The organism is Pseudoalteromonas sp. SG44-1 (assembly GCF_014164315.1).
In the GTDB taxonomy this organism is placed as follows: Bacteria; Pseudomonadota; Gammaproteobacteria; order Enterobacterales; family Alteromonadaceae; genus Pseudoalteromonas; species Pseudoalteromonas rhizosphaerae.
This window is the reverse complement of record NZ_JACJEW010000024.1, coordinates 1-57,231: the sequence shown is the minus strand read 5'-3', so window position 1 is coordinate 57,231 and position 57,231 is coordinate 1. Positions and strand designations below refer to the sequence as shown.

At 40.9% G+C, this 57,231-nt stretch carries 55 protein-coding genes, 7 tRNA genes and 1 pseudogene (1 of these 63 only partly in view); 48 read left to right on the top strand and 15 right to left on the bottom strand.

All coding sequences use genetic code 11. The annotated features are described in order from the left end of the window. The 6 genes from H5187_RS12640 to H5187_RS12615 all read left to right on the top strand — a co-directional run. A protein-coding gene (locus H5187_RS12640) for a MotA/TolQ/ExbB proton channel family protein (RefSeq protein WP_182794500.1) crosses the window boundary here: on the top strand, positions 1 to 981 show its 3' portion. Its footprint begins 384 nt before the window's first position; 981 of the gene's 1,365 nt are visible here — the last part of the coding sequence; the start codon falls outside the window, past its left edge; it ends in the stop codon at positions 979 to 981. After that, entirely contained in the window at positions 981 to 1,505 is a 525-nt protein-coding gene (locus H5187_RS12635) for a MotA/TolQ/ExbB proton channel family protein (protein ID WP_145241564.1), read from the top strand. Before H5187_RS12640 ends, H5187_RS12635 begins: the two co-directional genes overlap by 1 nt. A gap of 14 nt (positions 1,506 to 1,519) precedes the next feature. Then, positions 1,520 to 1,924, top strand: coding sequence for a biopolymer transporter ExbD (locus tag H5187_RS12630; protein WP_054205753.1), 405 nt, complete (start codon positions 1,520 to 1,522; stop codon positions 1,922 to 1,924). Next, a complete protein-coding gene (locus tag H5187_RS12625) occupies positions 1,924 to 2,541 on the top strand; it encodes an energy transducer TonB (protein ID WP_149982894.1) in 618 nt (205 codons plus the stop codon). Before H5187_RS12630 ends, H5187_RS12625 begins: the two co-directional genes overlap by 1 nt. A gap of 11 nt (positions 2,542 to 2,552) precedes the next feature. Beyond that, on the top strand, positions 2,553 to 3,812 hold the full coding sequence (locus H5187_RS12620; RefSeq protein WP_182717928.1) for a hypothetical protein: 1,260 nt from the start codon (positions 2,553 to 2,555) through the stop codon (positions 3,810 to 3,812). A 66-nt stretch (positions 3,813 to 3,878) separates the two neighbouring features. Further along, positions 3,879 to 4,928 carry a hypothetical protein gene (locus tag H5187_RS12615; protein WP_182797921.1) on the top strand — a complete coding sequence of 350 codons (1,050 nt, stop codon included), beginning with the start codon at positions 3,879 to 3,881 and terminating at the stop codon, positions 4,926 to 4,928. A gap of 16 nt (positions 4,929 to 4,944) precedes the next feature. Here the strand turns inward: H5187_RS12615 and H5187_RS12610 are convergent, their stop codons facing one another. Beyond that, a complete protein-coding gene (locus H5187_RS12610) occupies positions 4,945 to 5,289 on the bottom strand; it encodes a TraR/DksA C4-type zinc finger protein (RefSeq protein ID WP_149982897.1) in 345 nt (114 codons plus the stop codon). Between the two features lie 71 nt (positions 5,290 to 5,360). Continuing rightward, positions 5,361 to 6,317 carry a tRNA-dihydrouridine synthase gene (locus tag H5187_RS12605; RefSeq protein WP_149982898.1) on the bottom strand — a complete coding sequence of 319 codons (957 nt, stop codon included), beginning with the start codon at positions 6,315 to 6,317 and terminating at the stop codon, positions 5,361 to 5,363. 214 nt (positions 6,318 to 6,531) lie between these two features. On the opposite strand from H5187_RS12605, the gene H5187_RS12600 reads away from it, so the two are divergent. The 9 genes from H5187_RS12600 to H5187_RS12565 all read left to right on the top strand — a co-directional run bounded on the left by H5187_RS12600 (position 6,532) and on the right by H5187_RS12565 (position 15,075). Next, positions 6,532 to 7,062, top strand: a complete 531-nt coding sequence (locus tag H5187_RS12600; protein WP_182794499.1) for a hypothetical protein — start codon at positions 6,532 to 6,534, stop codon at positions 7,060 to 7,062. A gap of 117 nt (positions 7,063 to 7,179) precedes the next feature. After that, the gene (locus H5187_RS12595) at positions 7,180 to 8,004 is read left to right on the top strand and encodes a DUF692 domain-containing protein (protein ID WP_182740025.1); all 825 of its coding nucleotides are present in this window, start codon (positions 7,180 to 7,182) and stop codon (positions 8,002 to 8,004) included. A gap of 1 nt (position 8,005) precedes the next feature. After that, positions 8,006 to 8,755 (top strand): DUF2063 domain-containing protein, encoded by a 750-nt coding sequence (locus H5187_RS12590; protein WP_149982900.1) that lies wholly within the window; start codon positions 8,006 to 8,008, stop codon positions 8,753 to 8,755. A gap of 73 nt (positions 8,756 to 8,828) precedes the next feature. Beyond that, positions 8,829 to 8,951, top strand: a complete 123-nt coding sequence (locus H5187_RS24620; protein WP_257325665.1) for a hypothetical protein — start codon at positions 8,829 to 8,831, stop codon at positions 8,949 to 8,951. A 137-nt stretch (positions 8,952 to 9,088) separates the two neighbouring features. Beyond that, positions 9,089 to 9,634 carry an adenine phosphoribosyltransferase gene (gene apt / locus H5187_RS12585; RefSeq protein ID WP_149982901.1) on the top strand — a complete coding sequence of 182 codons (546 nt, stop codon included), beginning with the start codon at positions 9,089 to 9,091 and terminating at the stop codon, positions 9,632 to 9,634. 3 nt (positions 9,635 to 9,637) lie between these two features. Then, the gene (gene dnaX / locus H5187_RS12580) at positions 9,638 to 12,004 is read left to right on the top strand and encodes a DNA polymerase III subunit gamma/tau (protein ID WP_182797920.1); all 2,367 of its coding nucleotides are present in this window, start codon (positions 9,638 to 9,640) and stop codon (positions 12,002 to 12,004) included. A gap of 55 nt (positions 12,005 to 12,059) precedes the next feature. After that, positions 12,060 to 12,386 (top strand): YbaB/EbfC family nucleoid-associated protein, encoded by a 327-nt coding sequence (locus tag H5187_RS12575; protein ID WP_149982903.1) that lies wholly within the window; start codon positions 12,060 to 12,062, stop codon positions 12,384 to 12,386. A gap of 8 nt (positions 12,387 to 12,394) precedes the next feature. After that, positions 12,395 to 13,003 (top strand): recombination mediator RecR, encoded by a 609-nt coding sequence (recR, locus tag H5187_RS12570; RefSeq protein ID WP_182797919.1) that lies wholly within the window; start codon positions 12,395 to 12,397, stop codon positions 13,001 to 13,003. A 170-nt stretch (positions 13,004 to 13,173) separates the two neighbouring features. Continuing rightward, the gene (locus H5187_RS12565) at positions 13,174 to 15,075 is read left to right on the top strand and encodes an MFS transporter (protein WP_182717932.1); all 1,902 of its coding nucleotides are present in this window, start codon (positions 13,174 to 13,176) and stop codon (positions 15,073 to 15,075) included. 92 nt (positions 15,076 to 15,167) lie between these two features. Here the strand turns inward: H5187_RS12565 and H5187_RS12560 are convergent, their stop codons facing one another. Next, positions 15,168 to 15,716, bottom strand: coding sequence for a LysE family translocator (locus H5187_RS12560; protein ID WP_182797918.1), 549 nt, complete (start codon positions 15,714 to 15,716; stop codon positions 15,168 to 15,170). A 294-nt stretch (positions 15,717 to 16,010) separates the two neighbouring features. Here H5187_RS12560 and H5187_RS12555 point away from each other — a divergent pair, with 294 nt between their 5' ends. The 5 genes from H5187_RS12555 (at position 16,011) to ihfA (ending at position 21,607) form a co-directional block, all read left to right on the top strand. Beyond that, positions 16,011 to 17,066: a DUF2066 domain-containing protein gene (locus H5187_RS12555; RefSeq protein WP_149982907.1), complete on the top strand. Its 1,056-nt coding sequence runs from the start codon at positions 16,011 to 16,013 to the stop codon at positions 17,064 to 17,066. Continuing rightward, positions 17,066 to 17,776, top strand: coding sequence for a DnaA inactivator Hda (gene hda, locus H5187_RS12550; RefSeq protein ID WP_179959227.1), 711 nt, complete (start codon positions 17,066 to 17,068; stop codon positions 17,774 to 17,776). The genes H5187_RS12555 and hda overlap by 1 nt, the downstream gene beginning before the upstream one ends. Positions 17,777 to 17,927: 151 nt before the next feature. Next, positions 17,928 to 18,908 carry a phenylalanine--tRNA ligase subunit alpha gene (pheS, locus tag H5187_RS12545; protein ID WP_145241591.1) on the top strand — a complete coding sequence of 327 codons (981 nt, stop codon included), beginning with the start codon at positions 17,928 to 17,930 and terminating at the stop codon, positions 18,906 to 18,908. Positions 18,909 to 18,923: 15 nt separating this feature from the next. After that, a complete protein-coding gene (pheT, locus tag H5187_RS12540) occupies positions 18,924 to 21,311 on the top strand; it encodes a phenylalanine--tRNA ligase subunit beta (RefSeq protein WP_182717934.1) in 2,388 nt (795 codons plus the stop codon). A 2-nt stretch (positions 21,312 to 21,313) separates the two neighbouring features. Continuing rightward, positions 21,314 to 21,607, top strand: coding sequence for an integration host factor subunit alpha (gene ihfA, locus H5187_RS12535; protein WP_016707763.1), 294 nt, complete (start codon positions 21,314 to 21,316; stop codon positions 21,605 to 21,607). A 58-nt stretch (positions 21,608 to 21,665) separates the two neighbouring features. Here the strand turns inward: ihfA and H5187_RS12530 are convergent, their stop codons facing one another. Continuing rightward, positions 21,666 to 22,466, bottom strand: coding sequence for a DUF2989 domain-containing protein (locus H5187_RS12530; protein WP_182740011.1), 801 nt, complete (start codon positions 22,464 to 22,466; stop codon positions 21,666 to 21,668). 176 nt (positions 22,467 to 22,642) lie between these two features. Here H5187_RS12530 and H5187_RS12525 point away from each other — a divergent pair, with 176 nt between their 5' ends. The 10 genes from H5187_RS12525 to H5187_RS12480 all read left to right on the top strand — a co-directional run bounded on the left by H5187_RS12525 (position 22,643) and on the right by H5187_RS12480 (position 34,889). Next, positions 22,643 to 24,085 carry a glyceraldehyde-3-phosphate dehydrogenase gene (locus tag H5187_RS12525; RefSeq protein ID WP_145241596.1) on the top strand — a complete coding sequence of 481 codons (1,443 nt, stop codon included), beginning with the start codon at positions 22,643 to 22,645 and terminating at the stop codon, positions 24,083 to 24,085. Between the two features lie 209 nt (positions 24,086 to 24,294). Then, complete coding sequence (locus H5187_RS12520) at positions 24,295 to 25,425, top strand: carboxypeptidase family protein (protein ID WP_182740010.1); 1,131 nt, start codon at positions 24,295 to 24,297, stop codon at positions 25,423 to 25,425. Positions 25,426 to 25,794: 369 nt separating this feature from the next. Then, positions 25,795 to 27,300 carry a sodium:alanine symporter family protein gene (locus H5187_RS12515; RefSeq protein WP_182717936.1) on the top strand — a complete coding sequence of 502 codons (1,506 nt, stop codon included), beginning with the start codon at positions 25,795 to 25,797 and terminating at the stop codon, positions 27,298 to 27,300. 181 nt (positions 27,301 to 27,481) lie between these two features. Next, complete coding sequence (locus tag H5187_RS12510) at positions 27,482 to 27,808, top strand: hypothetical protein (RefSeq protein ID WP_149982912.1); 327 nt, start codon at positions 27,482 to 27,484, stop codon at positions 27,806 to 27,808. A 1-nt stretch (position 27,809) separates the two neighbouring features. After that, positions 27,810 to 28,091 carry a YeaC family protein gene (locus H5187_RS12505; protein ID WP_016707757.1) on the top strand — a complete coding sequence of 94 codons (282 nt, stop codon included), beginning with the start codon at positions 27,810 to 27,812 and terminating at the stop codon, positions 28,089 to 28,091. Further along, entirely contained in the window at positions 28,081 to 30,765 is a 2,685-nt protein-coding gene (locus tag H5187_RS12500) for a DUF349 domain-containing protein (protein WP_182740009.1), read from the top strand. Before H5187_RS12505 ends, H5187_RS12500 begins: the two co-directional genes overlap by 11 nt. A 95-nt stretch (positions 30,766 to 30,860) precedes the next feature. After that, complete coding sequence (locus tag H5187_RS12495; RefSeq protein ID WP_182717938.1) at positions 30,861 to 31,415, top strand: DUF1439 domain-containing protein; 555 nt, start codon at positions 30,861 to 30,863, stop codon at positions 31,413 to 31,415. 253 nt (positions 31,416 to 31,668) lie between these two features. Next, positions 31,669 to 32,439, top strand: a complete 771-nt coding sequence (locus tag H5187_RS12490; protein WP_182784861.1) for a hypothetical protein — start codon at positions 31,669 to 31,671, stop codon at positions 32,437 to 32,439. Positions 32,440 to 32,746: 307 nt separating this feature from the next. After that, positions 32,747 to 33,049 (top strand): H-NS family nucleoid-associated regulatory protein, encoded by a 303-nt coding sequence (locus tag H5187_RS12485; RefSeq protein ID WP_182784863.1) that lies wholly within the window; start codon positions 32,747 to 32,749, stop codon positions 33,047 to 33,049. Positions 33,050 to 33,131: 82 nt separating this feature from the next. Further along, a complete protein-coding gene (locus tag H5187_RS12480; RefSeq protein WP_182740007.1) occupies positions 33,132 to 34,889 on the top strand; it encodes a DEAD/DEAH box helicase in 1,758 nt (585 codons plus the stop codon). A gap of 21 nt (positions 34,890 to 34,910) precedes the next feature. Here the strand turns inward: H5187_RS12480 and H5187_RS12475 are convergent, their stop codons facing one another. Continuing rightward, positions 34,911 to 35,246, bottom strand: coding sequence for a ribonuclease E inhibitor RraB (locus H5187_RS12475; RefSeq protein ID WP_182797917.1), 336 nt, complete (start codon positions 35,244 to 35,246; stop codon positions 34,911 to 34,913). A 174-nt stretch (positions 35,247 to 35,420) separates the two neighbouring features. On the opposite strand from H5187_RS12475, the gene H5187_RS12470 reads away from it, so the two are divergent. The 3 genes from H5187_RS12470 (at position 35,421) to H5187_RS12460 (ending at position 42,010) form a co-directional block, all read left to right on the top strand. Continuing rightward, positions 35,421 to 37,136, top strand: coding sequence for an autotransporter assembly complex family protein (locus H5187_RS12470; RefSeq protein ID WP_404936145.1), 1,716 nt, complete (start codon positions 35,421 to 35,423; stop codon positions 37,134 to 37,136). Continuing rightward, a complete protein-coding gene (locus tag H5187_RS12465; protein WP_182797916.1) occupies positions 37,136 to 40,822 on the top strand; it encodes a translocation/assembly module TamB domain-containing protein in 3,687 nt (1,228 codons plus the stop codon). The genes H5187_RS12470 and H5187_RS12465 overlap by 1 nt, the downstream gene beginning before the upstream one ends. A gap of 306 nt (positions 40,823 to 41,128) precedes the next feature. Beyond that, positions 41,129 to 42,010: a peptidylprolyl isomerase gene (locus H5187_RS12460; protein ID WP_182797915.1), complete on the top strand. Its 882-nt coding sequence runs from the start codon at positions 41,129 to 41,131 to the stop codon at positions 42,008 to 42,010. Between the two features lie 54 nt (positions 42,011 to 42,064). Here H5187_RS12460 and queF read toward each other — a convergent pair whose 3' ends face one another. After that, the gene (queF, locus tag H5187_RS12455) at positions 42,065 to 42,910 is read right to left on the bottom strand and encodes an NADPH-dependent 7-cyano-7-deazaguanine reductase QueF (RefSeq protein ID WP_182717945.1); all 846 of its coding nucleotides are present in this window, start codon (positions 42,908 to 42,910) and stop codon (positions 42,065 to 42,067) included. A 59-nt stretch (positions 42,911 to 42,969) separates the two neighbouring features. On the opposite strand from queF, the gene syd reads away from it, so the two are divergent. Continuing rightward, positions 42,970 to 43,509 (top strand): SecY-interacting protein, encoded by a 540-nt coding sequence (gene syd, locus H5187_RS12450; protein WP_182797914.1) that lies wholly within the window; start codon positions 42,970 to 42,972, stop codon positions 43,507 to 43,509. 39 nt (positions 43,510 to 43,548) lie between these two features. Here syd and H5187_RS12445 read toward each other — a convergent pair whose 3' ends face one another. The 3 genes from H5187_RS12445 to H5187_RS12435 form a co-directional block, all read right to left on the bottom strand. Then, positions 43,549 to 44,322 (bottom strand): Zn-ribbon-containing protein, encoded by a 774-nt coding sequence (locus H5187_RS12445; protein ID WP_182797913.1) that lies wholly within the window; start codon positions 44,320 to 44,322, stop codon positions 43,549 to 43,551. A gap of 17 nt (positions 44,323 to 44,339) precedes the next feature. After that, the gene (locus tag H5187_RS12440; RefSeq protein WP_182784871.1) at positions 44,340 to 44,603 is read right to left on the bottom strand and encodes a hypothetical protein; all 264 of its coding nucleotides are present in this window, start codon (positions 44,601 to 44,603) and stop codon (positions 44,340 to 44,342) included. 89 nt (positions 44,604 to 44,692) lie between these two features. After that, the gene (locus H5187_RS12435) at positions 44,693 to 44,926 is read right to left on the bottom strand and encodes a DUF2789 domain-containing protein (protein WP_145241632.1); all 234 of its coding nucleotides are present in this window, start codon (positions 44,924 to 44,926) and stop codon (positions 44,693 to 44,695) included. A 153-nt stretch (positions 44,927 to 45,079) separates the two neighbouring features. Here H5187_RS12435 and H5187_RS12430 point away from each other — a divergent pair, with 153 nt between their 5' ends. Then, complete coding sequence (locus H5187_RS12430; protein WP_182717947.1) at positions 45,080 to 45,721, top strand: GNAT family N-acetyltransferase; 642 nt, start codon at positions 45,080 to 45,082, stop codon at positions 45,719 to 45,721. 698 nt (positions 45,722 to 46,419) lie between these two features. On the opposite strand, the gene H5187_RS12425 is transcribed toward H5187_RS12430, so the two are convergent. Both H5187_RS12425 and H5187_RS12420 read right to left on the bottom strand, forming a co-directional pair. Continuing rightward, the gene (locus H5187_RS12425) at positions 46,420 to 46,719 is read right to left on the bottom strand and encodes a DUF3301 domain-containing protein (RefSeq protein ID WP_169019573.1); all 300 of its coding nucleotides are present in this window, start codon (positions 46,717 to 46,719) and stop codon (positions 46,420 to 46,422) included. Then, positions 46,720 to 47,748: a DUF3549 family protein gene (locus tag H5187_RS12420; RefSeq protein WP_182717948.1), complete on the bottom strand. Its 1,029-nt coding sequence runs from the start codon at positions 47,746 to 47,748 to the stop codon at positions 46,720 to 46,722. 103 nt (positions 47,749 to 47,851) lie between these two features. Between H5187_RS12420 and H5187_RS24615 the strand changes: the two are divergent. From H5187_RS24615 to H5187_RS12410, 3 genes and pseudogenes are all read left to right on the top strand, one after another. Further along, positions 47,852 to 48,139, top strand: a pseudogene (locus H5187_RS24615) (YqcC family protein); the annotation flags it as partial. 30 nt (positions 48,140 to 48,169) lie between these two features. Continuing rightward, on the top strand, positions 48,170 to 48,934 hold the full coding sequence (truC, locus tag H5187_RS12415; protein ID WP_310736236.1) for a tRNA pseudouridine(65) synthase TruC: 765 nt from the start codon (positions 48,170 to 48,172) through the stop codon (positions 48,932 to 48,934). Beyond that, positions 48,934 to 49,383, top strand: coding sequence for a flavodoxin (locus tag H5187_RS12410; RefSeq protein ID WP_149982930.1), 450 nt, complete (start codon positions 48,934 to 48,936; stop codon positions 49,381 to 49,383). Before truC ends, H5187_RS12410 begins: the two co-directional genes overlap by 1 nt. A 50-nt stretch (positions 49,384 to 49,433) precedes the next feature. On the opposite strand, the gene H5187_RS12405 is transcribed toward H5187_RS12410, so the two are convergent. Further along, positions 49,434 to 51,017, bottom strand: a complete 1,584-nt coding sequence (locus H5187_RS12405; RefSeq protein WP_149982931.1) for a LysM peptidoglycan-binding domain-containing protein — start codon at positions 51,015 to 51,017, stop codon at positions 49,434 to 49,436. A 135-nt stretch (positions 51,018 to 51,152) separates the two neighbouring features. Beyond that, a complete protein-coding gene (gene gloB, locus H5187_RS12400; protein ID WP_182794492.1) occupies positions 51,153 to 51,938 on the bottom strand; it encodes a hydroxyacylglutathione hydrolase in 786 nt (261 codons plus the stop codon). A gap of 52 nt (positions 51,939 to 51,990) precedes the next feature. Between gloB and H5187_RS12395 the strand changes: the two genes are divergently transcribed. Continuing rightward, a complete protein-coding gene (locus H5187_RS12395; RefSeq protein ID WP_145241649.1) occupies positions 51,991 to 52,749 on the top strand; it encodes a class I SAM-dependent methyltransferase in 759 nt (252 codons plus the stop codon). Here H5187_RS12395 and H5187_RS12390 read toward each other — a convergent pair. Beyond that, positions 52,720 to 53,583 (bottom strand): MBL fold metallo-hydrolase, encoded by an 864-nt coding sequence (locus H5187_RS12390; protein WP_182761640.1) that lies wholly within the window; start codon positions 53,581 to 53,583, stop codon positions 52,720 to 52,722. The genes H5187_RS12395 and H5187_RS12390 overlap by 30 nt on opposite strands. A gap of 85 nt (positions 53,584 to 53,668) precedes the next feature. After that, positions 53,669 to 54,136 carry a ribonuclease HI gene (gene rnhA, locus H5187_RS12385; RefSeq protein WP_145241653.1) on the bottom strand — a complete coding sequence of 156 codons (468 nt, stop codon included), beginning with the start codon at positions 54,134 to 54,136 and terminating at the stop codon, positions 53,669 to 53,671. Between the two features lie 68 nt (positions 54,137 to 54,204). On the opposite strand from rnhA, the gene dnaQ reads away from it, so the two are divergent. The 9 genes from dnaQ to H5187_RS12340 all read left to right on the top strand — a co-directional run bounded on the left by dnaQ (position 54,205) and on the right by H5187_RS12340 (position 57,168). After that, on the top strand, positions 54,205 to 54,918 hold the full coding sequence (gene dnaQ, locus H5187_RS12380; RefSeq protein ID WP_182717952.1) for a DNA polymerase III subunit epsilon: 714 nt from the start codon (positions 54,205 to 54,207) through the stop codon (positions 54,916 to 54,918). A gap of 41 nt (positions 54,919 to 54,959) precedes the next feature. After that, complete coding sequence (locus H5187_RS12375; RefSeq protein WP_404675522.1) at positions 54,960 to 56,303, top strand: TIGR03503 family protein; 1,344 nt, start codon at positions 54,960 to 54,962, stop codon at positions 56,301 to 56,303. Between the two features lie 98 nt (positions 56,304 to 56,401). After that, positions 56,402 to 56,478 (top strand) — tRNA-Asp (locus H5187_RS12370). 27 nt (positions 56,479 to 56,505) lie between these two features. After that, positions 56,506 to 56,582: transfer RNA gene (locus tag H5187_RS12365), tRNA-Asp, on the top strand. A 41-nt stretch (positions 56,583 to 56,623) separates the two neighbouring features. Next, positions 56,624 to 56,700 (top strand) — tRNA-Asp (locus H5187_RS12360). A gap of 31 nt (positions 56,701 to 56,731) precedes the next feature. Continuing rightward, positions 56,732 to 56,808, top strand: a tRNA-Asp gene (locus H5187_RS12355). A gap of 38 nt (positions 56,809 to 56,846) precedes the next feature. Beyond that, positions 56,847 to 56,923, top strand: a tRNA-Asp gene (locus tag H5187_RS12350). Positions 56,924 to 56,960: 37 nt separating this feature from the next. Continuing rightward, a tRNA-Asp gene (locus H5187_RS12345) sits at positions 56,961 to 57,037 on the top strand. A 54-nt stretch (positions 57,038 to 57,091) separates the two neighbouring features. Next, positions 57,092 to 57,168: transfer RNA gene (locus tag H5187_RS12340), tRNA-Asp, on the top strand. The last annotated feature ends 63 nt before the right edge of the window (positions 57,169 to 57,231 follow it).

Below are 57,231 nucleotides of genomic sequence, written 5' to 3'. Positions count from 1 at the left end.
GCATCTCTTGTTTCTGCTGAAAAGCCAGGCCGTGCTGAAATCTTACGTTCATTAGCTGCTGCTAAAGAGTTACCAACAGTTCGTGAACTTGAAGAGCTTTGGATAGCGCTACAAACTGAAATGACTGAGTCAGCTAAAGTTTCTACTTTTGAAACTGAAGTTGCAGGTCTTGACGGTAACGCAACAGTTAAGAAAGTAACCCGTATCGGTAACTTCAACTTAGTAACAGACGATGGCTACTTAATCTATTCGCCTGAAACTAAATCGATTCAGCCTTTAGGTAAACAACCTGATGGTTATATCCTTGCTGGTATTAAAGACTTAGAAAATACGTCTGCTGATAACTATGCTGGTGTATATGTGGATCCGACTCGTGGTGCTATCTTACGTATCAATACACAAAAAGCGACACTTGATGAATACTTCCACCAAGGTGGCGTAGTTGGTTACATCATCACTGCGTTATTAGGTTTAGGTATCTTAATCACACTAGTACGCTTTATTGACCTTACTCTTACTCGTAGTAAGATTAATAGTCAGCTTAAAAACGTGTCTACACCGAATACAAATAACCCATTGGGTCGTATTCTTAAAGTGTACCATGACAACAAAACGCAAGATGTTGAAAACCTTGAGCTTAAACTTGATGAAGCGATTCTTCGTGAAACGCCACGCATTGAAGCTGGTATCAATATCATTAAAATCCTTGCTGCAATCGCGCCGTTACTTGGTCTACTAGGTACGGTAATCGGTATGATCTTAACGTTCCAAACAATCACATTATTCGGTACAGGTGATCCGAAGATCATGGCAGGTAACATCTCTCTAGCACTTGTAACTACTGCGCTAGGTCTAATAGCTGCATTACCACTTATTCTTCTTCACGCTGTTGTTGCGGGTCGTAGTAAGTCGGTATTACACATCCTCGATGAGCAAAGCGCAGGTATTATTGCTACTCACGCGGAGAAGGAGAAAGCCTAATGCTAGTCCTGATGGAGATCTGGGAATCTATCAGGGATTTTGTTGGCACAGGCGGCCAGGTTTTATACGTGGTCGCGATAGCACTCTTTCTTATGTGGGTTTTAATGATTGAGCGCTATTGGTTCCTACTTGCAGAATTTCCTCGTTTATCGTCGGAAATTGTAGCAAAGTGGGATGCCCGCCAAGACACTACGTCTTGGTACGCACACAGAATCCGTGAAGCATGGATTTCTGAAGCGTCTGAAAAATTAGATCAGCGTATGTTGTTGATTAAAACATTAGTAGCTGTTTGTCCTTTAATTGGCTTACTTGGTACAGTAACAGGCATGATCGCGGTTTTTGAAACCATGGCAAGCCAAGGTACAGGTAATGCACGTTTAATGGCATCAGGTATTTCAATGGCAACAATCCCAACAATGGCTGGAATGGTTGCGGCATTATCTGGAGTATTCTTTAGCTCACGCCTTGAGGCAAGAGCGAGAATGGTGAAAGCCAAGCTTGTTGATAGTATGCCTCATCACTAGAGAGAGAATTAAATATGGCACGTAAACAACGTTTTCGTGAAGAAGAAGATGCAACGGTAGATATGACACCGATGCTTGACATCGTATTTATCATGCTTATTTTCTTTATCGTAACTACATCGTTCGTTAAAGAGGCTGGTATCGAGGTCAATAAACCAAAAGCGGCCCAAGCTACGAAGCAAAAAAATGCTAACATTTTTATTGCAATTCGTGACAACGGCGAAATCTGGATTGATAAACAGCAAGTTGATGTTGAACGTGTTTCAGCAAAAATCGAAAGTTTATTAGCAGAACAACCTACTGAAGTTGTAATTTTGCAAGCTGATAAAGATGCAAAACACGGCGTAGTGGTTAAAGTTATGGACCAGATCAAAGCGACGGGCGACAACCTGAGAATTTCAATAGCTGGAGATCAGTAATGATTCGTTTTCTGTTTTCACTGATTGCAGGTGGGGCAGTTACTTTCGGCTTGTTCTACTTCATGGCCTTCCTCATCTCTGGTGGGGCTGACCGTAATACGGAACAAAAAGAGCAGATCATAGTCGAAATTATGACGAATCCGCCTGAATCTAAGGTGCAGGAAAGGAAGCGAGTACCGCCTCCGCCGCCTCCACCGCCAAAGCAGCCGCCTAAACCGCAGCCGCCACAGCCGGAAAATAACAACCCAAATCCAGGTGCTATGTCATTTAACATGCCAAGCATTGATGTGGGAAGTTCGGCAGGTGGTCTAAGTGGTCCAGGGGCATTCGGACGAGACGGTGATGCGACACCAATCGTTCGTATTGAACCAAAATATCCAACACAAGCAGCACGTGATGGCAAAGAAGGTTGGGTACAACTTTCATTCTCAATCGATGAATTGGGTGGGGTTACTGATGTTGAAGTAATTGACGCAGACCCTAAACGTATTTTCGATAGAGAAGCTAAACGCGCCTTGAGCAAGTGGAAATACCGTCCTAAAATTATTGACGGTAAGCCACAAAAGCAAGTTGGTTTACAAGTTCAGCTAGACTTTAAAATTAACCAAGGCAATTAAGGAGGCAAGTAATGAGAAATTTATCTAAAGTAACAGCACTTGCGGTACTTATGTCTTTCTCGGGTGCAGTATTTACTGCACCGGTTCTAGCAGCGCCAGATCCCGCGAAAATTGAAGCGCGGAAGAAAGCAAAAACTAGGATCATGGGTGAGCGCACTGGTAAAAAAGTTATAAAAGCGTTTGACTTGTATAACGAAGAAAAGCTTGATGAAGCTATCGCCATGTTGAAAGAAATCGATGCTTCTGATGATTTCGACAAAGCAACAGTTAACCGCTATTTAGGTAGCATGTATGGCCAGAAAGAGCAGTACAAAACTGCGATTGGTTACTTAAAATTAGCTGTTGCCCCTGATGTGTTAAACTTTGCCGATCAAGAACAAAGTTTAAAAACATTAGGCGATATGTATGCTGGTACTGAGCAGTATGAAAAAGCCAAAGATGCTTATGTTGCATGGATGGACTTTACTGGTGAAGAAGATGCAACGGTTTATACTCGTATAGCCCAAGCTAACTATCAGTTAGGTAAATTCCGTGATGTTTTTACACCCGCTGAGAAAGCAATTAAACTTCAAAAAGAGCCTAACAAAGGCCCTTACCAATTAAAATTAGGTTCTTACTTTGAGCTTAAAGACTATAAAAATATGGTCAAAGTTGGTGAAGAAATTGTTCGTATCTGGCCAGATGATAAAAAAGCATGGGTAAGCTTAGGTAAATACTACCTTCAGACGGAAGACTATAAAACTGGTCTTGCAACGATGGAAGTAGCTTACAAAAATGGTTATTTTGAAACTGAAGTTGATTATAAAGTTTTGTCTAACTTTTATTCATTGAATGAAATTCCTTATAAAGCCGCTAAGGTTTTAGAGAAGTCTATCAATGATAAAATTGTTAAGCGTAATAAACAAAATATCAGCGCAGTAGCCAGTAACTATCATCGCTCAAAAGATATTGAAAAAGCAGCTAAGTACTATGAAGAAGCGGCTAAATTTGATGACGATGCTGAGCTTTATCGCAAAGCAGGTTCATTACTTTTACAATCGCAAAATTATAGTGCTGCCGTTGTTCGTTTGAACAAGGCGCTTGAATTAGGTTCTGATAAGACAGGAACTATTTATTCAGATTTAGCGGAAGCTTATTACTATCAAGAAAAGTATAAGCAAGCTTATGCTGCAATTACTAAAGCAATGGATGACCCTCGCACGCGTAAGTTTGCAAAAGGTTGGTCTGTATTTATTAAAGATAAAGCCGCTCGCAACGGTGTTAAGATTTAACTTTAATTCGCTATAGCAATTTATAAAAAGCCCCTATGGGGCTTTTTTTATTGGATTTAACTCATTATGAAACACCTAATATGGATATGCTTCTCAGCGCTTTTCTTGAGCGCATGTGGTGATACGAATAATCAGTATCAAAGTAAAGAGCAAGCTCAGCAAGCATTGCAAACACTAAATCAATTTTTAAGACCAACAGGTGAAATTAAACAAGTTAACGAGCAACAGTTTCCATTTAGTGATGCATATTTGAAAGAGCGTCACAGCATATATCAAGCCATGCAAACCTTAGACTTCACTCCTGTCGCGCAGAGTTCATTGGATTATCTTATTATTGCAGAGCGTTTTCCGGAGCGCTATTTTACATGGCCGGTGTATATTCCTGTGCTTGATAATATGCTTGCCTATAACCAACAACACGACATTACTGCAAACATAAACAATTGGCTCAGTTTTACTCAGCAGCAGTTGGTGCTTGCTAAAGAGAGTAAACTTAGACTCAACTCAATTGAGCTTAATGCGTTACAAACGCAGGTAACTAAGAATCTTACTCGCGTTGATCTTCCAGAAAACCTTAAACACACTCTCAACGAGTTTAATGAGTATTTAGCGCTCTATACACCCCGTGGAAGTGTTGGTTTACATGGCTTATCAAATGGTGGGTCTTGGTATCAAAGTAAGTTAAATTACTTCTCAGGCACTACTAAAGCACCAATAAATTGGCTAGTTGCAGTGCAATCTCAGTTGAAGGAAATGCAGCAAGGTGCATACTCTATGCGTTTTGCAGTTGATCATCAGCACTCAGTCCTTGAGCTGCGTTTTGCATTGTCTAAAGATAAGCAAGTTGGCTTTGATTGGGCGCAAAATTACTTGAGCTTAAGGGGTTATGCAGGGCAAGCTGCAACACAGATAAGTAATCAAGAGCGTACTTTCTGGTTAGCTATGATGGAAACCGATCTTGGCATCCATTACCATGCTTGGACTGTGCAACAAGCGAAAGTTAATTTACTGAAACGATTAAAAATGACGCCACAACAAGTCGATTATTTAGTGGCTGATATCATTTTTTATCCGGCGCAAAGTTTTGCGTTCGCAACACTTTTAACAACTTCGTAAGCTCGCTTGCTGATTTTTATGACCTTGGCTCGCAGTTGCCGCAGCGCTGCGCTGTTGGATCGGCATTTAGCCGTTGCGAGTCAATTTTTTCTTCACAGTCACAGCAATAACCATATTGGCCGATATCGATTTGGCAGACTGCCGCTTCAAGTTGTTCTAAGCGTACTATGATATCTTTATATTCAGTGCCAAGTTGCTTCTGCGTAAGCTCTAACCATTGTTCAGGGTTATTTTTGCGTAAGGTTTCAGCTAGCGAGTGATGCAGTAGGTTACATGAACTTGATAGTGTCGTAAGCAAGCACAGCCTTACTTGCTCTAACTCTGTATTAAGTTGTTGAAGGTGATATTGAGCATTGATCATTGTCATTGTCCTCGTTGAGCAATGCTGCAGTATTCATTAATTTAAAAAAGCCGACTATGATGTGTGTCAAATTAAGGTGCGATAGCGTATTTTTTCAAAACATCGGCAACATCTTCTTTTGTTTTAAGGCGTCTGATCTCATCGAACAAAATATCGGCCTGGCTATATTGGCGTTTTAAATAGCCCAGCCACTGCTTAGTACGAGAAGCAAAATATTTTTCATCTTTCGCGGGGTCATGATGTATGGCTGAATGGATCAGATGATAGAGAATATGCTCCCACTTTAAGCCAACATAGTGCTCATCATTAAAGTGTGCTTTTATTTTGCGTGCTAAATCAGGATGCGACAGTGCACCGCGACCAAGCATTAAGTCTTTACAACTACTACGTTGCTGGCAAAGTAGTGCATCTTCTACTTGCCAAATTTCACCATTTGCGACTACGGCGATGTTTTTATCTTTGATCAGTGGTGGAATTTTCTCCCAATAAGCGGGCGGGTTATAACCGTCTCGCTTTGTACGGGCATGTATAGCAATACTATTGGCACCGGCACTAACAACGGCATCAACAATTTCTTGACTGTTACTGTCATCATCAAAACCTAAACGAATTTTAGCGCTTACTTGATGCTCGCTTGGCACGGCATCACGGACTGCTTTAATGATTTCATACATGTGTTCAGGGTCTTTTAACAGCACAGCGCCACCTTTACTGCGGTTGACTGTTTTCGCAGGGCAACCAAAATTAAGATCAACGCCGTGAGAGCCAAGCTCAATTACCCTGACAGCGTTTTCAGCTAATGCGTGTGCGACTTGGCCAAGTAATTGGATACGCACAGGAGTGCCAGAACGCGTTAAACCGTTATTATTTAGCTCTGGGCAATAGCGATGAAATACTTTATCAGGCAAGCAGGCATCGATAACACGTACAAATTCAGTGACGCATAAATCAAAACCACCAATTTCGGTGAGTAGTTGGCGCATTTTAAAATCGACAACCCCTTCCATAGGCGCTAAAACTAATTTCATGATAGGGGCACTTTGACTTGATAAAAGGAGACGTAGTTTACCTGTAAATATAACATTGATAAATGCCAATTTTACTCCCATAGTTAACTTCAATTGTTCACTCTTTTGTAGCGTTATTGTAACTAACAAATAAAAAGTTGCGATTAAGTGAAATATTATTTTTGTAGTAAGGTCTACTTAGTACACCCCTTACATGTTTAGAGAGAGTCATAAAATGAATACACTTAAAAAAAATTCAATTGCGTTAACATTAGGCGCGGTAGTTGTAGGCAGCACAAGTTTTATTTCTGCAGATGTTCAAGCGAATCCATTTGAATTTCAACAAATGGTAACGGGCTACCAAGTCGATGCTACAGAAGGTAAATGTGGCGAAGGTAAATGCGGTGGAGATGCTAAAACTAAAGACGACAAAGCTAAAAAAGAAGGTAAGTGCGGCGAAGGCAAATGTGGTGGCGATGCCAAACACGACAAAGCTAAAAAAGAAGGTAAGTGCGGCGAAGGCAAATGCGGTGGCGATGCTAAACATGACAAAGCTAACAAAGAAGGCAAGTGCGGCGAAGGCAAATGTGGCGGCGATGCTAAACACGATAAAGCTAAAAAAGAAGGCAAGTGCGGCGAAGGCAAATGTGGTGGCGACGCTAAACACGATAAAGCTAAAAAAGAAGGTAAGTGCGGCGAAGGCAAGTGTGGTGGCGACGCTAAAAACGACAAAGCTAACAAAGAAGGCAAATGCGGTAGCCATTAATTAGATAAGTTATGAAACCTGCACTTTAGTTAAGTAGTTTGTTTATAAAAGGGCCGCATTGTGGCCCTTTTAAATGAAGGAGTGGATATGACTGTATCTAGTAACAGTGAATTTGGCATGGTAGGGCTTGGGCTGCGCAGAGAAATGCTCGATGAATTATTGACGCAGATACCAAAGCAAATTGATTTTATGGAAGTGGCGCCTGAGAACTGGTTAAAACTCGGTGGTCGCTTTGCTAAGCAGTTTAAGTCACTGACCGATACAAGTAATTTTGTCTGTCATGGCTTGTCATTGTCGATCGGCTCACCTGAACCGTTAGATATTGAATTTGTTAAATCCTTAAAAGTCTTTTTCAAAGCACATAACGTTAAGCTTTTTAGTGAGCACCTTAGTTATTGTTCCGGCAACGGCCACATGTATGATCTGATGCCGATCCCATTTACTGAAGCTGCGATTGCCCATGTTGTTGGGCGGATAAAACAGGTGCAAGATATTCTCGAACAGCAAATAGCTATCGAAAATGTGTCTTATTATGCCGCACCTGGTCAGCAAATGAGCGAGTTAGAATTTACCACTGAAATATTACAGCAAGCTGATTGTAAGTTATTACTCGATGTAAATAATATTTATGTGAATTCGATAAATCATGGTTATGATGCAGAGCATTTTTTAGCTAGCTTGCCATCGCAACGTATAGCGTATGGTCATGTCGCAGGGCATTTCAACGAGGCGGATGATTTACTTATTGATACTCACGGTGCTGACGTGATTGACCCTGTTTGGCAATTACTTGACCGTGCTTATCAACATCATGGGGTGTTTGCGACTTTATTGGAACGTGATTTTAATATTCCAGCTATCGCTGAGCTTACCAAAGAGCTGGATATAATTCATCAACTACAAGCCAAGCACGCAATAATACAGCGAAAAGAAAGTGCCTGATATGAATTTTATTGAAACCCAACAAGCGTTTATGGCGCATATTCGAGCGCCAGATACACAACCAAAGCCCGATGACATTGAAGAACGTCGTATGGCGATCTACCGTGATTTATTTTTCAATAATATCAATGGCTTTATTTCCTCAGCATTTCCGGTTCTGAAAACACTCTACAGCGATAACAATTGGTTAAGATTAGTTCGCCAATTTTTTGCTGAACACGATTGTCAATCACCTTATTTTTTGGATATTGCTGGTGAGTTTATTGCGTATTTAAGTAGTGATTACCAATTGCAAGAAATTGATCCCCCCTTTATGCTTGAGCTTGCTCATTATGAATGGATTGAGCTTGATGTCTCGGTTGCGCATGCGGATCCAACTGATTGCATCATTAATGCACCGCTGAGTAATGTGCCTCTTTATATGGGTAGTTGCGCGCGAAATTTAAGTTATCAGTTTGCTGTACAGCATATTAGTGTTGATTTTCAACCACAGCAGCCTAGTGAACAGCCTCATTATTTTGTGGTGTATCGCGATACCGACGACGAAGTACAATTTCTTGCTACCAATGCAATGACCGCATTATTACTGGCGATTATAGATACAACACCGAGTATCAAATTAGCTTCGTTGGTGGAGCAAGTTGCTTTACAAGCGCCGCAATTTACTACAGAACAGCTTGTGCAAGGTGCTACAGCAACATTACATGCAATGGCAGAGCGTGGCGTTATCGTGACAAAAAATCACCCTTAAAGTCTTTATTGATTATTTTACATCGTCTATTATGTGCGCCTTAATTCGTCGCGCTTAATAAAAGGTAGTACCTATGTCAGAAGATAAAGATTTTAAAGATCCGTTTAATGCAATGTATTTTCTTGCATTCTTAGCTGTGTTTGCAGGAATTGGCTGTTTAAATGCAATCCTAGGCTGGATCACCACAGTCTCTTAATTTAGCACTGCTAAATTATAATAAGGCTGTATATAGTGCAGTCTTATTACTTAATTATTTAACTTCTTACCGACAACTCATTTTTGTGATGTTATAATTGTCTGCTTTGTAATATTACAGATAAAACAGTTTAAATTATGACTCAAGTAACTCCATCTATCATTAAAGATAGCATAACTACTATTGCAGATTACCCTAAAGCAGGCATTATGTTCCGTGATGTAACTACGCTAATGGCTAATCCCGCTGCATTTCAAGCAACAATTAATGCATTTATTTCAGCTTATAAAGATCAAGGTTTTACCAAGATTATAGGTACTGAATCACGTGGTTTTATCTTCGGTGCACCGCTTTCATATGCATTAGGTATTCCTTTTATTCCAGTGCGTAAACCGGGTAAACTGCCACGTGCAGTGATCTCTCAAGATTACCAGCTAGAATATGGTGAAGATGTATTAGAGCTGCATACAGATGCCATTGTCCCAGGTGACAAAGTGCTTTTAGTAGATGACTTGTTGGCAACCGGCGGTACCATTGAAGCGACCGCTAAATTAGTCAATAAGTTGGGTGGTCATGCGACAGATGCAGCATTTGTAGTCTCTTTACCAGAACTAGGTGGCGAGCAACGCATTGCAAAAATGGGGATTAAAATCCTGAAATTGGTTGAATTCGAAGGCGAATAATTAATGAGTTATCAAGTCCTAGCGAGAAAATGGCGTCCACAGACCTTTCATGAATTGGTCGGTCAGTCCCATGTGAAACAAGCGCTTATTAATGCTTTAACACAAAACAGACTGCATCACGCTTATTTGTTCACTGGGACTCGCGGGGTGGGTAAAACCACCATCGCACGTATTTTTGCAAAAAGCTTAAATTGTGATGAAGGCATTTCGGCGCAACCTTGTGGCAAGTGTAGCAGCTGTATAGATATCGAAACTGGTCGTTATATTGACTTACTTGAGATAGATGCCGCATCGCGCACTAAAGTTGAAGATACCCGTGAGATATTGGATAACGTGCAGTACGCGCCAACTCGCGGTCGCTACAAAGTGTACCTGATCGATGAAGTACACATGCTTTCAAAGCATAGTTTTAATGCATTATTAAAAACCTTGGAAGAGCCGCCTGAGCACGTTAAGTTTTTATTAGCGACGACGGATCCACAGAAACTGCCTGTCACCATTTTATCGCGTTGTTTGCAGTTTAATCTTAATGCGTTATCGCAACCTGAAATACTCCAACAACTTGAATATGTGTTAGGCGAAGAAAAATTAAGTTTTGAAACTCAAGCCCTGCAAATTATCGCCAAAGCTGCTGATGGCAGTATGCGTGATGCATTGAGTTTAACTGATCAAGCGATTGCTCAAACGAATGGTGATATTAAGCATCAAGCGGTGCAAGCAATGCTAGGGTTGATGGACAACCATTATAGCCAGCATTTGCTGGTTGCATTATTAGCCCAAGACGGCCATGCATTGATGGCGCAAATCGAGCAAGTTGCCACCCAAAACCCAAATTATATTGCTTTGTTAGATGATCTAATTGGCCTTACACATTTAGCACAATTAACCCAATTAGTGCCCGATGCCGCCAAGTTAAATGAATATAATCGCGAGTTTATTAATGAAGTAGCAAAGAGCTGCGATTCACAACAAATCCAAATTTATTATCAATTACTGCTTAATGGCAAAAAAGACTTACAATGGGCGCCAGAGCCTCGTTTAGGTTTTGAAATGGTTATGCTGCGCTTACTGGCATTTCAACCAGTTGATAGCCAAATGCTTGCAAGTACTGCGGCGCAGGCACCAGCGGCCGATAACAACCGGTCTCGCTCAGCAGCATTGAGAGATATTCTCAATAAAAATAAGCCTGCAACACCACAGCCTGTTGATAACCAAGTATCATTGCCTCAAGCTGCACCGCTAAAAACGGCCGTGAGTGCGCCTGAACAAGTCGTTGCAACAACTGAACACTCTGTAACCGGTGAGCAAACAGCACCTGTCGATACGCAGCCAACTGTTACCACTGCACCACATACAAATTCGGGAATTATGCACGAAGCCGCGCATGGTAATGAGCATGATTCAGATGCTGAGCTTGAGCAACAATTAGTATCCCAATATGATGAGGTAATGAATAACGCAGTGGAGCAGGGCTTTCATAGTGGCTTTGAGCATGCGCCAGAACAATCTTTGCCTGAGCATCAATATAGCGCAGAGCAAACCGCTCCAGCACAAAATAACAGCTCATTCTCTGACTATTCAGATACCACAGATATTAGCCAAAAAGAAGCACAAGCGCAGTCTGCAATTGCACGTATTTTACGAGATAGAAATATTTCCGGTGCAGGTACGCTCTCTGGTGGTAAAACACCTGTGGCGCCATCAACGAATAAACCAGCTGAGGTTGAGCGCGGTACTGCGGTAAAAAAGTCACAGCCCCAGATAACGGGGGCAAGTAGTCAGCTTGAGACTGATGGTTACACGCCGAATATCGCCGCAAATAAGCGTGTGAAACCTGACTTTAAAGAAAAACATCAGACTATTACTGAGAATTTAGCACCGGAATTGCTAGAGCAAATTAATCCACAAAAAGTAGTTGCTGCACCTGAGCCTGAAATAAACATTCAAATACCGGATGATTTTCAAAGCCCGATCAGCGATATTCGTTTTGCACATCAACAAGATGAGTGGGCATACTTAATTAAGCGGATGGGACTTGGCGGGCGGATGCGTCAATTTGCTTTGCATTCAATTTATTCAAAGCAACAACAACAGCTGCACTTAGAAGTGGATGAATCGCAAAAACATCTCGATACCCCGATGTTAAGGCAAAAGCTTAGTGCAGCGCTGGCCAGTATTTACGGGCATAATGTTGAGCTGACAATCAATTTTGCCCCTGGGGTGATAGATTCGCCTTACTTAATTCAGCAAAAGATCGATGCAGGGCGCCATCAGCAAGCAATCGATGTGATCAACGGTGATGAAAATATCGTACAGTTACAGCAGCTATTTTCTGCAATTATCGATGAAAACAGTATTCAGGCATTGTAATTCATTGCAATAGCCCTTATCTTCATGGCAATTAGAAATAGAAAGAGAGAAAGTTATGTTTAAAGGTGGAATGGGTAACATGATGAAGCAAGCGCAGCAAATGCAAGAGCGCATGCAAAAAGCCCAAGACGAAATTGCTCACTTAGAAGTGGTTGGTGAAGCCGGTGCTGGTTTAGTTAAAGTAACCATGCTTGGTAACCACAATGTTCGCCGTGTTGAACTTGACGAAAGTTTGATGGAAGACGAAAAAGACCTTATTGAAGACTTACTTGCCGCTGCGTGTAATGACGCAGTACGCCGTGTAGCAGAAGAAACACAAGAGCGTATGGGTAAAGTAACTGGCGGTATGCAATTACCACCAGGTATGAAAATGCCGTTTTAAGATAAAACATGCAACTTTCAGAGAGTTTAAACCAGCTGATCGAAGCACTACGCTGTCAGCCCGGCATAGGCCCAAAGTCAGCGCAGCGCATCGCGTTTCATCTGCTTGAGCGCGACCGTAAAGGGGGCACTCAACTTGGTAATGCACTTATCAAGGCGATGACTGCAATAGGACACTGTCAATCGTGTCGTACTTTTGCAGAGCAGCCGCAGTGTGAAATCTGTTTAAGCCCCAAACGCCAAGATAGCGGAATTTTATGTGTGGTTGAATCACCTACCGATGTGTTGGCGATTGAACAAACTGGCCAGTATAAAGGTTTGTACTTTGTATTGATGGGACATTTATCACCTATCGATGGTATTGGTCCAAATGAAATTGGCCTTGATATTCTTGAAAGTAAGTTGCAACAATGTGGGATAAACGAGGTTATATTAGCGACCAACCCTACAGTTGAAGGGGAAACTACAGCGCATTATATTGCCCAGCTTTGTCACCGTTATAAAGTTGATGCATCGCGGATAGCCCATGGTATTCCGGTCGGTGGCGAACTTGATTTGCTCGATGGCATGACATTAATGCATGCATTTAGTGGCCGACGAGTGGTTAGTCAAAATTAGCTCTTAGAAGCGCATTAATTTAAAACCTGCATTAACGTCTGTTATGCAGGTTTTTTGTTTTTATACCTTGGTGGTAAAAGTTTGATCGTAATTTATCCAATAACTGGGTAATCTATTTTTAGTAGCTGGAGTCTCTTTTTCACCAGTTTGGTTAATTTGTAAGGATCACAATGCAAGATAATAAAAAACATCAGCGTGCTTTACTAAAGAGTAAGCGCTTTCTACCGCTTTTTGTCACCCAGTTTTTCTCTGCGTTAAATGATAATATTTATAAACAAGCGGTGCTACTGTTATTGATTTTTCAAACGGCAAATGTTGCCGATGGCGCTTTTTATGCTAACTTAGCGGCAGGCTTATTTATTCTACCGTTCTTTTTATTTTCAGGGATGGCGGGACAAATTGCTGAAAAAAAGGAAAAGTCAAAATTAATTCGCACCGTAAAACTTGCCGAAATTCCGATTATGCTAGTAGGCGCTGTGGCCATTTCAACGCAATCTGTTTGGTTGATGTTAACCACGGTATTCTTAACAGGGTTACAAAGCACCTTTTTTGGCCCGCTAAAATATTCAATTTTACCGCAACACGTGGCAGCAGATGAATTAACCAAAGCCAATGGCCTTGTTGAATCTGCGACATTTGTGGCTATATTGATTGGCACAACGTTTGGCACGTATTACATTACCCAAACAGTGGGGCCAACGGTCATCTGTGTGGCAATTATAAGCCTGGCGATTATTGGTTATTTGAGTAGTCGCTCTATTCCAATCAGTGCCGCGAATGATCCTAATTTAGTGTTTACTTTTAATATTTTCTCATCCACCAAAAGCCTATTTAGGGTACTTAATTCACAAACTGAGTCGGTCGGAAAGTCGGTACTTGGTATCAGTTGGTTTTGGTTTATAGGGGCGATTATTTTAACGGCGCTACCAAATTATGTGAAATATGTCATGGTTGGCGATGAGCTGGTCGTCACCAGCGCTTTGGTGGTATTTTCATTGAGCATCGCAATAGGCTCGCTGTTGTGTGAAAAGTTGTCTCGCTCGCGGATAGAATTAGGTATTGTGCCATTTGGCGCGTTGTTGATCACATTATTTTTGTACTTACTGAGCCAAGAGCCTGCAATGAGCTTTTACCAGCTACCAAGCGAAGAATTATTTACACTTTCACAAATACTGCATACTGGTGACATGTATTGGCATTTTATTTGGATGGCCGGCATTGGCATTGCCTCTGGTTTTTATACTGTGCCATTGTACGCTTTGATCCAACAACGCACCGTCGAATCAAGCCGTTCACGCATCATCGCCGCTAATAATGTGTTAAATGCGTTGTTTATGGTCGCCAGTGCGGTGTTAAGTATTGTAACGCTATCTATATTTGCATGGACGATCCCACAGTTATTCTTGTTACTGGCAGGATTGAATTTACTGATCTCTGTGTATATTTATACCAAGGTGCCAGAGTTCTTCTTACGCTTTGCTGTTTATTTATTGACCATTTGTATGTATCGAGTGCGTACCAAAGGGGATCATAATATTCCTAGTGAAGGCGCAGCAGTATTGGTGAGTAATCACGTCAGCTTTGTTGATTGGATGTTTATTTTAGCGGCATCACCAAGGCCTATTCGATTTATGGTATTTGCCCCCATTTATTATTCTCCCGCGTTGCATTGGTTATTTAAAATGGCCAAAGCTATCCCAATTGACAGTGAAAAATCTAATCCGCAGGCGTTTCAAGAAGCATTTGATGAGGTTGCTAAAGCATTAGATAACGGTGAGTTAGTGGGTATTTTCCCTGAAGGGAGGCTAACTGGCGATGGTTCGATTGATATTTTCCGCCGTGGTATTGAACGTATTATACAGCGTTCACCGGTGGCCGTTATACCTGTCCATCTAGGCGGGTTATGGGGCAGCATGTTTAGTCGTAAAGCAAAATGGCGACTTCCACGACTGAAATGGTCGCTGGTCGCTGTGACTGTTGGCGAGCCTATTGCTGCCAATGCAGTCACTGCAGATGAATTGCGTGAGCGAGTGGTTGCCTTAAAAGAGCAGTATGAAAAAGGTGCTGTTTAATAGCGATTAAACGCTGATGTAAAAGAGATATAAATTTAGCGCGCAATATTCAGTCGTGAATATTGCGCGTGAGTCTTGTGCTTAGTTGGCCGCTAACTAACTGCTAACCAAATACCAACCGCGATCATCAAACTACCAGCGATGCGGTTCATCCACTTGATATTGTCACCTTGGTTTAAAAACAGCCGTAAACTTTTACCGCCAGTGGCATAGAGCATCATGCAAGTGAATTCGCTGAGCATAATGATGGCGACTAACATACTCAATTGTGGCGCAATCGCGGTGATAAAGCCTTGTGAGAATAGCGCTTGGCGAGATACTTTTAATTTACTGTCTGCGCCTAATTTGATGGTTGCTTTTGCTCGCCACATTGAAATGCCAATGTAGACTAAATAACCTGCACCGAGCCATTTTAATACGTTAAATAGTGTCGGGTAGTTGAGCATAATACTTGCCACTCCTGCGACTGCTGCAACAGCCACAATAGCAACGCCAAGTAATTCGCCAATCATCATCCACATAGTTCTGCGCACGCCAATACTCATTCCTAAGGTCATGGCTAAAGTCATACACATCCCAGGTGTAATAGAGACAAAAAAGAAGGTGGGTATAAATACCCCCAGCACTGCGAAGTCGAGCATGTAAGCATCCGTTAGTTGCTGCAATAGAATGCGCAATAGTAATGGTTTTCGAAAGCGTTAGAAACCAATTTGGGATAGTTAAGCGCAATTATGAGATTGTTAGCACCCGCGATAAAGCTCCGGTTTATCGCTTATTCGTAAGCTAATTGCGATCCTTATAGAGGATACCGCTGTGATCTTCTGTGTATTGATTACAAACACTTATTTGTAAGTGGGTTTTAACAAATATATTTTTGCTTTGTTGGGTGCTTTGAATTAGGATCAAATCAGTTTAAAACCAAGAACTAATGCCCTGTGTCTAGATTATTTATTGCTATTACCACCATTTTCCTAAGTTTCACTGCAACTGCGGTTGAAGTTACTGATCTATATCAGGACGTATTAAAAGTATCTGACAAATCTCGCGATGCTCGACTCAGCGCCAGCCGCGAAGCGTTGCTAAATGTACTGGTTAAGGTCAGTGGCGATCCAAATGCTGACAAAAACCCAACGGCTCAGCGACGTAGTAAAGATATATCAGATTACATGCTCAAATTTGAATACGACGAAAAAGCCAATGGTCAGCTTAACCTCGTGGTTAAATTTGAAGCAAACAAAATCAACGCACTCGTCAAAGAACTTAATTTACCATTGTGGGGGACGCGTCGTCCGCTGGTGGCTATTTGGCTTGCCATTGAAGATAACTGGCGTCGCGAACTTGTTACCCAAGAAAGCTATCCGCAGTTAGAGCAACTAATTTATAGCACCGCAGCGCGACGTGGTTTGCCTGTCGTGGTGCCATTACTTGATTTACAAGACCGTGCATTAGTGGGAATACCTGAAGTGTGGGGAAATTTCTCTACGCCAGTCGAGCAGGCATCAAGCCGCTATAGTGCAGAGCGCAGTATTACCGCGCGTTTATACAAACAACCTGACAGTGAGGTTTGGCTGTTGGATTGGCGTTTTACTAACGATGAGCTGTTTGAAGCAAACAGAGTAACCGGTGATAAACAACAAGCCATAGCCTTAATGATTGACAGTTTAGCGGCAGGCTTGGCCAATGAATATGCGGTTGATCCAAATTCTACAACGCAACTTGCCCAAGCGGTGTTTAAATTAAAAGGCACCACTAACTTTGTCGATATAGAGCTTGCTAAACGTCAGCTACAGAGCTTAAGCGTGGTTACCCAAGTGACAATTCGTGCTCGTACCGCTGATATGGTTAGTTTTGCGATAAATCATACTGGCAGTATGCATGATTTACAAAAAGCCTTAGAGCTCGACCGCGCTTTTCAACCCTTTGTTGACCCTCGTGCGTTTTATCCTGTGACAGCGCAAGACGATTTAGAATATCAATGGGTTGGTTTGTAATGCCGGCAATGGAGCCGGTGCAAATGGCATTGCCGGTGACGTTACCGGATGATGAAACGTTTGCCTCTTATTTTGGTGGTGAAAATTCACTGGAAGTGAGTCATTTAAAAAATGCCTTTAAAAGTTTAGCAACCACTTTTCAATATACTTATTTGTGTGGTTTAGGGGATTCAGGTAAATCGCATTTACTGTATGCAACCTGTATTCATGCTCAAGAGCATGGTTTATCAACTATGCTGCTATCAATGCGCGAAGTGATTGATTTTGGTCCTATGGTGCTCGATGGCTTAGATGCCCTTGATGTGCTGTGTATTGATGACGTGCATTTAGTAGCAGGTAACGATGCGTGGGAAAAAGCGTTGTTTAATTTTTTTAACCGTTTTAACGAACCGGGTAAGTGCTTGGTAGTGACAGCGGATCTGTTACCAGACATGCTAAATATTAGCCTGCCGGATCTTGAGTCACGATTAAAATGGGGTACGACATTTCAAATCCGTTCTATGAGTGATGATGACAAAGCCGAAGCCTTAGTAAAGCGTGCCAATATGCGCGGCTTAGAGCTCAGTGATGAATGTGCGCGCTTTTTATTAACGCGTTTGAGTCGTGATATGCGTGCGCTACTTGATGTGCTTGATAAACTTGACCATGCATCGATGGCTGCACAACGTAAATTGACAATTCCTTTCATAAAATCCACTCTAAAACTCTAGTTTTCTCTACAAAATCGTCTAACTTCCCATTTTACTTAACCAGAATGGGAAAGAATTCAATAAGATTGGTATAAGGTCTGGAATCTAGCCATTGCTTTCAGTTATCATTAGCTATTACTTAAATCACCTTCTGTGACAGATCAGGTATCGAATGAACTTAGAAAATATATTAGCGCAAGCACTTGAGGCGGTCGCCAGTGCCAGTGAAATCGCGCAGCTTGAAGATATCAGGGTTAACTACCTTGGTAAAAAAGGCGAAATCACGAATCTATTAAAAACCCTTGGTAAAATTGCCCCTGAAGAACGCAAAGAAGCAGGCCAAGTAATTAACCAAGCTAAGCAAGATGTACAAGTTGCGATTAACGACAAGCGCGAATTATTAGCAAGCAAAGCCCTTGAAGAGAAATTAGCCGCTGAAACAATCGATGTAACATTACCCGGTCGTGTTATGCCAACAGGTGGTTTACACCCAGTGACGCGTACCATTGAGCGGATTGAGAGCTTTTTTGGCGAATTAGGTTTTGCGGTTAAATCTGGCCCAGAAGTAGAAGATGATTTTCATAACTTCGACGCGCTAAATATTCCTGAGCATCACCCAGCGCGTGCTGATCACGATACCTTTTACTTTAATCCAAAACTGGTGTTGCGTACGCAAACCAGTGGTGTGCAAATTCGCACCATGGAAGCTGAGCAACCGCCGCTGCGTATTATTTCTCCAGGGCGTGTATACCGTAACGATTACGACCAAACACATACGCCGATGTTCCATCAGGTTGAAGGGTTGATGGTTGATACTGATGTAAGCTTTACTGAGCTTAAAGGTATTTTGCACGATTTCTTGCGTAACTTTTTTGAAGAAGATATGGAAATTCGTTTCCGTCCTTCATTTTTCCCATTTACAGAGCCTTCAGCGGAAGTTGATGTGATGGGTAAAGACGGAAAATGGTTAGAAGTATTAGGTTGCGGAATGGTGCACCCTAACGTGCTTAAATCAGTGGGAATTGATCCAGAAAAATACACTGGTTTTGCCTTTGGTATGGGTGTAGAGCGTTTAACCATGCTGCGTTATGGTGTAAATGACTTACGTGCGTTTTTCGAAAACGATTTGAAATTCCTTAATCAGTTCCGTTAAGAGTGAAGAAATAACATGAAATTTAGTGAAAAGTGGTTAAGAGAGTGGGTTAATCCTGCAATTGACACGCAGGCTCTTTCGGAACAGTTATCGATGGCCGGCCTTGAGGTAGATGGTGTAGAGCCCGCTGCTGCAGAATTCTCTGGCGTTGTTGTCGGTGAAGTAGTTGAATGTGGTCAGCATCCTGATGCAGATAAACTACGTGTAACTAAAATCAATGTCGGTGGCGATGAGCTATTAGATATTGTATGTGGTGCGCCAAATTGCCGTTTAGGTATCAAAGTTGCAGTAGCTATGGTTGGCGCTGTATTACCGGGCGATTTTAAAATTAAAAAAGCCAAACTACGTGGTCAACCGTCTCACGGCATGCTGTGTGCATTCGTGGAGCTGGGTATTAGCGAAGAAGGCGACGGTATCATGGAGTTGCCACTTGATGCACCAGTGGGCACAGACTTACGTGAATACTTAAGCCTTGATGACAACATTATTGATGTTGATTTAACCCCGAATCGTGGTGACTGTTTAGGTATTAAAGGCATCGCTCGTGAAGTGGGCGTACTTAACAGTATTGATGTTAAAGCCCTAGAGATACCAGCGGTTGCAGCAACTATTGATGATAAAGTATCAATTGAACTAGTAAACGATGAAGCCTGCCCACGTTATTTAGGGCGTGTGATCAAAGGCATCAACCTTGACGCCACAACACCACTTTGGATGGTTGAGAAGCTTCGTCGTAGTGGCGTGCGCGCAATTGACCCTGTGGTTGATGTAACTAACTATGTGTTACTTGAACTTGGCCATCCAATGCATGCTTTTGATTTAAATGCGATTGAAGGCGGTATCAAAGTACGTAGCGCCCATGCTGGTGAAGAGCTGGTATTACTAGATGGTAATACTGCTAAGTTGAATGAATCTACCTTAGTAATAGCCGACCATAACAAAGCGCTGGCGATTGCCGGTATCTTTGGCGGTGAGCAATCAGGCGTTACCGAGCAAACAACGGATATTCTATTAGAAAGTGCGTTTTTTAATCCAGTTGCTATCGCAGGGCAAGCCCGTAGCTATGGTTTACACACAGATGCATCGCATCGTTATGAACGTGGTGTGGATTTTGCGCTGCAACATGATGCAATAGAACGTGCAACTGCGTTGTTACTTGAGATTGTAGGCGGTCAAGCAGGCCCTGTAGTTGAAGCTGTTGCAAAAGATAAGCTTCCTAAGGTCACTGAAGTGCGTCTTCGTCGTGCGCGTTTAGACCGTGTTATTGGTCATCATATTGAAGATGCGAAAGTAACCGACATTTTAACCCGTTTAGGGCTTGATGTGAAAATTGTCGATGGTGTGTGGAGTGCAGATGTACCAAGCTACCGTTTTGATATTCGTATCGAAGAAGATCTAATTGAAGAAGTTGCTCGCGTATATGGTTACAACAGTATTCCAAACGTAGCTCCGACTGCTAAATTAAAAATGACCACTCATAACGAAGCCAATATTGCAGTGAGCAAATTTCGCAATACGTTAGTGACTCGTGGTTATCAAGAAGCGATCACTTACAGCTTTGTTGATCCTAAAGCACAGGCTATTTTACACCCAGACAGTGACGCGCTTATTTTGCCACATCCAATTTCGATTGAAATGTCGGCAATGCGTGTGAGCCTTATGCCAGGTTTACTTGCATCAGTAATGTATAACCAAAACCGCCAGCAGCCACGTATTCGTTTATTTGAGCATGGCCTTAAATTTCTACGTGATGAAAACGCAGAGAATGGCGTAAACCAAGTTGCAGTTATCGGTGGTGCTATTACTGGTCTGGCACATGGTGAACATTGGGTTGAAGAAAAGCGCACCGTTGATTTTTATGACTTAAAAGGTGACGTTGAAGCATTACTTTCATTAACCAATGATATAACGCGTTTTGAAATCAAAGCAGAGCAATCAGATGGCTTACATCCGGGCCAATCTGCGGTGATTTATGTTGAAGGTAAAAAGGTCGGTTTCTTTGGTGCTATTCATCCTCAAGTACAAAAATCGTTAGATATCAATAATGCGACTTACGTGTTTGAAATTGAAATGACAGCCATTGAAAAAAGAAATTTACCAGAGGCTGTAGGGGTTTCGAAGTTCCCTTCAAACCGCCGCGACATCGCTATTTTAGTGGAAGATCAGGTGAAATCTGGCGACATTTTATCAGTGATAGAAAAAGTTGGCGGAAATCAATTGGTTGACCTAAACTTATTCGATGTGTATAAGGGCAAAGGTATTGAGCCAAATTATAAGAGTTTGGCGATTGCTCTAACACTGCAAGCGGTTGATAGAACACTCGAAGAGAAAGATATCAATCTAGTAGTTGATAACGTGGTGGCCGCACTGGCTGAACAGTTTAATGCATCGTTGAGGGACTAGATATGGCGCTTACTAAAGCCGACATAGCTGAACACCTATTTGAAAAATTGGGGATCAATAAAAAGGATGCCAAAGATTTAGTTGAAGCGTTTTTTGAAGAAATCCGCTCAGCGCTTGAAAAAGGCGAGCAGGTTAAGCTCTCTGGATTTGGTAACTTTGATCTTCGTGACAAGAAAGAAAGGCCTGGCCGTAACCCGAAAACTGGGGAAGATATCCCTATTTCGGCACGACGCGTCGTCACCTTTCGACCTGGTCAAAAGCTCAAAACTCGTGTTGAAGTTGGTACGAGCAAATAAATTAAAAAAGGCAGCGTCAGCTGCCTTTTTCTTTTCTATAAACTAAGTTTGAACGCGATTAAAAATCCCGTGGTGAAACAAACTGCCCAGCTTGAATACTGTCGTAGGTTTGCTGTGCGAGGGTATCTAATCCGCTGAGACTTTTTCCTGTTGCTGTTAGCTGTTGTTCAATTGGGAATATTTCAACATTGGTTATCCCAGAAAGCTGCGCAATTTTTGCAAAAGTATAGGCATGCTTATATTTTTCCTGCTTATAAAACAAACTGGTCAATGTGGTGAATATTTCGGGGTTTGGAGTTTGCTCAGCTTTGTTTAGCTCTAACGTTTTATACAGTAAGTCTATGGTCTTATCTTCATCAAACTTAATATAGTAGCTGGCTAAGAAAAACTGGATTTCAGCGTCCTCAGTGACACTAGGATCCTTTTCAAGCGCAAGTAATTTAGTCAGGGCTGATTGGTCATTATTGCGTGACCAGTGATAATACAACAACCCAGGGTGGTTAGTATTTTTGGTATCTTGAAATAACCGTGTCATTTCCTTGATACTGGTTAAATGCGCTTCAACGCGTGAGGTGGTTTTTTCTTTTAACTTGATATGCTCAATTTTTGCCGCCAGCGATACGCATCTATCGTATTTTTCAAAACCCTTTAATAATAAATATTTGTTATCGTCAGTCGGTTGTTTGTATTCATGGTAACGCGCCATGATCACATCAGCACGCTGTGCTTTACAGTGACTATCGGTATTTAAATCATTACATAAACCTGGGGTTTCTTTACACACCTTTGCAAGTGTCAACGGTTCTTCACACCCAGTTAATGCCAACAAACTCAGTAAAACACTTGCTCTTAGTAACATCCCTTAACCTCACCTTAATAATTACCTTGTTATTCTAGCGTAATGAATTGATCTCTAACAGTGGAGAATAAAGTTAGTTTAAATTAGAATAGCGAAGCCCACTGAGGCGTGTTGCTCTCAAAATTCAATACGTCTTATGGCTATCCGTTCAAAAATTGTTTAATTAGGTAAATAAAATGACCTCATCTCACGAGTTAGAATACACAAATAGTTGGCAAGAACGCCAAGATTACGCAGAAAGTATGCAACCTATCATTGGTAAGCTTTATCGTAATCGTGGTATTGAAATCGCGGTATATGGCCGTCCTCTCGTCAATGCCAGTACAATTGATATCATCAAATCTCACAAAACAGTGGCACAGTTTGAAGGTACTAAACTACGTTTACGCGAAAGCTTTCCGTTTTTAGAAGCTATTAGCAAAATGGATTTAAACTCTGCCCGTATCGATATTGGTAAACTGGCTTATGGTTATTTATTTAACGATGTTGCAAATGGTCGTTCTATCGAAGAATATTTAAACGACGAGTTAGCTGAAATTGTAAACTCACAAGCCAAAGAGCCACGCGATGTGGTGTTATATGGTTTTGGTCGTATCGGTCGTTTACTAGCGCGTTTGTTAATTGAAAAATCAGGTCCTTATGCGGATTTACGCTTACGTGCAATCGTTGTTCGTGGTGGTAAAGACGGCGACCTTGAAAAGCGTGCTAGCCTATTACGTCGTGATTCAATTCATGGTCCTTTTAATGGTTCAATCACCATTGATAAAGAACGTAATGCAATAAAAGCCAATGGTAGCTACATTCAGGTGATCTATGCTAACTCTCCAGATGAAATTGACTACACAGCATATGGTATTGAAAACGCATTGATCGTTGATAATACGGGGATCTGGAAAGACGAAGCTGGCCTTGGCTTACATTTAAAATCAAAAGGCGCTGCAAAAGTACTATTAACAGCACCGGCGAAAGGCAATATCAAAAACATCGTATATGGTGTTAATAACCACGATATCAAACCGGAAGATAAAATTGTTTGTGCAGCAAGCTGTACTACCAACGCAATCACACCAACATTAAAAGCACTTAATGATAAGTTTGGTATTAACAATGGTCACGTTGAAACAGTTCACTCGTACACTAATGACCAAAATTTGATTGATAACTACCACAAAGCAGATCGTCGTGGCCGTGCCGCAGCACTTAATATGGTGATCACTGAGACTGGCGCAGCTAAAGCTGTTTCAAAAGCATTACCAGAACTTGAAGGCAAATTAACGGGTAACGCAATCCGTGTACCTACACCGAATGTGTCTCTGGCTATTTTGAACTTAAACCTTGCGACCAGCACCACGGTTGAGGAGTTAAACTCGTTCTTACGCCATGCTGCTCTGCATTCAGAGTTACGCGACCAAATTGATTACACGGCCTCTACTGAGATTGTGTCTACCGATTTAGTCGGCAGTCGTTATGCGGGTGTGGTTGATTCAACCGCCACTATCGTTGATGACAACCGTATTGTACTTTATGTTTGGTACGATAATGAGTTTGGTTACAGCTGCCAAGTTGTGCGTTGTATGCGCGATATGGCCGAGGTTTCATTCCCAAGCTTGCCACGTTAATTGGTAATAGCTTAAAAATCTTTACAAAAAGCCAGCATTCGCTGGCTTTTTTAGTCATGAATGTTTTTTCAAAACCCAAGCCATGTGGTAGGCTGTATCCAGTTTGCTACATTTTAATAACAATGCGTCCATTATAGTGAGGCGTTATTTAATTTCTAACTAACAAGCGATGAGTTAGCGATTAATTTTTCATATATAGGTTTAATAAAATGAAAATCACCAGTAATTTTGACAGTGGCAATATCAAGGTCATTGCCGCGACCGATCCACTTAATATTCAGCTTGAGATCAATAAAGATCATTTATCTGATTTTTTTCAGTGGTTCCATTTCCGTTTAGAAACAACACCTTTTCAAAGCCATAAATTACATATCAATAACCTTGAAAATTCAGCTTATCCTGACGGCTGGGAAGGTTATCAGGCAGTTGCATCATATGATCGCCAAACCTGGTTTCGTATTCCTTCAAACTATGCTGATGGCACGTTATCATTTGAGATTGAGCCAGAATGTGGCTGTGTTTATTTTGCTTACTTTGCACCATATAGCTACGAGCGTCACTTAGATCTAATCACATGGGCACAAAGCCAAGAAGCCTGTCAGCTTGAAACCTTAGGTGAAACACTTGATGGCCGTGATATGAGCGTACTGCGCATTGGTGGCGAAAGTGATGAAAATAAGAAAACTATTTGGATAACAGCCCGTCAACATCCAGGCGAAACGATGGCCGAATGGTTTGTTGAAGGTGTATTACATAAGTTATTAGATGATGAAGATCCACATGCAGCAGCATTGTTATCAAAAGCGGTATTTTACATCGTACCGAACATGAACCCTGATGGCAGTGCTCGCGGGCATTTACGTACTAACGCAAAAGGAGTTAACTTAAATCGTGAATGGCAAACTCCCAGCATGGAAAATAGCCCAGAAGTATATTTAGTGCTAAATAAAATGCGTGAGACCGGTGTTGATATGCACCTTGATATTCACGGAGATGAAGCGATTCCATATAACTTTGTAGCCGGTAGTGAAGGTATCCCAAGCTATGATGCACGCTTAAAAGACTTAGAAGACAGTTTTAAAGCGGCATTGCACATAGTGACTCCTGAGTTTCAAGATGTCCACGGTTACCCGAAAGATGAGCCAGGTCAAGCCAATCTAACGGTGGGGTCATCAGCTGTTGCAGAAGAATTTAAAGCGCTTGCTTATACGGTTGAAATGCCATTTAAGGATAACGATGGTTTACCAGATCCTGATTATGGCTGGTCAGATCGCCGTTCATATCAATTTGGCCAAGACACCTTGGCTGCGATTGTTAACGTAGTAGATAAATTAAGATAACGCGTTTGTACTAAGGGCATCATTCATATCGATGCCCTTAGTTTTTTTAATCGCGATGAATGGCATTAGCGACGCTAATAAAGCGATGATATTTGTTTAATGTGTTACTTAAATCTTTTCCAAGCTCTGTTCGAGCCGTATATTTAAGTTACCTGCATAAAACCACGTAGGGTTAATTAAGTTTTACAAGTAGTTGTTTTGAAAAATAAGTGTTAACAAACTTAGATCGTTTAAGTTAATATTCAAAAAGTTGCAGGGGAGGTAGTAATGTTGTTACCTTATTTCCCATAGCCATATGTCGCGCATTCTGATTAGCTACAGCAGAGTATCGTAACTAGAAAATAATAAATATAACTATAGAGGATATCCATGGAAGCTTTTGTAAGCGCTGTTAATGATGTTGTTTGGAGTAATGCACTCATCTATTTATGCCTAGGCGCAGGCTTGTTCTATTCTGTATTAACCCGATTTGCTCAAGTTAGACATTTTAAAGAAATGTGCAAATTACTATTTAGCCCTAACACCTCAGATAAAGGGATCTCATCTTTTCAAGCATTGGCTGTGTCGTTATCTGGACGAGTAGGGGTTGGTAATATAGCCGGTGTAGCGGCAGCAATTGGCTTTGGTGGCCCTGGTGCTATTTTTTGGATGTGGATAGTGGCTTTTCTAGGGGCAAGTACCGCGTACGCCGAATCTACATTAGGGCAAATTTATAAAACAGAAGAAGATGGCCAATATCGCGGCGGCCCAGCATATTATTTTGATCGCTGTTTAGAACAAAAATGGCTGGCGATTTTATTTGCCGTGTCGGCAATTATTGCATGTGGTGTTTTTCTGCCGGGCGTGCAAGCCAATGCAGTTGGCAACGCGTTTACCCAAGTGTTTGGTGATGGCACTATGGTCTCAACGAGTTTTGGTGAGGTTGGTAGCTTTAAATTGGTTGCTTTGGCAATTATTCTTATTGTTTTAGCGTTTATTATCTTCGGTGGTATTAAGCGTATTGCTAACTTTACTCAAATTGTGGTGCCATTTATGGCGTTAGGCTACATAGTATTAGCTTTAATCGTGGTATTTTTAAATATCGATAAAGTACCTGATATCTTCTCTTTAATCATAACAGATGCGTTTACCGCACAGGCCGGTTTTGGTGCCGCTATTGGTTGGGGTGTAAAACGTGGTATTTATTCTAACGAAGCTGGTCAAGGTACCGGACCGCATGCAGCTGCAGCGGCTGAAGTTGATCACCCAGCCCAACAAGGTTTAGTGCAAGCTTTTTCTGTTTATGTTGATACTATTTTTGTTTGTACTGCGACAGCATTAATGATTTTAATTACCCAGCAATACAATGTAGTGGGTGAATTACCTGCAGGGCAATTTATTGTACAAAACGTTGATGCTGCAACTGAAGTTGGTTCAGCTGCTTTCACGCAAATGGCTTTATTCAGCGTGTTTGGTGGTTTTGGTGAAGCATTTGTTGGAATTGCATTGTTCTTCTTCGCTTTTACTACAATACTTGCTTATTATTATATTGCTGAAACCAATATCGCATATTTAAATCGTTATTTTAAAGGTACTATTCCGCTTGTGATGGTGAAATTTGTGATTATGTTTATGGTGTCATATGGCATGGTAAACAGCTCTGGTTATATCTGGAGTATTGGTGACATTGGTGTAGGTTTAATGGCTTGGATAAATATATTGGGCATTTTATCAATATTCTTTGTGGCTAGACCTGCGCTATTATGTTTGCGCGATTACGAAGATCAGAAGAAAAAAGGCGGGGATATCACATTTGACCCTGTTAAGTTAGGGATCAAAAACGCTACTTTTTGGGAAAAGCGTCTCGCAAAACAATCAAAAGACTCTCAGTTATAGGATTGAGTGGTGTAATCAGAGATGTTTTGGTTATTGTAAAAATTAGATACTCGTTGTTTTTCGGATCTCAGCTATTGGCTGCAATTGAAAAAAGACAACGACAAATAAAACACGTACAATAAAGGGCGCCGCAAGGCGCCTTTTTTATGCGTAGATTTTTATGCGAAGTATGGAGAAAGATATGGCAATTGTTCGTTGTCCTAGTTGTAATAAGTCAATATCCGATAAACACCAACAGTGCCCTCACTGTGAGAATAATGTAGCGCAGCTTGATGATGAACAACGTCAACAGCTAGCGCGCGAAAAACGCATTCAAAAACAACAAATGTTTATGAATCATTCTTTTTTTGCTTTACTGATATTTTTAGGTGGATTCTTTAGTTTATACTTTTTACATCCAGAACCTGAAACTCCATCGTGGTACGCATGCTCCGCAGCCATTGCAATCGGTTGTATTTGGTATTTAATAAACCGCGTTATTTTAGTGACTTTAAAAAAGAAAAAATGACATGAACATCGATAATCTCGTAAAAACAATTACCCCAGAATTATTCGAACGCCTCCAGTATGGTGCCGCAACAGGTAAGTGGCCTGATGGCACGGTACTCAGTGACGAGCAAAAGCAGCAGACAGTGCAATTAGTCATGCTTTACCAAGCAAAAGTAGCGCAAACAAATGAGCAATTCACCATCGGTTCTAATGGTGAAATGGTGCAAAAAACCAAAGCACAATTGCAAAAAGAATTTACCGCAGACAACGAAATAGCAAGGTTTAGTGAACATGATCTTTAAACACCTTTTTACCCCGAAGTGGAAGCACCCGAAGCAACAAGTACGTTTAGAGGCAATTGAAAAGCTAGATGTAGAGCGTGATGCGACGATTTTAAATGCATTAGCTCTGGAAGATAGTTCAGCAGAGATCCGTAAAAAAGCGCTTAATAAAGTCAATGATTTAGTGCTGTGGTGGCAGGCGTATAAACAAGATCAAAGTTTAAAAGAATTAGCAGAACAGCATATATCAAATGCCGTACTGAGTGATGAAAGTAACTTATCTAGCCACATTAAAAACGAATACATAGAGCGTTTTGCTCCGGTAAAAACGCTTGAAAAACTTGCATTTGCAGAAAAAGAACTGCAAGTAAGAGCGAAGCTATTAAAACGTTTGGCTAATCCTAAGTTAGTTGAAAAGGCGTTCAAAGAAGGTTCAAGCGAACTACAAGTGCACCTTGTTGAGCAAGTGATCACCCATCAATTAGTGAAAAGCTTAGTTAAGCATGCACATGATGAGGCAAAATTAACCCTTGAGACGCATATAGAAAATGAGCGTTTAGCAATTGAAATGCCATTAAAAGTACAAAATGATACTCGTGTTATTTTGGCAAAACTTAATGCATTACGTGAAAAACAAGACTATGCGCTTGTTACTCAACAATATGGTGAGTTAACCCAGCAATGGCAGGCACTTGATCTAACCTGGTTAAATCCAGAACAACGCGAGACGGTTGCAAATAAATACATCGTACTAACCGAAAAATTAAATGAGTTAGTTAGTCAATTACAAGCTGTTCATGAGCAACAACAACAACGGTTAGCTCAGCAGCAACGACAATTATTGGCGTTGGCAAATTTAGAAGCGTTAAGTGATGAAATTGAAAATGCGCTACAAGTTGGCTTAGAAACACCAGAGCAAATACAACAAGATTGGTTGGAAGCTAAAGTTGCACAAGCACAGGAAACACTGACACAAAGCGAACTGCAAGACGGCGGGCAAAAAAACCAAGTGACTGGCAGATTAACAAGTTTGTTTAAGCAAGTAGCTAAATTACCAGAGCTTAGTGAAGCGATCAGGGTTTTTAAAACTTCATTAAAAGAATTGAGCAGTATCAACACTGACGATATTGACCAAGCAAATTATGATGAGGCTAATCGCCAATTTAAGCAGACGTATAAAGCGGCGAATGCATCTTTAGCTCAGTTACCTAAGCCGTTACAAGGGCCTTTTAAAGCACAATTAAATGAGCAACAACAACGCTGGAATAAAGCTGTTGCACCTATTAGTGATACATTAACAAAAAATCAGCAACAAGCTACTCGCAAAGGACGCGATGTTCAGCGCCTTATTGAACAAGGCCGTTTTAATGTTGCATTTGGTGTGTTTAAAGGCTTTATTGAGCTGTATGAAACGTTAACTCCAGTTAGTCAGCAAAGTCTTGAAAAAGTCAAAGCAGATCTTGAGCAGCAGTTAGAAAATGCTCGTGATTGGCAAAAGTATGCGTCTGCCCCTAAGCGTGAAGAGCTACTAACTGAAATTACCAGTTTGCTCAATCAACCTTGCACAGATGCCAAGGCGCGTGCAAACGAAGTGAAAACATTACGCCGTCGTTGGAATGAGCTTGGACGTTTAGATACCGAGCAAGAGCAGGCGCAAGGTAAAGAGTTTGATGACAAGATAGAGCTATTATTTGCACCATGTCGTGAACATTTTGCGCAACTTGAACAACAGCGCGAAACGACGAAACTTGAACGCGAAGCGATTATCACTCAGATGAAATCATTGGCTGATACTGATACGACGAGCGATGAGTTTGATTGGAAAGAGTTTGAAAGCCAATACAATCGTATCAATAAAGTATGGCGTAATGCGGGTAATGTAGAGCCAAAAGTATACCGTGCTTTGCAAACACAATATAAAGCGCAGCAACAGCAAGTATTCAATGCGTTGAATGCGTTTCATAAAAGCAACGCGGCAGCAAAAAATGCACTCGTTGAACAAGCACAGCAATTATCAGTAAGTGAAGACTTAGCTGATGCTTGTCAGCAGCTCAAAGAGCTGCAACAGCAGTGGCAGGGAATAGGCTTTGCGGGTGTAAAAGCTGAAAATGCATTATGGCAAAAATTCCGTCAATACAACGATGTGACATTTGCTAAACGCAGTGAGGAGTTTGCTCAGCATAAACAGCAACAAGCCGCCGACAACGCAGTTATCGCAGCACAACTGAGTGAACTTGAAGACGCATTACCAGCGGTTAATCAAAAAGCGCAATTACTAGATTTACGCACTAAGCTAATTGTGCTTGAAGGGAGCAAAGAATTAAATAACCGCATGCAAAAGCTATTAGCTAACATTGATGGTAAATTAGCCGTGCTGACAGAACAAGCAGCACAGGCTGATTTTAGCGCTTTATTTAGTGCGCTTGAAAACCAGCAAGCAATACCTGCACAATGGCAAGGGTGTGCTGATACGCATTTAACCATTACGCAACTGATGTTAAGAATGGAAATTCTAGCTAATGTTGCCAGTCCTGAGGGAGCACCTCGTATGGCTGAGCAGGTTGCAATGCTTGACGATAAGCATCGCGGTGAACAAGCTGATCTACATTATTACTTAAAACAGTTATTGGCTCTGGCTCAAGGTTCAGTTGATGCTGACACACTAGGACGTTTAAAAGCGGTATTTAGCATTTAAATAATCTAGGGCGCCGCAGATTAAATAAAGCCGCCGTTGTGCGGCTTTTGTTTTTATTTGGTTTTTGACGATAATATTATAGTAAAGGAAAAACAATGAAGTATATTTTATTAATTAGCTGTTTATTACTCTCTGCTTGTAACACCACGAACGGCGTATCTGTTTATTCATTTACTAGCAGCGAAATTGAAACAGCACTTAACCAGCAATTACCAAAACTTAGTGAAGAAGTCAGCTTGATGGGGTTACCTGTACAGTTTAATGTGAATGATTTAAGCGTGAATGTCGGCCCTGATAATCGTGATGTAATCGTATTAGGTGCAGATTCGAGTGCTGTTATAAATGCTTTCGCACTTAAATACCCAGTGCGTCTGAAGCTGCAAATAGAAGGTGCGCCATTTTATGATAGTGAGAAAAAAGCGGTATTTCTACGGAATGTAAAATTGCTTGATTCAACTATCGACGCGGGCGGTTTTAAGGGAAACCTAGCGGTGCTTGATGATGAAGCAATGAAAGTTATTAACGGATTTTTAGCTGTAAACCCAGTCTATAGATTAAATATGAATGATCCTAAGGTTGCGCTATTAAGTAAATTACCTTTAGATATGAAAGTAGAGCAGGGCGCAATTAAATTAGTACCTAGCATTTAAACTAATATTATTCAGATGGTTGAAGCCCTGCACGTACAGGGCTTTTTTGTATCTGTTTAAATATAAGTAAGATGGTTGTTGCTTAATTTAAAAGGGGAGGTACACGCTATAAGGGCTGCTATTTATAACCGTCATCGAGATATAAATTAAAAGAATAATTTTATTATATAGGTACAAGTTGTGTGTTTAATCGACTATACTGATTGTTAGTTAAACACCCTTAATTGCCTTCTTTATGGATAAAGAGCCTATTATGAAAAAATGTAACGTGATATTCAGTGCAACGATGATAGCTGTATTCTCGGTTGTAGCTTTTGCTAATGAGCCCGATTTAAATTCTAATCCTTTTCTTGCAGAACATGCAGCGCAACCGCAGGGCGCTCAGGTGTTTTCTTTTACAGAAACGCCAATTGAACTGCACGAACATGATAAAATTAATACTGCCCAAGATACAGGCTATTTACGGCTTGCTTTAGAGACTAAAACCAATGGTTTTGCGTTAGTGGACACATCTCAGATCAAAGATATTGAAAAAGTGATTGCAGAGCACAAAAATGGCCATGAACTATTTCTGCGCACCTTAAAACCTGAAATCATGGCGGCGCAATCAACCGCAGACCAAACTAATTTGTCGCAGCAATTTGCAGGAGACACAGTTGCTTTAGATAATATATTGTTGCAACAAGAATTTACTGTTATGAGTAAAACCGTTGGCGGAAATTTTATTGCCGGTAGCGGTTGGGATCAGTTAACTCAGATTGTCAAGAATGATACGTTTGGTACTGTGATTATAAAAATGTTTAGTTTTAGTCAAAGCAGTGGCGTATATATTGATGCGGACGCGGTGAATTATTATGTAAATAGCAACCCTGGGGTCCTTTATGTACTTAAAGACAATAGCGATAATGTGTACACGAGTTTATCTTGGGCTGACCAAAAGCAATCCTATTCTATTGGTCTTGAAAAAAACATTAATGATATTGGTTTAGCGGGGCGGTTTAAAACGCTAATAACGTCGATGTAGTTGTATTATAAAGTGATCAAATGAATTTATGTAATTGCGAAAATATTGAGATGAACGTTCGTTTTTAAATAAAAGGATTGCATACTCTTTAGGTTAATTAAGCATGTTAAGTATATTTTTCAGCGCTGATAAAGTGAATAATAAACCACTTAACTTTAATAAATGACTATACTAATCTTATTGATTAATCTTAGTTTAAATAAAATCCTTAAAAACTGCTTAATCAGCTTGGCCTATTTTAAAGAATAGGCTTATAATTTAGTTGAATCATATCTAATTTATAACTTTACAACTTAGTGAGTAAAAAATGAAAGAAGTTAAAGCTTTTATTAAATCAGCGAGTCTATCAGACTTAGAAAAAGCACAGGCATTACTTGGCGATGCGATTGCAAAATATACGCAGCAGCAGCAAGCGAAACAAGAAGTACTTGATCTGTTAAAAGCAAAAGGTCTTACTCTTGATGATCTTCAAGACGGTGCCCACGATAAACGCACAAAAGTAATGCCTAAATACCGTATTGAGTTTGAGGGTGAAATTGTTGAATGGACTGGCCGTGGTAAACGCCCTAAAGCATTCCAAGGTGTTGAACTTACCGACCACTTAGCTTAATACTGTAGGGGGTGTATACCCCCTCTTTATTTACAAAATAGTTATTACCCCATTATTTGTTGACCCCTTCGAAGTTGCCACTATGACGTATGTACTACGACCCTATCAACAAGAAGCGGTTGATCGCACTGTCGCTCATTTTCGTAAAACCTCAGATCCTGCTTTAATTGTATTACCTACGGGTGCAGGTAAAAGCTTGGTGATCGCTGAGTTAGCGCGAATTGCCAGAAAGAAAATTTTAGTACTTGCCCATGTCAAAGAGCTTGTTGAGCAAAATGCTGAAAAATATAAAAGCTTTGGCCTTCAGGCGAGTATTTTTTCTGCGGGTTTAAAACAAAAGTCATTGCTACATCAAGTAACGTTTGCCAGTATCCAATCGCTGTCACGCAATCTTGAGCAACTTAACGAACATTATTCGTTAGTGATCATAGATGAATGTCACCGTGTCAGTGGTGAGCAAGATAGCCAGTACCAAAAAGTGATCGTTGCGCTAAAAGCATATAATCCGCAGTTAAAAGTACTTGGACTTACCGCTACGCCTTATCGTATGGGAATGGGCTGGGTTTATTATCGCCATTATCATGGTTTTGTTCGAGGCGATAAAGCGAGTCCATTTCGAGAATGTATTTTTGAACTACCCCTGCGTTATATGATCAAGCATCATTATTTGACTGCGCCAAAGGAAGTGGATGCGGCGATCAGTCATTATGATTTTTCTTCTTTACAAAGTGATTCCTTCGGACGCTATACAGCCGATGATATGAACCAGTTGCTAGAAAAGCATAGCAGAGCAACCAAAGCTATTATGCAGCAAGTTATTCAGTACAGCGAGCAACGCCAAGGGATCATGATTTTTGCTGCGACCGTATTGCATGCAAAAGAAGTCTATGGTTATTTGCCTGAACAACAAACGGCTTTGATCACCGGGGATACTCCTAACGCTGAACGTGACCGTATTATTTTGGAATTTAAGCAGCGCCGACTAAAGTATTTAGTCAATGTATCGGTGCTCACCACCGGGTTTGATGCGCCTCATGTTGATTTTATTGCTATTTTACGCCCGACAGAGTCGGTTAGTTTATACCAACAAATTGTTGGTCGAGGCCTGCGTTTAAGCGAAGGGAAAACCGAGTGTTTGGTAATTGATTATGCAGGTAATGGCTTTGACTTATTTTACCCCGAAGTAGGAAGTAAAAAAGGCGATAGTGATAACGAGCCTGTACAAGTACTTTGCCCGGGTTGTGGTTTTGCCAATATATTTTGGGGAAAAACCGATACACAAGGTAAAGTGATTGAGCATTTTGGCCGTCGCTGCCAAGGTTTACTCGAAGATGATGATGGCTCAAAAGAGCAATGTGATTACCGTTTTCGCTTTAAAGAATGTGAAGCGTGTGGTGCGCAAAATGATATTGCCGCACGTCAGTGCCAGTCTTGCCATGAGGTAATGGCTGATCCTGATGATAAACTACGTGCTGCATTAAATTTAAAAGATGCATTGGTATTACGTTGCAGTGGTTTAAGTGTTGTTAGCCTTGCAAATAACGAACATATTATTAAAGTTACTTATTATGATGAAGATGGTGCTAGTTGCGATGAAATTTATGATTTCTCAAAGTCCGGCGCCCGTTATGCGTTTAATAAACAATTTGCTCAGCGTACTGCTAATGGTCAAACACCCACAGAATATAAGTCAGCTGGACAAGTTATTGCTGGACAGATGCAGCTTGTTGCACCGGATTTTGTTATTGCTAGAAAGAGTAAAAAATATGGCTGGAAGGTTGCCGATAAACTATTTGATTATCAAGGTAACTTCAGAAAGGCAAATCAGCTAAGCTATTAATAAGCTTAACTGATTTTAGACTTAGGCGTCGTCGCCATCCATTAATCCCCAGCCATCACCATAACCGTTATAGCCATTTGCAATACTTTCTAAATATTGCTCTGTTTGGCCAAGTAAAGTGTGATCTGGCACCATCTCTACCTGAGTTACCACTTCCCAAATACCGGTGTCTGTGCATTGCACTAATTCGGTGGCAGGGGAGAGTTCATCTTTGGCTATCGCGGTGGCAAACTTTACGGCATCTACTTTTTGCTCAAATAAAATATAGAAATCAATTTTGTGCATTTGGGCCAAATCTATACCCGCAGCGGCGATTTCAGCTAAAAGTTGGCCATTGTCATCATCAGGAAAGTGCATTTAAAAACTCAATAAAATTATTTCAAATTAGTATCGACTATTGTAACCAAAATAAAGCACATAAGCGTACTAATTTTCACATTTGAGTTACTGCGTGAAGTGACTTCAATATGGTACTATTTCAATAATTATCGGTAAATTGTTTTTAAGTAAGGAAATTACTTGCCTAGTTGGATATTAACTCGCTTTGCGGTTGGTTTATTTTTATTTTTTTCGTTTCATGTATTTGCAGCTGCGCAAGTGGTAACTAGTTATGAAATTAATGGTATTAAGGGCGATCTTGAAAAAAACGTTGCGCTGTACTTAAAACAATTAGAAGGTGACAATGCAACCAGTACTTTGTTAAGTCATGCAAAAAAACAAGTGGCGAGTAGTTTAAAAGCACTTGGTTATTATAAACCGACCATTAAGTTAAATTATAATAATGAAACACAAACCTTAGTGGCCACTATTGAGCGCGGACCTGTAACACGAATTGCAGACGTACGTATTACTGTCCAAGGTGATGGTAAAGATGACCCTCTACTCAAGCATAGCATCAACACTATTAATTTAAATCAAGGGGATATTTTAAATCACAGTAACTATGATGCGGCGCGTAAAAAAATTGAAGGGCAATTGCTTGAGTTAGGATATTTTGATGTTAAATGGCTAGCACACCAACTCGCAATTTCATTAAAGAATAACAGTGCTGAAGTGATCCTAACGATCGACACCGGTGTTCGTTATCAATTTGGTGAGTTAGTTTTGGGTGAAGAAACTCGAGCTGAAAAATACATCCGTTCTATTGCAAAATTTCAGCAAGGTGAAGCTTATAAAGCAACCTTGGTATCTGAGTATAACTTAGCGCTTTCAACCACTCCTTATTTTGCCAGCGTACGTGTTTACGCTGATATTTCTAATCGTGCAAATAAGCAAGTGCCTATTAGGGTTGACGTGCTACACAAACCTGCCAATAGTTATGAAATAGGCGGCGGCTACAGTACAGATCTGGGGCCCAAAGTGCGTTTTAAATGGTCTAAGCCTTGGATCACTGAAAATGGCCACTACCTTGAAAGTAACTTAAATGTGTCACAGCGTCAGCAAGATATTTCACTTGGTTACACTGTCCCTGTTGATGATCCAAATGATGACTTATGGCGTTTTTCTGTTGGTTACAAGTTAGAAGATGAGTTAACTAACGACGTATACAGTAAAATTCTCACAGGGCAACTACAACGGCAATGGTTGACCAATGATAACTGGGTTCGTACCGCTTTTTTACGCCGCGATCGTGAAACATACCGAATTGGCGATACAGAGCAAAGCTCAAAAATGTTAATGCCCGGGCTCAGTTACGCTAAAAAAGTTACCGAGGGAGGCACAACACCATCATCAGGATATCAATGGCTGGTGTCGGCAGAGTTTGGCTTAAAGGACATGTTTTCAACTACTAATATCGTCAGAATGCAGATACAAAATGCTTGGTTGCAAACATACCTTGACCGACATCTGATTTTTTTAAAAGCAAATATTGGTGCAATGTTGGTTGATGATATTGATAACGTACCATTTTCACTGCGTTTTTATGCTGGTGGTGATCAAAGCGTACGTGGTTTTGCATATCAATCAATATCACCTGAAGATGAAGCCGGTCGTTTGATTGGTGGTAAATATCTAATTACAGGTACTGTTGAATATAATTACCAGTTTGCAGAAAGTTGGCGAGCAGCCTTATTTGTAGACAGCGGTACAGCGACCAATGACTTTACTGACCGTGTAGAAGTGGGGGCTGGGTTTGGTATTCGTTATTTAACACCAGTAGGCCCTGTGAGAATTGATCACGCGTGGGGACTCACTAAAGAAAGTAACAGTACACGATTAAGTATTACCATAGGGCCTGAAATTTAATGTCAAGAATGAAAAAAATCATCACCGCACTCACAGTGTTTCTTGCCTCGGTATTCGTGCTGGTATTTTGTTTATTATTTACAGCACCGGGTAATCAGTTGATTGCCTATACCGCAAACAAACTAGTCGATGGCTTACACATAGATATTAACAATGGCCGTTTTTTATATAACGATTCATTTGATGTGCGGTTTCAACAAGGTGGCTTAGATTTTAATGCTAAAAACCTAAAAATCGATCTATATTGGTGGGGATGTGAAGGTATTTGCATCGAAAATATAAGTGCGCAGAGCATGGCACTGGTATTGCCCGATACTTCACAAAATTTAGCTGATGATGAAGCGACTGTTCCAGAGCTGCCAGTTGCCAGTAGTACTGATGAAATCAGTTTACCGATAGCAATTTCGATTAAACGTATCGCAATTGCATCGTTTAAGCTTGCTCATCCCAGCGCTGATGTCACAGTGACAAAATTTGCGCTGTCAGCCTCGGCAGAGCAATCCCTTGTGACGTTAAAATCACTCTCAATTGCTCAAGTTGATGTGCTGCTTAAAGAGACTCAATCACCTCCTAGCGAACCACTAACTGCACTTGCGGCGTTACCTGACATCCATTTTAGCTCGCCGCTTGCAGCAACACTTGAGCAATTATTGGTATCGAAAGTAACGATTGTACAGGGTGAGCAAAGTCATGAAATTACAGATATTAAAGGTGCTTTCTCAATTGCAAAAAATCAACTGATATTACCTTCATTCAGTGCTGACTATTTGCAATGGCATTTGAGTAGCCAATTAAAAGCCTCCTTAGTTGATGATACGCCGGTTACGGCAAAAATAACTCTTAACAATCCAGAGCATCAGCTCAGTTTGGCTGTGGATGGTGATTTACACGATTTGCAATTAGATGTAGTCACCCAAGGGCAATATCCGCTAAGTGCAAAAATAAACGCAGATTTAAAAACGATAAACTTTCCTTTTTCAGTCAATGCAAATATTACTCAGTGGCAGCTTGAAGTAGATAACAACGCTTTAGAGATTAGTGATGTGCAGTTAACTGGCAAAGGTAATGCTGATGATTATAAGTTACAGCTAATAGCACAAAGTCAGTTGGCGGCATACCCTAAGGTACAGTTAAAGTCCTCTCTTAAAGGTGGCCTAACCCAGATCCACGTCGATGACTTGTCATTGTTAGCGAACGAGAGTAAAGCCACTATTACAGCGTCTGCGCGTTGGGATGAAGGTATCCATAGTGAGTTTTCAGGGCAATTAACTCATTTGAAAGCCCAGTACCTAACAGATGCGCTAACAAGTGATCTTTCAGGGCAATTTAACGGTGTTTTCAGTGCTAAGCAGCAGCAATGGCAGCTGAAAATGACCAATACTCAGCTAGCTGGTACGCTGAACGATATACCATTTAGCTTTGCCTCAGACTTTGATTTAAATAACTCACTGTATGCAAGTATTGATAAGTTTGAGCTTGCCAGTGGTGAAAATAAACTTACATTATCTGGTGATATCACTAAGCAGTGGAATATTAAAGGGCTGTTACATTTAAATAAAGCGCAGCAAAATGAACTCGAATTTACCGGCGTTGGTGAAGGTAAGCTTGCGATAACTGGGCAACGATTGGAGCCGATAGTTAATTTAGATGTTGGCATCAGTCATTTAAGCTTTGCTGATATTGCGATTGAACATTTAGCGCTCAAAACAGACTTTAATTATGCCGCTGATTGGCAAACCAATGTGAGTTTAAAACTCACCGATGCGAGCGTATCTGGTCGTCATATCAACAGTTTTACTATAGCAGCTGCAGGTGATAAAGCTGATCATCAACTGCAACTTAATTTAGATGCCGCTGACGGAGAAGCTCAATTTGAAGTTGCTGGTAAATTTATTAATCAAGTATGGCAAGGCCGTGTCAGTGATGTATTACTTACTGATAATGTTATTCGTGTTAGCACACAACCGGCGGTTGCAATTGAATTTAATATCGACAATGGCGATTTTTCGGTGCAGCAACATTGCTGGAAAAGTGACAATAGCAAACTTTGCGTTGAGCAGCTTAGCCAAACTAACCAACAAGGTCAGTTTAAAGCGCAACTGGATAATTTTGATCTAGCCGAAATAAAACATTTATTACCTGAGAATATTATTACCGAAGGGGGCTTGAACGGCCAACTAAATGCGAATTGGCAAAACGCTCAATTACAAACTTTAACAGCAGCAATTAGCTCACATGATTTGGCGGCTACGCTTATAAATGAAGATAAACGCTATCGTTTACCAATAGAAACGTTTTCGCTTAACGCCACCGCGGGTCAACAAAATGCACAATTGCAGGCTCGTCTAAGCTCTAGTGTGATTGGTGATATCAGTGCTGACCTCAATGCTGAAGATTTAACTGGTCAGCAATTGCTTCGTGGTCAACTTATGATTGATAAGATTTTATTAACCGATTTACAGCCTTTTATGGGTACTCTAGAGCAATTAAAAGGCAGTATCAGCGGGCAAATTGCGTTAGCTGGCACGCTCAGTGCGCCATTGTTAAATGGTGAACTTGAGATTGCCGACGTGAATTTACAAGGCGAGCAACTTCCAGTCGCGATTGTGGATTCAAATATTAGTATCGCATTTGATAAAACCAAAGCGACCTTAGAGGGTCAGTTAAAAGATGCTGAAGGCGGTGACTTAGCACTGACCGGTGATATTGATTGGCAAGGGACTCAGCCTGCAGTTAACTTAGCGGTACTTGGTGAGCAGTTTTATGTGCGTGCGCAGCAAGGAGTGATTTTTAAGATCTCCCCAGACTTAAAAATAAGTTTAGTTGATCATGCTTTTAAACTAGCAGGGCAAGTGGTTGTCCCGTATGGTCGAATAGAAATCGAAGAGTTACCAGAAGGCGCTGTGCGAGTCAGTGATGATGAGATTATTATTGATAAGCAGACTAAGCAAACGCAAGCTGTGCCTTTTGATTACGATATAAACTTAAAGCTAATTGTTGAAAACGATGTGCGTATAAAATCTTTTGGTTTGGAGTCAAAAATTGAAGGTGATTTAGCGATTAAAATGGATCAACAAACGCCGATGATCACCACCGGTGAATTGAATTTACGACAAGGGACATATCGTTCATTTGGTCAAGATTTGATAATTCGCACCGGGCAAATTGGTTTTAGTGGCCCAATTGATAAGCCGTACTTAAATATTAAAGCGATCCGTAATCCAGCCAATACAGCTAATGATGTTATTGCCGGGATCACTTTAACAGGCAATATCGACCAGCCTGTATTCAAAGTGTTTTCAGAGCCTGCAATGGATCAAGCACAATCACTCGCTTACTTGTTAAATGGTCAACCATTAGGTGAAGGTGATAGCTCAACCGATGCGATGTTAACTCAGTTGTTGCTATCGCAAGGGGTGAGCCGCAGCGAAGGAATGGTTTCTAAAGTTGGTGAAACGTTTGGTTTATCTGATGTGAGTTTGAGCTCTAAGGGTAGCGGCGAGGAAACCAAAGTTGAAATTTCGGGTTACGTTGCGCCAGGCATTCAAGTGAAATACAGTGTGGGGATTTTTGACTCCCTTAGTGAAGTGGCTGTACGCTATCAGTTACTGTCGCAGTTATACATTGAAATCACCAGTGGCCTGTATCAAAATGTTGATATTCTTTATAAATTCGATTTAGATTAATGGTCATGATGCATTGAGAGCATATATTTTAGCTTATTTATTTTGTTTTTTTAGTGGCTTAGCTAACACGCAATTAAGTGTTAGCTAAGCCGAAGGTCATCCTTATCCTGCTGAGTTACTCGCACTGGTATTAAGTAAGTCTGCTATCACTATTGCGCAAGCTAATTTAAAAAATCGTCTAATTATTCAGCTTCGCAATCCCTTATTGCCGGGCAGTGCGCCGATTCAGCAACAACAATTTTGGCTTGATAAAAAAGCCTTAACCCAATAATGTAGCACCACTAATAATAAAAAAAGTTGTGGGATATGTTGAAAAAATCATGCTTAGCTGCGGTTGCGTTAATCTTGAGTCAAACAAGCGTGGCAAACACGGTTGAACAACTAACAGTCAGTGATGTAATGAGTAATGTAAGCGCATCAGAATGGCGAATGGTAGATGCTGATAATATCATTAAAATTACTCTACCTTCGGGCGCGGCGTATATTGAACTTAATCCATTACTTGCACCAAAACACACACAGAATATAAAAAAACTTGCTCGTGAAGGCTTTTATAGAGGTTTGAGTGTTTACCGTTTTGTGGAAGGTTTTGTAGCCCAAGGCGGTGATGCCAGTGGTAAAAAAGTAATTAACACTGCAAGTAAAGCTGTACCTGCTGAGTTTTATTTAGCGACTAAAATGGCACTTAAAATTACCGAACTGGATAGAGAAGATGGTTACGCTGCAATCACGGGGTTTTTAAATGGCTTTGCAGTGGCACAAAATGAAGCGCAAACCCAAACTTGGCAAGTACATTGTAACGGTATATTTGCGATGGCAAGGGATAATGATATTAACAGCGGTGGCACTGAGTTTTATGTCACATTAGGTCATGGACCTCGTTACTTAGATAGAAATATTACCGTATTTGGCCGGGTGCTAGAAGGCATGGCTCATTTTAATCTGCTCTCACGCATAGAAACAGCAGGAGAGAAATTTAATCCAATAACGGATCTGCAAGTTTTAGCTGATATAAGCAAAGAGGACCTGAGTCAATTTAAGGTGCTAAAAACAGATTCTAATAGTTTTAAAATGTTGATTAAAGCGCGTCAAAATCGCAGTGAAACATGGTTTGTAGAAACGCCTAATTATGTTGATGTCTGCGGTATGCCAATACCAACTAAAAGAGTTAGTGAGCTAGAAAGTTAGCGAGTTGAAAATTAACCCCGAGCGGGCTCGGGGTTCTATACAATAAAATGGTTATTATTGGCGGTTTATTTTCACGTTAAATGGTATTGTATCGTGATCTGTGGATCGATATGGGTTGATATCAAGGCCACCACGGCGGGTGTAACGGGCATAAACTTCAAGCTTGGTAATCTTCAATTGCGTGATTAAGTCACAATAAATACGCTCAACACATTGCTCATGAAACTCATTATGAGTACGAAAAGAAATCAAATACCGCAATAAAGACTCTTTACATACTTGCTCACCGGTATAGCGAATAATAATACTCGCCCAGTCAGGTTGTGAGGTGATCAAGCAATTAGATTTTAATAAGTGACTGTGCAGTGTTTCAGTCACTGTATTTGTCGCGACCGCTTGTAAAGAGTTAGCATGTAAATGGTAGTTATCAATTTCAATGTCTAAGTCGTCAATGCACTCACCAGGCAACGGCGTACAGGGTAAACAGTTATAATCACTCGGGCTGTACAAAGTAACATTGACGGGCTTTGCTACTGCTGTCGATAGATCCGCAGTTAGAATAGCCTGTACGTCATCAATTGAATCAAAACGGCTTTGATTAAAGCTATTTAAATATAACTTAAAAGACTTTGATTCAATGATATGGCTACTTTGACAAGGAAATTCAAAGGTGGCCACGGCAACCACAGGTTTACCTTTTGCGTTTAACCACGACAGCTCATAGCCAGTCCAAAGATCTTGACCCTTAAAGGGCAAGGCACTTTCATCAATGTTTAAATCATCGCGGTTAAGTTTACGTGCGATCGGAAACAATAAGCTCGGTGTGTAGGTATCTACATACTCGGTTGATTGGCCAAGTACGCTGCCTTTTAGTTCAGGTGAATTGCTGTAATCTGTCATGTTACGTCTTTTATAGTTACAATAGCGCCATTATACCTAAAGCTTATGAGTTTCACAGTATGAGTATTGCTACAGAACTAGAACAACTTCATCAACGATTTGCCCAGCGCCAGTTAGAGCAAACAGGTTCATTACCATGTATTGAGCACGACAGTGATTGGTCAAGCCCTTGTGAGGTTGGCAGTGCGGATGCAAATGGTATGATCCAATGGCAGGCGACGCGTCGCAGTCCTACAGGCTCTTTAACTGATTTAGCAGCAGCCCTTGAGGTTGAGTTTCCACAAGCACTGAATGAGTATTATGGCGCGTTTTTCGCAGGAGCAATTACTGCCAAAATAAACCAACATAGCGTGGAGTTACTGCAAGCTTGGAATGAAGATGACTTTGATTTACTGCAGCAAAATATAACCGGGCATGTACTGATGAAGCGTAAGCTTAAGCAAGAGCCAACGGTATTTATAGGCCTAACGGATCAAGACGACTTATTAGTATCAGTATTAATTTCTTCAGGTGAAGTATGTTTGGAGTATGTCGGAAAGAAACCGCATCATACCTTAGCGGCTAATCTTGGAGAGTTTATTGCAGCACTTGAAATATAACAATGCTAAAAAAGGGAACTGCAGTTCCCTTTTGTTTTATTACTGAAAATCCCACGATATATTAGACACTAAACCACATGGTTCACATCTAAAATCAAATAAGCCAAACCATGATTCAGGTAACTTCCACTCGTTATTACAGCCTGGGCATTTACGTTCAAGCTCAGATGCTTTGTCTTTGCCACCAACCCGATACAAATAATAATAAACTGGCTTTTTAGTTAAAAAGCTAACACGTTTGGCAATATCTTTACCGCGACGAGAAAGATCGCTATCAATGTTTGATATTTCATCTAATGCAGGAAATTCACACCGTGTAGCGCCATTAATTTGAATTTGATCACACGCTTGCCAATCTTCTTGCCACTTTATTAAGGTTTTATAATCACCATTGGCAATCGCAGGAATACGAAATAAAGGCACCGGTAAAAAGTCATCACCACAATACAATGGACTACATGTATGAACATACGTGGTATATAAAATATAACTCGATGGTTCATGACACTGATCAGCACCATTGGAGTGGATATCTTGACCAATCACTTTGACTTTAGGAGCCAGTAACCCGGCATCATGAAGTTTATCAATACTGTGTTTAACAAACGGACTGTTGTTAAGTGGGTGCATTGCCTCATCAGTCGGGCACATTACGCGGGTAACGAAGTAACCATCTTTGAGCACAGTTGGAAATTCTTCCCCCATTATTTGCCCATTAAAGCGCAGTGCATTAACTAAGCGGTTTATCGCTTGTTCGGCATTTTCAAGGGTCGTATCTTGGTAACAATCAAACGTTAAATCAACAACAAACATGATGGATCTCTAATTTATTATTTTTCAAGTAGTGCCAGTAAGCGGTCTAGTTTTGTTTCGATGCGATCAAGTTGACTAGAGTTGTCTACAGTCTCACTTTTTTGCTGAGGTTGTTTTGCTAAATTATGGATAGAATCAGGGTTATTTTTATATTGGCTAACAGCAGCAATAATAACAGGCAATGGAATAGGTTGTGTCAGTTTACTTTTAGTTAAAGCTACAGTAGGAATTTTGCCTTCATCAAGAAGGGCTTTAATTGCATCAAAAACAACAGCATTCATTCGATTTTTAAACTCTTTAAAGTAAGGCATAGCACTAACATGTGCTGCGCCGGGTATAATAACAGGTGGTTGGCCGTAGCCAAATACTTTTACTGCTGACGTAAACGTACATCCAGTTCGTCAATCACTTCACTCCAATCACCATCTTCTGCTAATGATTCAGCAATAAAATGTTGTTGTGCTTGATCCCAAAAAGGGGCGTCTTGTAATAATGTTGTGGCGGGTAATGAATGAGCAGCAATGAAAGTGTCAATCTCAGCCTCTGAACTTGGTAAGCCGAGTTGTTTGAATAATGTATTGATATCGTGTTTAGTGGTATCCATGTCATGCCCCTTGATGGTAACGGTAAAACAGTTATAGAACTTTATGATGGGTTGTTAGAGTTTAACACCCGCTGAATTTGCCTTTTAACGCAGATAGGAATATACCTATAGTTGTTGATGTACAAAAAATCAAAATAATAAAAAGGACTAGCTATGACAGTTGAGACTGAAAATGAGACATTTCGAGTTCAATATATCGCTGCAGAAGACATTAGTATTGCTGCGAGCTTAATCTATCAAGCTTATCATGATGATCCGCTATTGCAACCAATGCTCAATTATAGTGAGGCGAATAAAGCCGTTTATGAAAAAAAATTACGTGCTCTGATCCGTGAAGAGCTCAGTACTTTTTGGCAAGAAAAACAGCCGCTGATTGGTTTATATAAAAATGATCGTTTAAAAGCGGTTGCGTGTGTATTCGAATCATCAAGTCAGCTGCAAGCACAGCGCTATTGGCACTGGCGTTTAAAGTTAATGCTTAGTGCTGGCTATTTGCAAACAAATCAATTAATTGAAAAAGAGCAAACGATCCGTAATGCGCTCGCAGCACAAGGAAATTACTATTTTTTAGCCTTTATCGCAGTTGATCCTCATTTTCATGGTGAAGGCCTCGGCCGTCATCTACTGCGTGGCTTGAATGATTTAGTTAGCGGTAATCCAGCTGCATCGGGTATGGCTGTATTTGTAACCCAAGATAAACATACCGCGTTTTTTGCCAGTGAAGGTTTTGTGCACTTACAACAACTGACTTTTAACAATGTACAAGGTGAACTGCTATTTAAATCAGCTCAATAGCATTGATTTAAGATAAAGCGCCATAATGGAAATGTCACTGTAGGAGATGTCTCACATTATCGTGCGCTTAAGCCTTTTATATCGCTGTGATCATGATTGATTTCATCGTAACAAACTGTTTTATAGTAAAAAAATTGTTTTTGCAAATTTGTTACATGAAAATTATTATTATTTATGACTACCGCTGAGTCCATTTTGCTTTAAACTTTACTTTGTCAAGACGACACAGACTCAATGAATGAGCTGCTGCCAAGGAAACGGATTATGGCAATTAAGCAAGATGCTTAGCAGGAAGCAAATGGACAAGTTAACACGGATGCAAGGATGAGTTAGGACACTGCGAGGATGCAGTACATTAGCGGAGCTAATGATAAGGATAGCCCAAAGGATTATATTACAGGAAGTAATAGGAGCGTTTGGAAACGCAGGACGGCCAGGTAGGCAAAGAGGATAACACTAGGATGTGTAGGATATTGCATAGATGCAATGTGAGGGTGTATTTGGATATATACCCGTTCAGGGGATAGATAAAAATGGTAGCTTCGGCGTAGGTATGGATGCCTTATTATGGACGAAGTCAGATTGGGGCGTAACTATATGTTACGCCTTAGTTTTTTATAGTTAACGTGAAATGATTAAATATCAGTGTGCGCTGCTAACTCGCTAACTTGCTAACTTGCTAACTCACTAACTCACTACTAAATCTTATGCGGCGGCACTAAAACGCTTTTCAGCATTTCATTTTCCATAAATAACACCCCTTGATAAACGCTTTCACCATCACTGGAAAATTCAAAAATAAACTCGCTTTTGATACCAGGTTTGCCGCTTTTTAAAAGGCCAAAGCGGCGTTTAGTGCAGGCGACACTCATTAATTGCACTTGTAGCTGGTCGCTTTGACGTTTTGCGTGTGCGTTGGCAGCTTCAGCAACTTTACGATTAAGCCAAAACAAATAAATTACACTACCAATGATAATGAATGTCCATAAACTTGCCATTTACGAGAATAACCTTCCAATTGCTCGCGCGAGGGTTTCGCTGCGATTTTCTTTACGAAGTAAACCTAATAAGTGTGGTCGAATACTCGGTATTGCAACTAAGTCAGCAAAAATACTTGGGAAAAGCTCTTCAATTTGCTGATGGTGGGCGCAATTGTCCATAAAAATATGTAACCGCTCGGGATCAGTGAGCAAGTTAAAACAACGTCCTGCAATGGTCAGTAAAACATCCGATTCTGTGGCGATTTCTGAATCTAAAAGAGTATCCACTAATTGTACCGTAAGTGTTTGCGCTTGTGCTTTTGACATTGCACGTAGGGCACAACACAGTGCTAAGGTATCTTTTTGCGCAATGGCTTGCTGGGCGTAGCTTAACAACTGTTGACTAAATACCGGCGGTATTTCAACATGTTCAAGCATTGCGCTGAGCGGTTGTAACACTTCAGCTGGCAGTTGCTCCCAGGCTTGTTGTAATGACGCTAGATTTTTATCGCTATCTAAGCGTAATGCAAAATCAGCAATCCCCTGTACTGCAACACTTTGCCAATTATCAAACCCTAGTTTGCCACTAAAATACAGTTGGGTGTACTCATAATATTGTGAGGCAGGTTGTTTTAATAACACTTTTAACTGTGCATTAAATGCAGCTAGTTTATTTGCGTTAGGTGTAAACACATACGGGTTATTATCAAGCTTCCCGTCAGCTTGCTCGCCGGTCAAATCATTGCCAAGTGCTTCTATTACCATATTGGCAAAGTGATCGCGACTGGCGCATACCAGTTTGCTTTGCTCATCAACTGGAAACTTTAAAAACCACACGTAGGGCTCGCTACTGGCTTTGCTATCCCAAAACTGAATAGCTAACCATGCATGGCCTGCGAGCGGGAAAGGATAGGGGATCTGTGCTTGCTCAATGGCTAAAAATTGCTTTTTATCTAGCTTGGTAATATGTCTGCCAATATCAAAAACGCGCCAATTTGTGCCTGCGCCATCAAGTAATTGCCCTAAGGTTGCGATCTGCTCGGTCATAATGATCCACTGATTTTTACTGCAAAATTCGTTAAATTATACGCCATAGCAGGCCATGTTGGAACAGGGTATAATCAAGCAATGATAATCAACAAGGGTGGTTATGTACCAACAGACCCAAACTTACTTAACGCAACTCGAAGACTTATTAAAACAGCATCAACTTTGGCAAAATACTCCAATTGATCCGCAAGCGTTAAACTCAACAGTGCCATTTTGTCACGATACTATGGCGTTTGAGCAGTGGTTACAATTTGTATTTATTGAAAAAATGCAAATGTTAGTCGCTCAACAACAGCCGTTACCGAGTAATTTTGCCATCGCGCCAATGGCTGAACTCATGTTAGCGCAAAAAAATGGTGGTGCAGCTGTGATGCAATTATTAGCTCAGCTTGATAAGTTATTAGGAAGAGAAGTAATAGTGAATGAACGTCCAGCCCCCGTTGAGTTTGGCGAGCTTGAAATTTTGTACCGTGATGAAAACTATATCGCAATTAATAAGCCTTCTGGTTTATTAGTACACCGATCATTTTTAGATAAACACGAAACACAATTTGCGATGCAGATGCTGCGCGATCAAATTGGCCAGCATGTGTTCCCTGTGCATCGTTTAGATAGGCCAACATCAGGTGTGTTACTGTTTGCATTGAGCTCTGAAGCTGCACGGGACATTAATCAGTTATTTATTGATAATCAAATCTCGAAACGTTATCTCGCGTTAGTGCGTGGTTTTGCTCCGGAGTCGGTGTTTTTAGATAAACCACTAAAAGAACAGCTGGATAAAATTGCGGATAAGTTTGCTGATCAAAATAAAGCCCCACAAGAGGCACAAACTCAGTTTAACTGCTTGCAGCAAGCAATGTTACCGATACCAATTGATAAATACCCAACAGTGCGCTATTCGCTGGTGGAGTGCTTTCCTAAAACTGGTCGTAAGCATCAAATCCGCCGTCACTTAAAACATTTATCACTGCCTATTATTGGTGATGTTAATCATGGTGATAATCAGCATAACCAATTTTTTAGAGAGCATTTTGCATTACGTCGATTAATGTTATTTGCAACTGAGCTTAATTTTGTGCACCCTTATACTCAACAACAAATCAATATTAAAGCGCCGCTAGGTGAAGCAATGCTCACTATTTGTCAACAGCTTGGCTGGCCACATCAAGAGAAGGATTATTAATGGCAACTATTAGCATATTTGTAGGCAGTGTTTATGGTGGTGCCGAGCGTTTAAGTGACGACGTTATTGACGCAATAGAACAAGCAGGGCACAGCGTAAATTTAGTTGATCAACCAACCATTGCAGATATTCAGCAAGCCACACATATTTTAGTGATCACCTCGACCACCGGACAAGGTGATATTCCTGACAACCTTGCTGGTTTTTTTAACGAGTTGAATAGCACTTTTCCTATGTTAACTGCTAAGCCATACGGTATTATCGCCATGGGCGACCGAAGTTATGGTGATACGTTTTGTGGCGCAGGGCGAAGTTTTGATGAGTTATTTCGTGACTTACAAGCACAACCTATCGGTCATCGTTTAGAAATCGATGCCTGTGAAGATTTTGAACCTTGGCCAGTAACTCAGCCATGGCTCCAAGAGTGGTTAGCTAAGTTACCTCAGTAGATAATAAAAAAGAGCGAAAACGCTCTTTTTTATTATCTGTATAACTTCGTTTAGGTGCTTTTCACATCCACTTTAAGCTTTAACTTTTGTCCTGGTTGTAAGTATTTTTGTCCTGATAAGTCATTCCATTTGATAATATCGTTGACTGTTAAATTAAACTTAGCTGCGATGCGAGCCAGAGAGTCACCACGGCGAACTTTATAGGTGATTGTTCGATTGGTACTGGCTAACGCCGCCTGAGGGGTCTTAGGGCTCTGATAAACCGTTAACTTTTGTCCTAAACGTAACACACTATTCTTTTTAAGTTTATTCCAGCTAGCGAGTTCATTAATGGTTACATCGTACTCTCGGCTTATATCCCATAAAGTATCGCCATTTTTAACCGTATGCGAGAGCTTCTTTTGACTATTGTTATTCACCGCCATACGCATTTGCTTTGGTAAGTGTTTACTATTGATTGCACCGTCACTTAACGGCACTAATAATTGCTGACCAATACGAATGGTATTTGACTTTAGTTTATTGAGTGATTTGATAGCACTGGTGCTGGTGGCAAACTTTTTCGCAATCACCGATAAACTGTCACCGCTTGCGACAATATATTGTTGCCAACGCAGACGATCTTTCATCGCTGTTTTAGCTAATAATTGTTGAAACTGCTCAACTTTATCTGTTGGTAATAATAAAAAGTGAGGACCATTTGGATCCGTTGCCCAGCGATTAAAACCTGGATTTAAACGATATAATTCAGTCAGGCTAATATCAGCCATATCCGCGGCCAGTGCTAAATCAATTTGTGAACCTACATCAACCGCTTCAACAACTTGTGCATTGATAATCGGGTTCCACTTTATCCCAAAGTCATCTTGGCGTTTTAATAAGTCTGATAATGCTAATAGTTTTGGTACGTAGGTGGTGGTTTCACTGGGTAAATCAAGAGACCAAAAATCAGTAGGCAAGTGCTTTTTACGGTTCTTTTTTATGGCGCGTAATAAACGCCCTTCACCTGAGTTATAGGCCGCGATGGCGTTGAGCCAATCACCCTCTAAGGTTTTATGTAAATAAGATAGATAATCAAGCGCCGCACGGGTTGATTGTACAATGTCACGACGACCGTCGTACCACCAGTTTTGCTTTAAATCAAAACGCTCACCAGTTTGTGGCATAAATTGCCAAATACCTGATGCACTGCGGTATGAGTAGCCAAATGGATCAAAGGCACTTTCAACAATCGGCAGCAATGCAATTTCGATTGGCATATCGCGTTTTTCAATTTCTTCTACAATAAAATGTAGATAAGGCTCAGCACGTTTTGAAATACGGTCTAAATAAGCTTGGTGTCTTGCGTAGTAATTACGCTCAGTGACGACAGGCCGATTTTGCGGGACTTCAATCGATAGTTGATAACGAATACGCTCCCATACATCATCAAAAATAGGTGCTTCATCTACATCATTTACTTGGTGATATTGCGCATTGATCATCAACGCTTCGCTAATATCATTTGGGCTTGCGCCTTCAAGTTGCGATTGTTCTGGGTGATTAGCAACTAGGTCATCAGGTTGTGTTGATGTTAATGTTTGACATCCACTTAGCACTAGTGCTAAGGCTAAAACAAGGGGGGATTTATTCATAAATACCAATGCATCAGGTAAAAAACTCGGCGAATACTACCTGTAATGAGATAACATTGCCACTTTTTGACTATCTAAAATCGTAATAATCAACTATCTAAAAATTTAATTGCTTGATTATTATTAGATTGTTTTTTAAAAATGGTCTTTCCAGATTCTAAGACCTGCAAAGTTTTGCCAAGGTTCATTATTTTGTAAGGTGCTTTTTGTACTCGGATTATATGTTTCAGGTAAGCGCTTTAGTATTCCAGTAATATCAGTTCGCATAAATGGGTTTATTTTTAGCTCTAATGCGAGTGTACTTGGTAAGGTAATTTGATTATTTTGACGCTGAATATCTACCCACTGTGCGTACTCAATTAAATCGCGGTTGCTAGGTTCCACCGCCAACGCAAAAGCTAAATTTGCCTGCGTGTATTCATGGGTACAATAAATTTCACATTCAGGTGGTAATTTTTTTAATTTATCAAAAGAGTGCTGCATCTGCTCAGCGGTTCCTTCAAATAAACGCCCACAGCCACCGCTAAAAAGAGTGTCGCCAGTAAATGCTAAATTAGGGTTAAGGTAACAAATATGATCTAAGGTATGTCCAGGTGTTGTTATGATGGAAAATTCTGTCCCAAGTACGGTTATCTTATCCGCGTCCATTAATGGTTTTGTGATCCCTTTAAATGGACTATTGTGTGGGCCGTATACATCAATACCTACAAATTTTTCACACAAAGTGGCTACGCCATCAGTATGATCATAATGATGATGGGTAACTAAAATACCCGCTAAGGTCAAACCTGCTTGGTTTAAATAAGTTAACACTGGTTCAGCTTGACCTGGGTCAACTACCCATGCTTGCGAACTTGTAGGGTCGCTAAGGCACCAAATGTAATTATCAGAAAAGGCTTTAATTGCTTTGACTTGCACCATGTGACATTGCTCTATAAAGTGACGATATCAAACAGTATAACGAGCTCAGCGTATGAAACCAGCCCTTAGTTTTCAAGAAGGACCCAAACCACTGTCGTGGCAAGAGTTTCCTCATGGTGACTATTTACGTAGTGATATAGAACGTAAAATGGCCAAGTGGTTACCGCGAATGTTTGGCTATCACATGTTAAAACTCGGTAATCTCAGTGGCGAACTTAATACCAGTAAAAGCACCATTAAACACCAAGTCTGCGTAGCAGAGTCAGGACCATTTACAGGTGTTGTTGCCGATATAGATGAACTCCCTTTTTACGAGCACAGTGTTGATGCCTGTATATTAAGCCATTGCTTAGAGTATCACACCGATCCGCATCATATATTACGTGAAGCACACCGCACCTTAATACCAGGTGGCTATATGGTGATCACCGGGTTTAACCCATTTAGTTTATGTGGACTGGCGCAATTGTTGCCCTTTAGCGGTCAAAAGTTGCCATGGACGGGACGCTTTTTCACTCCCGCACGAGTAAAAGATTGGCTTAACCTATTAGGTTTTGAAATAGTCAGTGATGAACGTTTTATTTATTCGTCATTAGCACGAGGCAACCGTTTATCGCGGTTTGCGCCATGGCGACGTTTTACCAAGCAATATCTAAAACCCATGGGAAGTGTGTATATGTTGGTCGCTCGTAAACGAGTTGCGCCTTTGACACCCATAAAGCCTAAATGGCACGCTCGTCCACAGTTTGCTCCAGTAAAAGGAGCGGGTTTACGGCAAACCTCAAAGCAACACTGTGAGCGGAAGCGTTAAATAACGCTGACTGTTTTGCTGTGCTTTTGGTAATTGGCCTGCGCGAATATTCATTTGTATTGCTGGGTGCAATAATTTAGGCGCACTGAGTGTTGCATCACGGGCGCTACGGGTTGTTATGTAATCTTGCTCAGAGGCTTGTAGATGAATATTACTGGTGCGCTGCTCGAGTACCGATGTTTTGTTGGCAAGCGGGCGATCACCCGGCTGATAGTCGTGGCACATCCATAAAATAGTTTCATCGGGCAGGGCTAAAATACGTTGCAGTGACTGATAAAGCGTTTTGGCACTGCCACCTGGGAAATCACAGCGTGCAGTACCGCTATCGGGCATAAAAAATGTGTCACCAACAAACAAGTTGCCTTCAATTAAATAACACACACTGTCTGGAGTATGGCCTGGTGTCGCTAATACAGTAACCTTGTGTGCGCCCAGTGCAAAATGCTCGTTATCAGTAAATAGCTGTTCAAATGGGCTACCATCACATGGCATATCAATATTATACAGGCGGCTAAAATGCTCCTGCACTTGTATTATTTTTTTACCGGTTGCTAACTTGCAAGGATGATATGCCGCAAGTTGCTGCTTTATATAACTGGCGGCAGTAATGTGATCTGCATGGGCGTGGCTTTCTAAAACCCACTCAAGAATAAGTTGGTTATCGTTTATATGGGCAATGATCTCGTCGGCGGTTTGAAAACTTAACGTACAGCTAGCAGCATCAAAGTCAGCAGGGGCATCGATCAACATGGCAGATTTAGTGGTTTGGCAAGACACTAAATAAGTAAAGGTAGCACTTTGCTGATGAAAAAAAGACTCGATCGAGATAGCCATTTAACAACTCCATTATTTAATATATCCAAAGCTTATATCATATAACTAAGTTGTTAAATGGTTTATGATGAATTACCTACTAATATTATTCAGGGTTGTAACCTTCATCGACTAATAAATCTTTACTGCCAGCGGCATCACGCGCCAAATCATCAACAATTTCATTGTATTTATTGCCGCTATGACCTTTTACCCACTTCCAAGTCACATTATGACGGGCGCAGGCTGCATCAAGACGCTGCCATAAATCGACATTTTTAACTGGTTTTTTAGCAGCCGTTTTCCAGCCTCGCTTCTTCCAGTTAGCAAGCCATGATTCAATACCTTGTTTCACGTATTGGCTGTCGGTGGTGAGGTTTATCTCACACGGGCGGTTTAAACTCTCAAGAGCAACAATTGCTGCGAGCATTTCCATTCGATTATTGGTGGTGAGGGTATAGCCTTGGCTTAATTTTTTTTCGTGGTCATTATAAAACATAAAAATACCATAACCGCCGGGGCCCGGATTACCTAAACATGAGCCATCGGTGTAAATCTCTACGGTTTTTTGCACTGTTTTCCCTTGATCTTATGTACAATAAAGTGATTATAGAAAGATACCAGAGTCAGGCTAAATTCGATATGGCACGTAGACAAATAGTTTTAGATACAGAAACCACCGGCATCGACCCTAAACAAGGGCATCGTATTATTGAAATTGGCTGTGTGGAATTAGTGAATCGTCGTTTAACCGGCAATAACTTTCACGTTTATATCAACCCACAGCGCAAAAGTGACGAAGAAGCCATTGATGTTCATGGTATCACTAATGAGTTTTTACGTGATAAACCGTTATTCCATCAAATAGCTCAAGAGTTTCTCGACTATATTAGAGGGGCGGAGCTGGTAATTCATAATGCGCCGTTCGATGTCGGTCATATGGATAATGAATTTGCGTTGCTCAATCAAGGTTATCAAAGAACCCATGATTACTGCCAAGTTCTCGACACCCTCAAAATGGCGCGTGACTTGCATCCAGGACAGAAGAATAACTTAGATGCGTTATGCCGGCGTTATGATGTAGATAACGCTAAGCGTACCTTACACGGCGCACTACTGGATTCTGAGATCTTAGCTGACGTTTATTTAGCGATGACGGGGGGGCAGGTAAAGCTCAATCTTAATCAAAATAAAAATCAAGGCAGTGAGCAACAACAAAAAGAACTGCGTCGTTTAGATTCAAACCGTCCACCGCTGGTGGTCTTACAAGCCAATAATGATGAGCAACTCGCTCACGAAGAGCGATTAAATATAGTCAACGAAGCCGGTGGTCAATGTATATGGCGCGCCGAATAAGGCAAAACATGAGAAGCATAATGTTAGTTGTGTGTTTGGTTATGATGTTACCAAACACCAGCAGTGCAACAAATGAAGATAAAATAACCTTACTGCAGCGCGATGGGCGGCAAAATGAAATTCCTTTACTGGAAAATCGTTTTCGTATTGATTATAAAGTTGACGAAATCACCTTATTATTTTTTCGCAAGCCCGGTGCACCAGCAGTGGTATTGGTAAAACCCGATGGCAGTAAATATTATGCAACCTCGGCGAGAAAAGATGACAACCTACAATGGTTTGATGAGCTAAGTTATGATCTGATTACTATTAAGCAGCCAATGCCTGGGCCTTGGCAGGTCGTTGGTAGTATTTTGCCGAAAAGCCGGATTGTGGTGTTAGGAGAAGTAGAATTACAAGCCGAACCATTACCCCCATTACTGTTTCGTGGCGAAACAGTTAAAATTACAGGGCAAATACTAAATGATGGTGAGCCGATTCAAGTGGGCTTATTTCGGGATGTGGTCAGTTTAAATGTTGATTTTATTAGCACCAATAACAGTGACTTTGCAAACTTTGGCGCTGGCACTCAGAATGTTGCTGAATTTAAAGACGATGGCCGTGGTTTCGATGAGCGCCCTAAAGATGGTATTTTTACCGGTGAATTTAAATTAGTTTTCCCAGCCGGACAATGGCGACCAGAGCTATATATTGAAACCCCATTATTAAAGCGCACCGTCGTGCAAGATCTTATCGAAGTTAAAGAACCCCCCTTTAGTTATGAAATCGCCTTAGCCGAAGATGACCTGCAAGAACATCATTTAACTATTACCCTCGATAACCAAATAGTGCAACCAGAGACGGTATTGATCCAAGGTAAAATTTATTATCCCAATAATGAAGAGCAAATGTTTACGCTTGATGCTAAAAACAGTTTGACCCGCCAGCTGACGATTAAAAATTATGATTGGGGGCGATACAGTGTTGAACTGTCTGTTTTTGGCACTAATGTAAATGGCCGTGAATTTATGGCAACTTTACCGACCTATAAATTTGAAATCGAGCGGCCAATTGAAGTGGTGCCTGAATTACCAGCACCAATTATTACCCCAGCACAGCAACAAGAAATAGAAAGAGTTGCTAAGGAAGCCGAATCAATGGCAACAATTACATTTATTAGTTTAATTGTTGGCGGGAATTTACTGGTTTTGCTGTTGGGTTGGTTAGCAATTCGTGTATTTGTGCAGAAAAAATCAATCATGCCGAAAATCAACTTACCATTTTTGAAGAAAAAAACAGCAGTTGAAAATGAGCCGCAAAGTAATGAAAAAAAAGAACTCGACAAAAATGGTTCAAAAAGTGATAGATCCGGTGAAATTTTAAACCTTTCGATGTCAGATGACTAAAAAACCTGTAAAAAAACAAAAAAGCCCTTGACGAAGTAGGGGTTGGTTCGTATTATTCACGCCGCTGTCAGGGGAGACTCAGACAGCAACGAAAATGTGGAGTGGTAGTTCAGTTGGTTAGAATACCGGCCTGTCACGCCGGGGGTCGCGGGTTCGAGTCCCGTCCACTCCGCCAATTTTCGACAATTTGTAAGTACACGCTGGAGTGGTAGTTCAGTTGGTTAGAATACCGGCCTGTCACGCCGGGGGTCGCGGGTTCGAGTCCCGTCCACTCCGCCAACACTTACACAACATATGGTTGTAAAACATATTCTTATTATGGAGTGGTAGTTCAGTTGGTTAGAATACCGGCCTGTCACGCCGGGGGTCGCGGGTTCGAGTCCCGTCCACTCCGCCAATAAGAAAAAATAACAGTTTAAATATGCGCTGGAGTGGTAGTTCAGTTGGTTAGAATACCGGCCTGTCACGCCGGGGGTCGCGGGTTCGAGTCCCGTCCACTCCGCCAACTATTTAAACAATGTTATATTACAAAATTTGTATGCTGGAGTGGTAGTTCAGTTGGTTAGAATACCGGCCTGTCACGCCGGGGGTCGCGGGTTCGAGTCCCGTCCACTCCGCCAACAAATTAAGTAATAACAAGTATAATGATATCTCTGCGGAGTGGTAGTTCAGTTGGTTAGAATACCGGCCTGTCACGCCGGGGGTCGCGGGTTCGAGTCCCGTCCACTCCGCCACTTGATATCAGTAATAAAATTAGTAAGTGCATTACCCCATGCACATACCACTGCGGAGTGGTAGTTCAGTTGGTTAGAATACCGGCCTGTCACGCCGGGGGTCGCGGGTTCGAGTCCCGTCCACTCCGCCACTTGTTATTTCCTCAATAACAAGCTTATAAAATCCTTGTATACCTATTGCAATAAAACATACT

What these genes read in the sequence shown, in the direction of transcription:
- H5187_RS12635 (WP_145241564.1), top strand. Translation starts at nt 981, where the DNA reads ATGCTAGTCCTGATGGAGATCTGGGAATCTATCAGGGATTTTGTTGGC.
- H5187_RS12630 (WP_054205753.1), top strand. Translation starts at nt 1,520, where the DNA reads ATGGCACGTAAACAACGTTTTCGTGAAGAAGAAGATGCAACGGTAGAT.
- H5187_RS12625 (WP_149982894.1), top strand. Translation starts at nt 1,924, where the DNA reads ATGATTCGTTTTCTGTTTTCACTGATTGCAGGTGGGGCAGTTACTTTC.
- H5187_RS12620 (WP_182717928.1), top strand. Translation starts at nt 2,553, where the DNA reads ATGAGAAATTTATCTAAAGTAACAGCACTTGCGGTACTTATGTCTTTC.
- H5187_RS12615 (WP_182797921.1), top strand. Translation starts at nt 3,879, where the DNA reads ATGAAACACCTAATATGGATATGCTTCTCAGCGCTTTTCTTGAGCGCA.
- H5187_RS12610 (WP_149982897.1), bottom strand. Translation starts at nt 5,289, where the DNA reads ATGATCAATGCTCAATATCACCTTCAACAACTTAATACAGAGTTAGAG.
- H5187_RS12605 (WP_149982898.1), bottom strand. Translation starts at nt 6,317, where the DNA reads ATGAAATTAGTTTTAGCGCCTATGGAAGGGGTTGTCGATTTTAAAATG.
- H5187_RS12600 (WP_182794499.1), top strand. Translation starts at nt 6,532, where the DNA reads ATGAATACACTTAAAAAAAATTCAATTGCGTTAACATTAGGCGCGGTA.
- H5187_RS12595 (WP_182740025.1), top strand. Translation starts at nt 7,180, where the DNA reads ATGGTAGGGCTTGGGCTGCGCAGAGAAATGCTCGATGAATTATTGACG.
- H5187_RS12590 (WP_149982900.1), top strand. Translation starts at nt 8,006, where the DNA reads ATGAATTTTATTGAAACCCAACAAGCGTTTATGGCGCATATTCGAGCG.
- H5187_RS24620 (WP_257325665.1), top strand. Translation starts at nt 8,829, where the DNA reads ATGTCAGAAGATAAAGATTTTAAAGATCCGTTTAATGCAATGTATTTT.
- apt (WP_149982901.1), top strand. Translation starts at nt 9,089, where the DNA reads ATGACTCAAGTAACTCCATCTATCATTAAAGATAGCATAACTACTATT.
- dnaX (WP_182797920.1), top strand. Translation starts at nt 9,638, where the DNA reads ATGAGTTATCAAGTCCTAGCGAGAAAATGGCGTCCACAGACCTTTCAT.
- H5187_RS12575 (WP_149982903.1), top strand. Translation starts at nt 12,060, where the DNA reads ATGTTTAAAGGTGGAATGGGTAACATGATGAAGCAAGCGCAGCAAATG.
- recR (WP_182797919.1), top strand. Translation starts at nt 12,395, where the DNA reads ATGCAACTTTCAGAGAGTTTAAACCAGCTGATCGAAGCACTACGCTGT.
- H5187_RS12565 (WP_182717932.1), top strand. Translation starts at nt 13,174, where the DNA reads ATGCAAGATAATAAAAAACATCAGCGTGCTTTACTAAAGAGTAAGCGC.
- H5187_RS12560 (WP_182797918.1), bottom strand. Translation starts at nt 15,716, where the DNA reads ATGCTCGACTTCGCAGTGCTGGGGGTATTTATACCCACCTTCTTTTTT.
- hda (WP_179959227.1), top strand. Translation starts at nt 17,066, where the DNA reads ATGCCGGCAATGGAGCCGGTGCAAATGGCATTGCCGGTGACGTTACCG.
- pheS (WP_145241591.1), top strand. Translation starts at nt 17,928, where the DNA reads ATGAACTTAGAAAATATATTAGCGCAAGCACTTGAGGCGGTCGCCAGT.
- pheT (WP_182717934.1), top strand. Translation starts at nt 18,924, where the DNA reads ATGAAATTTAGTGAAAAGTGGTTAAGAGAGTGGGTTAATCCTGCAATT.
- ihfA (WP_016707763.1), top strand. Translation starts at nt 21,314, where the DNA reads ATGGCGCTTACTAAAGCCGACATAGCTGAACACCTATTTGAAAAATTG.
- H5187_RS12530 (WP_182740011.1), bottom strand. Translation starts at nt 22,466, where the DNA reads ATGTTACTAAGAGCAAGTGTTTTACTGAGTTTGTTGGCATTAACTGGG.
- H5187_RS12525 (WP_145241596.1), top strand. Translation starts at nt 22,643, where the DNA reads ATGACCTCATCTCACGAGTTAGAATACACAAATAGTTGGCAAGAACGC.
- H5187_RS12520 (WP_182740010.1), top strand. Translation starts at nt 24,295, where the DNA reads ATGAAAATCACCAGTAATTTTGACAGTGGCAATATCAAGGTCATTGCC.
- H5187_RS12515 (WP_182717936.1), top strand. Translation starts at nt 25,795, where the DNA reads ATGGAAGCTTTTGTAAGCGCTGTTAATGATGTTGTTTGGAGTAATGCA.
- H5187_RS12510 (WP_149982912.1), top strand. Translation starts at nt 27,482, where the DNA reads ATGGCAATTGTTCGTTGTCCTAGTTGTAATAAGTCAATATCCGATAAA.
- H5187_RS12505 (WP_016707757.1), top strand. Translation starts at nt 27,810, where the DNA reads ATGAACATCGATAATCTCGTAAAAACAATTACCCCAGAATTATTCGAA.
- H5187_RS12500 (WP_182740009.1), top strand. Translation starts at nt 28,081, where the DNA reads ATGATCTTTAAACACCTTTTTACCCCGAAGTGGAAGCACCCGAAGCAA.
- H5187_RS12495 (WP_182717938.1), top strand. Translation starts at nt 30,861, where the DNA reads ATGAAGTATATTTTATTAATTAGCTGTTTATTACTCTCTGCTTGTAAC.
- H5187_RS12490 (WP_182784861.1), top strand. Translation starts at nt 31,669, where the DNA reads ATGAAAAAATGTAACGTGATATTCAGTGCAACGATGATAGCTGTATTC.
- H5187_RS12485 (WP_182784863.1), top strand. Translation starts at nt 32,747, where the DNA reads ATGAAAGAAGTTAAAGCTTTTATTAAATCAGCGAGTCTATCAGACTTA.
- H5187_RS12480 (WP_182740007.1), top strand. Translation starts at nt 33,132, where the DNA reads ATGACGTATGTACTACGACCCTATCAACAAGAAGCGGTTGATCGCACT.
- H5187_RS12475 (WP_182797917.1), bottom strand. Translation starts at nt 35,246, where the DNA reads ATGCACTTTCCTGATGATGACAATGGCCAACTTTTAGCTGAAATCGCC.
- H5187_RS12465 (WP_182797916.1), top strand. Translation starts at nt 37,136, where the DNA reads ATGTCAAGAATGAAAAAAATCATCACCGCACTCACAGTGTTTCTTGCC.
- H5187_RS12460 (WP_182797915.1), top strand. Translation starts at nt 41,129, where the DNA reads ATGTTGAAAAAATCATGCTTAGCTGCGGTTGCGTTAATCTTGAGTCAA.
- queF (WP_182717945.1), bottom strand. Translation starts at nt 42,910, where the DNA reads ATGACAGATTACAGCAATTCACCTGAACTAAAAGGCAGCGTACTTGGC.
- syd (WP_182797914.1), top strand. Translation starts at nt 42,970, where the DNA reads ATGAGTATTGCTACAGAACTAGAACAACTTCATCAACGATTTGCCCAG.
- H5187_RS12445 (WP_182797913.1), bottom strand. Translation starts at nt 44,322, where the DNA reads ATGTTTGTTGTTGATTTAACGTTTGATTGTTACCAAGATACGACCCTT.
- H5187_RS12440 (WP_182784871.1), bottom strand. Translation starts at nt 44,603, where the DNA reads ATGAATGCTGTTGTTTTTGATGCAATTAAAGCCCTTCTTGATGAAGGC.
- H5187_RS12435 (WP_145241632.1), bottom strand. Translation starts at nt 44,926, where the DNA reads ATGGATACCACTAAACACGATATCAATACATTATTCAAACAACTCGGC.
- H5187_RS12430 (WP_182717947.1), top strand. Translation starts at nt 45,080, where the DNA reads ATGACAGTTGAGACTGAAAATGAGACATTTCGAGTTCAATATATCGCT.
- H5187_RS12425 (WP_169019573.1), bottom strand. Translation starts at nt 46,719, where the DNA reads ATGGCAAGTTTATGGACATTCATTATCATTGGTAGTGTAATTTATTTG.
- H5187_RS12420 (WP_182717948.1), bottom strand. Translation starts at nt 47,748, where the DNA reads ATGACCGAGCAGATCGCAACCTTAGGGCAATTACTTGATGGCGCAGGC.
- H5187_RS12410 (WP_149982930.1), top strand. Translation starts at nt 48,934, where the DNA reads ATGGCAACTATTAGCATATTTGTAGGCAGTGTTTATGGTGGTGCCGAG.
- H5187_RS12405 (WP_149982931.1), bottom strand. Translation starts at nt 51,017, where the DNA reads ATGAATAAATCCCCCCTTGTTTTAGCCTTAGCACTAGTGCTAAGTGGA.
- gloB (WP_182794492.1), bottom strand. Translation starts at nt 51,938, where the DNA reads ATGGTGCAAGTCAAAGCAATTAAAGCCTTTTCTGATAATTACATTTGG.
- H5187_RS12395 (WP_145241649.1), top strand. Translation starts at nt 51,991, where the DNA reads ATGAAACCAGCCCTTAGTTTTCAAGAAGGACCCAAACCACTGTCGTGG.
- H5187_RS12390 (WP_182761640.1), bottom strand. Translation starts at nt 53,583, where the DNA reads ATGGCTATCTCGATCGAGTCTTTTTTTCATCAGCAAAGTGCTACCTTT.
- dnaQ (WP_182717952.1), top strand. Translation starts at nt 54,205, where the DNA reads ATGGCACGTAGACAAATAGTTTTAGATACAGAAACCACCGGCATCGAC.
- H5187_RS12375 (WP_404675522.1), top strand. Translation starts at nt 54,960, where the DNA reads ATGATGTTACCAAACACCAGCAGTGCAACAAATGAAGATAAAATAACC.